Origin of the sequence: Psychrobacter aestuarii (assembly GCF_904846035.1) — a bacterium.
Classification (GTDB): Bacteria; Pseudomonadota; Gammaproteobacteria; order Pseudomonadales; family Moraxellaceae; genus Psychrobacter; species Psychrobacter aestuarii.
The window spans coordinates 2476275-2533945 of sequence record NZ_CAJGYT010000001.1; the positions used below are offsets into that span (position 1 = coordinate 2476275).

Consider the following 57671-nt stretch of genomic DNA (forward strand, 5'->3'; position numbering starts at 1 on the left):
AGTACGTTTGGGTGTATTCGTGTCCGTTTGCTTGCGGCGTAAGATACGGTCAAAATACCGCGCTATAGGCCGCTTATATAATTATGAATTAATATAACGGCTGAATGCTGATTTTTTGAATGTGCTGATTGGCAATAGGTACGGTAAAGAGTACAGGCAAAGTGCTGTTCGCGCCCATCTGACTGTGCGGGCTTAACACATAATCCTCAGGCTGTGCCACAAAGTCGCCAAGCAAGGTGTCACGCTCGCCGTACAGATTGACTTTTAACGTGGGCAGCAGCTGCGCATTGTCACTTTGGTTGACGATATCTGCGCCAATGTCACTAAAATAATCATCATCTTTGACGGTGCTTGGACGATAAAATATCTGATTCATGGTCAGTGCATTTAAGTCTGCAGAGGGCAGGCTACAAGCTGCGATGGCGCAGATAGATTGTAAGCGGTTGGCATGATTGGGGTTTTTGATGATGCTATCGACATTAAAAATCATATACTGCGCCAACAGCAATAAGGCGAGCACCACACAGCCTGCGCCCCACAACATACTGGCAATCGGTAGTGCAGGGCTTGTTGGTACTTGAGCGCGAGGGGACTGAGGTCGAATGCTGGGCGGCGAGTTGTCCGCTTGCATGCCCATTTGTGTCAAGAGCGCGGTCAAATCGGTCTGATTGTCGCTGTTTTCATTATTGTTATGGTGAGTGTCTTCTTGGTCTTTTTCTTTAAGCAGTCCTTCAAGCCACGCGTTTTCGTCCACCGCAGGACGACCGCTTGCGGCAGCGTTGGCATGGATGTCATTGGCAGCGCTAGAGCTTAGCGCGGGGCTAGGTTTGGTAGATTCTGCCGTGGGTTTGTGCGTAGAAATGGCAGGTTTTGCAATCGTGGTATCAAAGTCTTCATCGAGCAGACTGTCCAAATCCATCATTTGCGCGAGCGCATCGGCATCATCGTCATCGATGTCCATATCGTCATGGATCAGCCCGTCATCGAGTATCTCTTCGTCGTTGTCGCTCGCCGCTGGCATGGGCTTATTTGGTACGGGCTTTGGCGTCTCTGCCTTTGCCTTAGAGACGCTTGTTGGTGCGCTGTCATTGGAGGTCGCACCGACGATATGCTCGTTGATTAAAAAAGTGTTGTGACAGTGGCTACAGCGTCCTTTAGCCGTTTTGTCCTCAAACTGCGTACTTGGGATATCAAACGTGGTTTGGCAATGCGGGCATTGGGTTGTTACAAGCGTGACCATAAGTTCTAATCCAAAAAGATACAGCACGAATGCTGCGCTCTATCGCTTTGCAAGCAGCAGCCAGTGATGGGCGACTATCCTACCAGCGCGTGAATATACGGTGACGGGTCAATACGGTCTTTGAGCCAGCATACAACCAGCCCCAGCTCAAAGACAGCATTTGACGCGCGTCTACCTTGTGGATACGACAAACCGACTTGATGCTTACGATAAGTAAAAATCACAAACTAATGTTGCTATCCTAACAGATGTAATCAAATGTTGCTAGCCTGTAAAAGTACCAGATAAACGCTGCCAATGGTGGTCTTCTTGAGTGGTAAAGGCATGTACGTCATCCAACGTAAAGTAAGGCTGATAAGCGTCGATGACCGACTCGGTCTGTGACTCAATCAAACCCGCCAACACAATGCGCCCCTTGGGCTTTAACATGCTTGACAGATAAGGCGCAAGCTCAATTAAAGGCTTTGCCAAGATATTAGCAACCACCACATCGACAGGCACAATGTCGCTGTCTTGGCAATAAGCCTGAAAGTCCTCAGGCAAAAAGGCTTGCAGACGGTCGCCAACATGATTGCGCTCGGCGTTTTGCACCGTCGCCAACACTGCTTGTGGGTCGATATCCACTGCATACACTTGACGCGCACCCAAAAGCAGCGCTGCCACGCCCAGAATGCCAGAGCCGCAGCCGTAGTCAATGACGACTTTGTCTTTTAGGTCTTGTTCTGTCAGCCAATCCAAGCACAGACGCGTCGTCGCGTGATAGCCTGTACCAAATGCCAAGCCTGGATCCATGATGATGTTGGTCGCGTCAGCTTTTGGTGGCGTGAGCCAGTTGGGGACAATCCATAAATCATTGGCACACTCAATCGGGTGGTAATGACTCATCCATTCGCGCTCCCAGTCTTTGTCATCGACAGCGGTGAGCCACAGACGGCTGGCGTGCACTTCTGCAGCGATATTTTGGCTGAGCTGCTCAACCGCTTGACGACTCTCGGCATCGGTATCGAACAGACCTGTTAAAATCACCTCATCCCACAGTGGCGACTGCCCAGGCAGCGGCTCAAACAATGGCTGATCGCCTGCATCATCGAGCGAGATAGAAAGTGCGCCTGCCTCAAGCAATAACGCCTCTGCCAAATCGACGTGTGCTTTTTCACATTGTAAATGAAGCTGTTGCCATGCCATAACGGTCACCTTGTGTCCTAAAAATAAAACGATAAAAAATAAAGGGTGAACAAATAAAAATAAGTGATGATAGCCACAGGCGTGACTATATCACTATTAGGACGCCACACATTTGAATAGTGTGGCGTTTTTATATCAGCGTAATGCTTGCTGCGCCTCTTGTATCACCCGCGCATTGTTTTGTTGTTGCCCTGCGCGCAGTATCAGCTGCCACAGCGCACGTCGCCGTACTGCATCTTCAGAGACGCTCAGACCACGCCTTGCCATAGCTTCGGCTTTGTGTGGTTGGTTCTTTTTTAGGGCGACTTGCGATAAATAAAAATATACCGCAGAAGACTGGGGCACCAAGCGCTGTGCGCGTGTAAAGTTGCCTTCTGCTGCGGTCAGCTCGCCACGGCTCAGCTGTTCGACACCCACCTGCATTAAGTTGCGAAAGGCTGGCAAGTTGTCATTGCTGCTCGAACTGCGCGCAGCGGGTCGTGCTGAATGTTGCCTTGCTTGCTCCAGCAGCTCTTGATGCGAAGGTGGTCGGGGCGGCGGTACAATGATGGGTTCTTGAGGTATCGGAATGATAATGACCTCAGGCTCAATGATGACCGTGGGCGCTGGTCGGTTGGGCGGCTCTACCGCCTCAATATTAGGGTCAGCGTAGCGCGTGTCGTAAGGGGCGTCATCACCTTGAGCAGTGCTTGGGTTAGCGCGTGTCGCTTGATGACGAGACATGTCCGCTGTTGGGACGTCGGGCTTGGACTCAAAGCGCGACTCATCGGTTGGACTGTGATTGACCGTTATACTGTGCGCAGGGATGGTGGCGGGCTTTGGTGCCGCACTCGTCATCGCACTTTGCGGGCTTTGGCACGCGCTAAGCCATAGGCTACCGAGCACCGCGCCGAGCATCCAATGATAGCGCGGCACGGCGGTGGATATGGACAAGGGGTGAGCGGGCGTCATGGCAACTCTCTTAACAAATGGCGGGTATCCTCAGCACAAATCATAGCGCTACCTTTAGAACCATTCAAGCGCGCGTTCATACCATGTGTCCGCACGGCGCTCAGAGCCATTGTCCTCTTCAATCACTTCACTGTTTGGAATGTCTAGACCTTCTTGACGACGCTGGCGGTTGATACGGCTTTGCTCTTGCTGCCATGCCATCTGCTCACGGGCGCGCTCTTCTTGATAGATATTCAAAGCGCAGCTGCTGGCCTCTCTTGGCAAGTAATTGGACAATACAGGCAAGTAGCGTGCATTTGCGCAGCGCTCATTAGACAGCTTGCCTGAGTTGTTCTCAAGCCATAGCCACTCAATGCCTTCAGGCTCAGGTATCGATACTGGCGTGAGTTTGAGGCGGCTCATGTAGTCTTCCCACACAGGCAATGCGCCTGAACCGCCGCTTAGACCGACAGATTTGTTGTCATCACGTCCGACCCACACCACGCTGACGTAGTTGCCGCTATAGCCTGCAAACCACGCATCACGGTAGTCATTGGTCGTGCCTGTCTTACCTGCCAAGTTTAAGTTGCTGCCAAGCGACTGGATACGCTTTGCAGTACCTTCTTTGACCACCCCTTGTAGGGCATAATTGATCAAAAAGTTGGTATCAGGCGGGATGCTGCGTTTGGTATTCAGCCCCGTGCGCTGCAAAATACGCCCTTTGTCATCAATGACCGTGCGGATACTGTGAATCGGTGTGCGAAAGCCACCAGTGGCAAACACTTGATACACCCCAAGCATGTCCATAGGGCTAAGGTTGACAGAGCCGAGCAGCACGGATGGGTAGCTTGGGATTTCTTCTTTTACCCCAAGGCGGCGCAGCTGCTTGGCAAAGGTGCCGACACCAAACTCCATACCTAAGCGCACCGCACTTTGGTTGTAAGACTTGGCAAGGGCGGTGGTTAGGGGCACAAACCCATGGTCGCGGCTGTCGTAGTTCTTAGGTGTCCATGTTTTGCCATCAGGCAGCTCAACAGTGATGGGGGAGTCGTCCACCGAGCTTGCCAAATTGTAGCGTCCGCTTTCAAGTGCGGTCATATAGATGACGGGTTTTAGCAGCGAGCCGACTTGACGTTTGGCATCGACAGCGCGGTTAAAGCCTGTAAATTCACTACCACTGCCGACCACCGCGACCAGCTCGCCCGTTTCTGGATTGGCACTGACCAAAGCGGCTTGCAGCTCTTTGGTCTTGCTGCCACGACGACGCAGCTCACCGAGTTTTTTCTCAACCGCTTTATCAGCAGCGAGCTGAGTGACGGGGTTTAAGGTACTGATGATGGTTAAGCCTTCATTTTTAAGGTCATCATCATAATAGACGTTGTTTAGCTCGCGCTTAACCATGTCCAAAAAGTCAGGGAACAGGTTTTTGCCTTCAGCGGCTTTGTCCACGATACCCAGCGGCTTTTTAATTGCCGTATCATACTCTTCTTGCGTAATCTTACCCATGGTCAGCATGTTGTTTAGCACGGTATCACGGCGATTTTTTGCCGCTTCAGGATGGCGACGCGGGTTATACACGCTCGGACCTTTTGCCATACCGACCAATAAGGCTTGCTGATCGATGCGCAGCTCGTTTAACGGCTGGTTAAAATAAAACTGCGACGCCAAACCAAAGCCATTGATGGAGCGCTTGCCATTTTGACCCAAGTAAATCTCGTTCAGATACGCTTGGAGTATCTCATCTTTGCTATAATGCAGCTCAAGCAATACCGCCATTAAGGCTTCGTTGGCTTTGCGTTTGAGCGTGCGATCTGAGTTTAAATAAAAGTTTTTAATCAGCTGCTGGGTGATGGTCGAGCCGCCCTGTCTTGAGCCGCCAGTGAAGTTATTGACAATCGCGCGCCCAATACCGCGTACCGAAACGCCTTTATGCTCATAAAAGCCGCGGTCTTCGGTAGAAATCAAGGCATCAATCAATGGCTGGGGCACGTCACTTAACGACACCACCATGCGGTCTTCATTGTTATCAGGATAGATGCCGCCGATATTGACAGGCTCTAGGCGAATAATGCCTGTTTTACTCTGCTGCGTGCTTTGGATGGACTTGATTTCGCCGCCTGAGATACTCATCTTAATGACTTGTTCAGGGTCGATATCATTGGCGCTGTAAGTAAAGCCGCGGGTATGAATGTAATAGGTGCTGCCTGATTTGTGAAAGCTGCCCGTACGGTCATAGCTTTTATTGCTGCGGTAGTTGAGCAGCTCCAGCCATTTTTTGATGGTGTCATTATCCACACTCGCGCCTTGATACAGCTCAAGCGGTTGCGAGTAGACTTTGGCAGGAATATCCCAGCGCTTGCCTTCAAATTTGTGGGTAATGGTACGATCAAGCTTGACCAAATACAGTGCCAACAGCACCATACCGACGATGACAATAAGCAGTAAAATCGTACTAAATACCAGTCCGCGCTGTGCGGTTGATGACGTACTGGGGACTTTTACAAGAGTGGATTTCGACTTTTGCACTGATGCGGCACCGTTCTGCGATAAAAAACTGCCTCATGATGACGCAAAACGACAAAATTTTCAATCTATCATACGCAGCAGTCGACCATCGGTAGCGATGCTGCGCTGTAGTAGACACGCTTGAGCTGCTTTATCAGCCCCAAGGTGTCTTATTGCTTCGTATTTACCATCTAAGGAAGACTTCGCTGTTATGTCTGACACCTCAAGTTACGCCCCAACCTCACAGCAAGATGCCATCAGCCAAGGTTTGATACTGCCTTTAGCGGGTCACTGCTTTCATTGCGGTGATGCGCTGCCGAGTCCGCCGTTTATGGCGACGGTACTTGGCGCGCCGCGTGAGATGTGCTGTATGGGCTGTCAGTTGGCGGCTGAGAGTATCGTGGAGGCGGGTCTTGAGCAGTATTATCTGGATCGCTCGGAGATTAACCGTACCGCCAGTCTACCAGCAGAGATGATGCGGCTGAACGCCTATGACCACGAAGAGATTAAGTCACAGTTCGTTTATCATCAAAATGCGCTGTCTGTCGCGGAGCTGTCGGTCAATAATCTGCGCTGTGCGGCGTGTACGTGGCTGATTGAGTCGCGTCTGCTCAGCCTTGATGGGGTCGATGCCTGCCGCGTGAACTTGACCAATCAGCGTATGCAGGTGGCGTGGGATGAGGACAAGCTGCCCATCAGCCAGATTTTAGCGACCATCGGCGATATTGGCTATGAAGCAAAGCCGTATCGTCAAGACACGCATGAGGCGATGCTCGCAAAGCACAACAATAAGATGATACTGCGTCTAGGTATTGCTGCGCTCGGTGCGATGCAGGCGATGATGTATGCGGTGGCGCTATATTTTGGTGAGTACAGCGGCATGATGATATTGCAGCGCGACTTTTTGCGCTGGGTGTCGCTCTTTGTCAGTATTCCTGTGTTCTTTTATGCCGCCATTCCGTTTTTTGTTTCTGCGTATACAGCGGTGCGCGCGCGGCAAGTCAATATGGATGTGCCTGTCAGTGTGGCCTTGATTGTCACCTTTTTTGCCAGTCTTTATGCCACGTTAACGGGCAGCGGGCATACTTATTATGACTCGGTCAGTATGTTTGTGTTTTTCTTGCTGGCAGGGCGCTATATTGAGCACAATGCACGGCTGAAAGCGGCGACGATGGCCAATGATTTGGTGGTGGTTGAGCCAATTTTGGTACAAAAAGTCGGCACAGATACCGACGCTGCTGCCCAAATTCAGCAGCTGCTAGCCGCAAATGTCACGGAAAACAATGAAAGCGACCAGCAAAATAGCCTAAGCAAAATAAGCAATATCAATGCAAAAACCCGTTTAGAGATTGCACAAAAAACGCTGACAACTTGGCAGGCGCAGCAAACAAACGACTCAGACAATCTGGTGACCAGTAAAAGTCTGCGCGTCGGCGACATCATCAAAATCGAGGCAGGCTCAGAGATTATCAGTGATGGTATTTTGCTGAGCACCACCGCGACCGTATCGCAATCACTGCTCACAGGCGAGGGCGATTTAATCGTCAAGCAGCAAGGCGATCACATCATCGGCGGCGCGCAAAACGACAGCCAGCCGTTTATGATGCTGGTCACCGCCGTACCAGAAGACAGTCAGATTGGCTTGATTGACCGTCTGATGAACCGCGCTATGAGCGAAAAGCCCAAACTTGCGCAGCAGGCGGACAAGCTGGCACGCTGGTTCGTCGCGCGTATCTTGGTATTGTCGGTACTTGTGTTTATCGGCTGGTATTTCGTTGACCCAAGCCAAGCAATATGGGCGACTGTCGCCGTCTTGGTCGCGACGTGTCCGTGCGCGCTGTCCCTTGCTACGCCTATTGCCTTGACGGTCGCTACCAACCGCTTGGCCAGCTACGGCTTTTTGACCACGCGCGGGCACACCTTGCAGACCTTAGCGCACATCACGCATGTGGCGTTTGATAAGACAGGCACGCTCACGTATGGCAAGCCCAATCTGCTACAAACGGTGTTGATGGATGATGCCTTAGCAGACACCGCTGAACAAAAAAATCAGCTGCTGGCAATCGCCGCCGCGCTTGAGGTGGGCAGTCGCCATCCTATTGCACATGCGCTACTGAGCGCCGCCTATCAGCTGCATTTGCCTGCAACAGAGGACTTGACCCACTATCCAGCGGGCGGGGTACAAGCGGTGATTGACGGCGTTATTTACCGTATCGGACACCCTGCCTTTGCTTTAGACGATGACGCTGCTGCCGATAGCATCCGCGCCGAACCACAACAAGCGAGCCTTGTGGTGGTATTGTCCGACTGGCAAGCTGACACAGGCACATGGCAAGCCAAAGCAGGGTTTTATTTTAATGACAAAGTCCGTGACAGTGTGCCTGAGCTGCTCGATAGCCTGAAGCGCTATGGTCTACAACCTTTAATGCTGACAGGCGACCCGAGCGCCCAAGCCATGCAAATTGCCGCGTCACTCGGTATTGATGACGCGCACAATGCGCTATCGCCTGTCGATAAGGTCGCGCGCATCAAAGACTTGCAGCAACAAGGCGCTGTCGTATTGATGGTCGGTGATGGTATCAATGATGCACCTGTACTCGCTGCCGCAGACGTTTCGACCTCGATTGCAGGCGCGGCGGATTTGGCGCAGGTCTCCAGTGACAGCATCATCTTAAATGGCAAAATCGAAGCCATCGGTAAAGCAAAGCATATTGCCGACAAGACTGAGCGCATTATTAAGCAAAACTTCCGCTGGGCGCTGGCATACAATGGCATCGTACTGTTGCCTGCGGTGCTTGGCTACGTGCCGCCATGGCTGGCTGCTATCGGTATGTCATTAAGCTCACTGGTCGTCGTGTTAAACGCCTTGCGTCTAAAACGCGCGTAACCTTGAATCAACCCTTAACCATACCCTTGTACCTATACTATCAACCAGCACGCATAAAAAAACCGCCTTATACCAAGGCGGTTTTTTATTACATACAATAAAGCGATAGATTAGTCTTGCAAGTAGCTGAGCAGACGCAAGAATTCAATGTACATCCAGACCAAAGTCGCCACGATACCCACACTGAAAATCCACTCATAGTCTTCCGATACACCCATAGCCACACCGCGCTCGATGTTGTCAAAATCCAGCAGCAAGCTGAATGATGCAATCACGACCACAAACAAGCTAAAGCCAATCGCAATCATGCCACCATCAAACAAGAAGGGCAGGCTTGAGCCAAAAATCGCAAAGCCCCACTGTACGATGTACAGCAACATGATGGCAAACACAGCAGACATCAGGATAGAGCGGAACTTTTCAGTCACTTTAATAACGCCTGAGCGATACAGACCCAACATCACTGCGGCTGTCACAAAGGTTGCACACAACGCGGTCAATGGTACACTTGGGTACATCGCCGCAAAAATCATAGAAATGCCGCCTAGGAACAAGCCTTCGAGCAGGGCATAAGGCACGGCAAGCGTTTTGGCCAGATGTGGTTTAAACATCATCAAAAAGGCGATACCAACCCCTGCAAACATGCTGATGATGGCGGTCATGTAAATAAAGCCGCTAGACAGACCAGCGGTTAAGGCGTAGAAAAAAAAGCCCAAACCCGATAGGGCAGACAAACCAAGCAACATGCTGGTTTTTTGTACCACTCCTTTGACGGTCATCGGCTTACCACCGACCGCAAGCTCTGTGCGACTGACAATAGGATTTGCCATACATATGTCCTTAATAATATAAATAAACAGATATAGATACCTGTTACTCTAGCAAACCGAGTACTATTGTCAACTGTCTTTGCGTGAGCGTAAAGCCCGCAAATTGTCGCAACTGTACAAAGGGTATGGCTGTGTAACAGGCTATCAGACTGTCTTATTGAAAATACTTATATGGTGGCAAAGCGGGCAGATACAAGTAAGCCAAATGCGCGCCATTTGCCAGCACACAACGCCGCGCGGCGCACACAGCTAACAACGACCAACAAAATAAGCTAGTTTAGCCAACGGTTTACCGTTATTATGATGATGTTTTATTCTTAATCCGAGTCGATTTATGGAAAACTCAGCGCAGTCTGCACGCCTGCCGCACCTACACGAATCCGAGCTGTTTTGCGCCATCAAAAATCCTGCGTTTCGTCGTATTGGGTTGATGGGGCGCGCGGGTAAGCGCAGTGTGACCAAAAGCTTGGTGCAAATCGCGCAGACCATCAATGAGATGAACCTGACTTTGATTATGGATGAGCAAACCGCGCACCTGCCAACCTTAGATTTGACGGAGATTGAGCGTGTCAAAATCGTCAAGCGCGGCTTGATTGGTGAGATTTGTGACTTGGTCATCGTGGTGGGCGGTGATGGTTCTATTCTACACGCCGCCGAAGCCTTGGCGCGTTACCGTGTCCCCGTGCTGGGTATCAACCGTGGGCGGCTCGGGTTTTTGGCAGATGTGCGCCCTGCAGATGCCGCGTTTAAATTGCGTCAAGTCTTGATGGGCAACTATCAGCTTGACCATCGGTTTTTACTGACGATGGAGATTCGTGAAGGGCGTAAGATTTTGTATGAAGATATGGCGCTGAACGATGTGGTGCTGCATGCGGGCAAGTCGGTACACATGATTGATTTTCAGATGAAAATCGATGGTCATGACGTCTATCGCCAGCACAGTGACGGCTTGATTGTCGCGACCCCGACAGGCTCGACCGCTTACGCGCTCTCAGGGGGCGGTCCGATTATCCACCCGAGTATGGACGCCATCTGTCTGGTGCCCATGCACCCGCATACCTTATCGAGCCGTCCGATTGTGGTCAGTGGCAATAGCGAGATTTGTATTCGTATCCACGAAGACAACCGCACTCAGCCGATGGTCAGCGCTGATGGCAAACAAAGCATGCCACTCGAGCAAAACCACCGCCTCTATATCCGTAAGCACCCTGACAAGCTGACCTTGTTGCACCCGCCAGGCTTTGACTTTTATGAAGCGTGCCGCACCAAACTGCATTGGAATGTGCATGCCGATGAGTTCAGCCTTGAGACCGATGACGATTGAGTCGGTGGCATCTGTGCGCAGGCGTGATAAAATAGCGCATCATATACAAAGAGCATGAGGGCGATATGGACAAACAAACGGTATTGGCGAGCCTAACTCCTGAATTGGTAGACAAGTTTCGCACCGCTATTGAATTGGGCAAATGGGCAGACGGTCGTCCGCTGACACCCGAGCAGCGCGAGACCTGCATGCAGGCGGTCATGATTTGGGAGCATGAGCATTTGGCTGCCAGTGAGCGCACAGGCTATATTCATAAACCCGTCAAAAAAGACGGCAGCATAGTAGGTGAGGAATGCGATGTCGAGCACGAGCACCATTATCCCAATATGCCAAACCCCAAAGGGGACATTCAGCCTATCAAATTTCGCAATAAATCTTAACGGCCATTGACCAAGCACAAACAGCGCACAACAAAAAGCCGCATTATGCAAATGCGGCTTTTTATGGTCTAAAAAAAGGTCGCCTGCACTATTACAGCGATGCGGTATCCACACTTGGACGCGGGGTCAACGGGTTTTCTTGCATTAAAAAGCCCTGCCAGCCCCAATGTAAAAAGTTACGGATATTGGCGTGGTCCGTACCGTTAGGCGTTGCCAGCACTTTGGCGTAATGTTCGCCAAACAGCTGCAAGGTGTCTAACTGATTCAAACCGTGATGCTTGGCAAAACCAAATACTTTGGCGCTGCCTTCATTTTCACCAGCATTGTTATGCACCATGCCATTCACAAAAGGCACGGGCGTATAACGGTAAAAATCATCAATAAAGCTGATGACATCATTAAAGGTGATGGCTTTTTTTTGCAAGCCATTGAGTAAAGCAGAAACGTCTGATTGGCGAATGCTCATAGTTCATAAACCTCAAGTCAATAAAAAGCGATTTAATGAAGGTTAGCGATTAAAATAATCCTCATCATCAAACGATGGTGCAAAACTGCCTTGCTCCAAATGCTGCATCTGTGATTGTACCGACCGCTCGTGCTGGATACGCTGATAAATCTCTTCGCGGTGTACCGCAATGTCTTTTGGCGCATTCACGCCCAAGCGCACTTGATTGCCCTTGACGCCCAAGACAGTCACACTGACTTCGTCGCCAATCATTAAAGTTTCGCCCACGCGGCGTGTCAAAATTAGCATGCGTCACACTCCTTATGTCGCATTGATAGGTTATAGCTCATTAAATGGTATCTCAATTACAAAGTATTACAGCATAGCCATTGCAGCTTGCCACAATTGTTGACGAAGTGTCTAGAATAAAAACACAGTTTTCACGTATCAACGGTCGGGCAATACAATATAAAACATGATGCTGACAAAAAAATTCATTTAGCCCAAATGAGCCACCCATTATAGGCGGCATAGACAAAACTGTCACGGGTTTTCAGTAAAACCGCACGTCACGTCGTGTCGCATTTTGTGTCAGCTTTGCTCATTATCAAGGTCAGTTGCAAAATGGCGCTGCCAAAAAATAAAAAATAGGGTCACAAAGGACCCTATTTTTATATCGTCACCTGCTGGTAACAAGGACGCTTATTGTCCAGCGACCTTGCTCTCGCCGTCTTCACGGTCAAGACCAAAAGCGGTGTGCAGTGATTTGACCGCTTTTTCTAGGTGCTGCTCTTGGATTAGGACAGATACCTTGATTTCGCTGGTTGAAATCATTTGGATGTTGATGTTGTTTTCAGCCAAAGTTTGGAACATAAGGCTGGCAACACCTGCGTGCGAGCGCATGCCAACACCTACTAACGAAACCTTAACCACATCGCTGTTGCCGATGATTTCTTTGGCATTAATCTCATTTTTAACTTCGTTGTTCAGCACTTCAAGCGCTTTGTCCATGTCGTTACGATTCACGGTAAAGCTAAAGTCAGTCGTGCCATTGGTCGCGACATTTTGGACAATCATATCGATTTCGATATTGGCGTTGCCGACTGGGCTTAAAATCGCTGAGGCGATGCCTGGGTGGTCAGGTACGCCGCGCACCACAATCTTTGCTTCGTCACGGTTAAAGGCGATACCTGAGATGATAGCCTGTTCCATGTTGTCTCCTTCATCTTTTGTAATTAGGGTGCCGACGTTGTTTTTAAAGTCGTCATCAAAATTGCCATCTGTGTCTTCATCAAAGCTCGACAACACGCGTAATGGCACGCTGTATTTACCAGCAAACTCAACCGAGCGAATTTGTAAAATCTTTGAGCCTAAGCTTGCCATCTCAAGCATTTCTTCAAAAGTGATTTTTTTGAGCTTTTTGGCTTTTGAGGTCACGCGTGGGTCAGTGGTGTAGACGCCATCGACATCGGTATAAATCTGGCATTCATCGGCTTCAAGCGCTGCCGCAATCGCCACGCCCGTGGTGTCTGAGCCGCCACGACCTAGAGTCGTTGCATTGCCGTCAGCATCAATACCTTGAAAGCCTGCGACAATCACGATGTTACCTGCATCCAGCTGCTCGCGGATGTTTTGGTCATCGATGCTTTCAATACGCGCTTTATTGTGGGCGTTGTCGGTCTTAATCGCCACCTGACGCCCTGTGAATGAGCGTGCGCCAATCCCCAGCTCTTTGATTGCCATCGCAAGCAATGAGATAGAGACCTGCTCACCGGTTGAGACCATTTGGTCGTATTCACGTGGGTCAGGATGCTTGCTGATTTGGCGCGCCAAATCAATCAGACGGTTGGTTTCGCCGCTCATGGCAGAGACCACCACCACGACCTGATGACCGTTGTCGTGCCAGCGCTTGACACGCTTGGCGACGTTTTTGATGCGGTCGATACTGCCCATCGAGGTGCCGCCATACTTCTGTACTATTAACGCCATAAATATTTACCTATGATTCATCGATGACCGTCTGTGTCTGCGTGCGGTGATGGGACACCGCGTGCGCACTCAGCCATCATTCATCCTTTGGCAGCCTTTTTGCCATACAGCTGCTTAAAATAATAAAGCAGTGAGACAAGGGAACAAGGTGCGCAATCATGAATAATGCTCGGTGCGACAACTCCGTGCTATACAGACCCCTATGCGTTCTTTTTTCTAAATGATGTCCTTTATACCACAATCAACGCTGATGGTTAAGCGGTGCGCTGACGGATTGCACGCTATAACGCCGTTTTGATGGCGATTTTGTGCCAATCCGTCTGCCAAACGTGGATTTGGGCGTTATTTTGCCAACTGCTCAGCCAACCACGCTGGTAGCGCTTGGATAACGCTCGCCGTATTTTCGGCTTTAGGCGCGCCGCCTTGCGCGTAGTCTGGCTTGCCGCCGCCTTTACCGCCAAGCTCACCTGCCAAATGACGAATGATGTCGCCTGCTTTGATGCGATTGGTCAACGATTTTGCCACGCTTGCTGCCAGTGCCAATTGCTCGTCTTTATCACCGACGAGTACAATCACGCTCTCAGGCAGTTTTGATTTGATATCGTCCATCAGGGTGCGAATCGATTTGCCATCGACGCCCGCTAGGATGCTGACCAACACAGGCACGCCTTCGATGGTTTGTACGTCATCAATCAGGCTTGCGGCTTGTGCGCTGGCGATTTTTTGTGACAAGCGCTCAAGCTGCTTTTCAAGCTCGCGCTGTTTGTCCGCCATAGTGCGTACGCGCTCGGCAACTTCTGGACGTTTGACTTTGAGCTGTCCTGCTAGGGTGCTGAGCTGGTTATCATTTTGCTGGATGTGTTTGATGGCGTTCATACCCGTCAAGGCTTCGATACGGCGCACGCCAGCGGCAATGCCAGACTCGCTGGTGATTTTAAAGACGCCGATATCACCTGTACGCTCGACGTGCAAGCCGCCGCACAGCTCGATAGAGAAGGGCACGGCTTTACCGTCAACCACACGCTCGGTGCCCATTTTTAAGACGCGGACGCTGTCGCCGTACTTTTCACCAAACAGTGCCATTGCGCCTTGTTCCATTGCTTCATCAATATTCATGTGCGCGGTGGTGGCAGGGACGTTGGCTTGGATTTGTTCATTGACCAAGCGCTCAATGGTAATCAGGTCTTTGTCCGCAATTGGCTGGTCGTATGAAAAGTCAAAACGCAACACGTCGCTGGTGACTTGTGAGCCTTTTTGCGTCACGCCATCGCCCAAGATTTGGCGTAAGGCAGCGTGCAATAGATGCGTTGCCGAGTGGTTTTTGGCGCTGGCAGTACGGATGGCTGAGTGTACATTGGCTTCAGCGTTTTGCTTGGGCTGAATCTCACCCATGGTGACCACGCCATAATGGATGATGGCTTGTCCTGATTTTTTGGTGTCTTGGACTTCAAACACGCCTGAGCTGCTGCGAATCTCGCCAAGCTCGCCCGCCTGTCCGCCGCCTTCGGCATAAAATGGTGTGCTGTCTAGGACGATGACGCCTTCCATACCTTCTGAGAGTGTGCTGACTTCTTGACCGTCTTGGTACAGCGCGGTGATGTTGACCGCATTGTCAGACAAAGAATCGTAGCCTGAAAAGTGCGTTGGCGTCTCGACTTGAATCACACTGCTGTAATCGACGTCGAACTTGCCTGCATCACGCGCACGCGCACGCTGCTCTTGCATGTGCTCATCAAACTCAGACTCATTGATGACGATGCCGCGCTCACGGGTGATGTCAGCGGTTAAGTCAATCGGAAAGCCATACGTATCATAGAGTTTAAACGCGGCAGCGCCTGATAGCGTGTCGCCTTCGCTCAGACCATCAAGCTCGGTGGCGAGCAGTTTTAGACCTTGTGCTAAGGTTTTGGCAAACTGGGTTTCTTCTTTTAAGATGGCGTTTTCAATGGTGGCTTGCTGCGCGACCAATTCAGGATAGGCATCGCCCATCTCGGTGATAAGCGGGGCAACCATCTTATAAAAGAAGGTATCCTCTGCGCCCAGTTTGTTGCCATGACGTACCGCACGGCGAATTACACGGCGCAGAACATAGCCGCGACCTTCGTTACTTGGCAACACACCATCGGCAATCAAGAAAGACACGGCGCGGATGTGGTCAGCGATGACTTTTAGCGAGGCTTGCTGGGTGTTTTCAATGCCCAAGATGTCCGCCGCCGCGTCCATCAGATTGACAAAGGTATCAATCTCATAGTTGCTGTGGACGCCCTGCATGATGGCGCTGATACGCTCAAGCCCCATGCCTGTATCGACGCTGGGTGCTGGCAGCGGCAATAGCGTGCCGTCTTTTTGGCGGTTAAACTGCATAAAGACGCAGTTCCAAATCTCAATATAGCGGTCGCCGTCTTCTTCAGGTGTGCCAGGCAAGCCGCCTTCAACGTCTGCGCCATGGTCATAAAACACTTCAGTGCAAGGACCGCAAGGACCGGTGTCGCCCATCGTCCAAAAGTTGTCTGACGCGTACGGCGCGCCTTTATTGTCACCGATACGGATGATGCGCTCGGCGGGCAAGCCAATGTCTTGATGCCAAATGTCAAAGGCTTCGTCATCGGTCTCATAGATGGTGACGTACAGGCGATCTTTGTCTAAGCCAAGCTGCTCAGGTGAGGTCAAAAATTCCCAAATATAAGCGATGCCTTGCTTTTTAAAATAATCACCAAATGAGAAGTTGCCCAGCATTTCAAAGAACGTATGATGACGCGCCGTATAGCCGACGTTATCCAAGTCATTGTGCTTGCCGCCTGCGCGGACGCATTTTTGCGCACTGACGGCACGCGTATAGTCACGCGGCTCCATGCCCAAAAAGGTCTCTTTAAACTGGTTCATGCCCGCATTGGTAAACAGCAATGTCGGGTCATTGTGCGGAATCAAGCTTGATGAAGGGACGGCGGTGTGCTGCTTACTGATAAAAAAATCTATAAAAGCTTGGCGAATATCGGCTGAGCGAAATGATTGGCTCACAGCGGCTCCTTACTGATGCTGGTGATGGGGCGTATCAGGCAGCAGACCATACAATAGGTGGGTCTGTTGCTGGCGGTATCGCGTGATACCGCGCCCTATGTTATGAATGAAATAGGAAGATAAAATAATTTTGCAAGCGATTTTAGCACAATCATATACCCCGTGTTGACTATTATGTATATGCCCAGTCGTTAGCAGCGCACCGCCCGCCGTGCTTTGCGTGCGTTTATAACAGTAAAAACGCCGTGTGGTCAGTTGGTGTTGCTCAATATCGCGGCGTCGGTTTCATCAAGCTTGTCATCACCACGCGGGTCGCTCTCAATCACTTGTACAGGCAGGTAGCGCAGTTGCAATTTGACAGGCAAGTATCCTGGGAATTTCTCGTTCATATTCTTCATAATCACCTGCTCAATCTCGCGCACATCGGTTGCACTCGGAATGGTTTCACCACGAATCACCGCACGGATGACCTGATGCCCGCCAACTTTGTCAAACTGAGTATTGGTCAAGACATTGCCTTGATTGTCAAAGTGCTGGTTGATGGCGTCTTTAACTTGGTTTTCAAAGGCTTGCTGATTGGCATTGCTTTTTAGGTTTAAGGTCAGATACACCCCAAGCCCAACGAGCAGCAACAAAGTCACGGCATTACGACGTAAAAAGGTGAGATACGTGCCCGATTTGTAATCGTCTTCGACCAAGCGGCGAAAGCCCAAAAACCACAGCACCATGGCATTGGTAAATTGAATGGCGATGATGTTGGTAATGGCGAGCAGCAGTGCGCCCGCGCCGAGCTGCATCTCGCCGTTTGCAAACAAGATACCACTGGCAGCGAGCGGCGGTACCAACGCCGTCGCTACGGCAACCCCAACGACCGCAACGGACAAATGCGGCGACACCATCGCGTATGCGCCTGCTGTGCCACCCGCAAGCGCAATCATCAAGTCCATCGAGGTGGGCTGAGTACGTGACAGAATCTCATTGGTTAATGGTTGCCCTTGATGCAGCAGTCCGACCACAAAGCCCACGACAATCACCAAAGAAATACCCGCAAGCACCGTCAATAGTGACTTACGCAGCAGCGGCATACGATAGTCAATCACCGCCAGTGCCGCCCCCGTAATGGGTCCGAGCATCATTGCCACCAGCATCGCACCGATGACCACCGCCGCCGAGTTGGTCACCAGACCATAACTGGCGATAATCGCGGATAGGGTATTCATCACGAAATACATTTTGCTCGGCAGCGCGTTGGCTTCGATACTGACGCGCACTTCGGGATAGTCGATTTTTTTATCACTAAACTGCTCGGCGACGAACTGCTTATAGGATTCGAGCTTGGCTTCTTTTTCTTCTTTAATGACCTCTTCTTCGCTCAGCCCTTCTTCGTTGGGCGCGTCTTCTTTTAACGCTGCCTCCGTGGGTGTGCGCTCGATTGCTGGCGTGTCCGTTTTGTTGGTAGCGGTTGGCGCAGCGTCACTGTCTGTATCACTCTCGACATCGTTGACGCTATCGCTCTCATTGCTGTTGTCTGTGCGCTCGAGCGCTGGCGTTTGCGCTTCTACTGCGGGTGTGTCCGTATCCGCGCTATCGTGATGCGCCGTCGTCTGTGTCATAGCCGTATCTTCTGCCGTCATTTTGGCAGTATCATCGGCTGTCGGCGTTGCTGTCTCATCAGCTGCCTTAGTAGCTGTATCTGCTGGCTTGGTATCCTCACGGGTACCATCAGCCTCACTCGCTTCATCTTCTGCGCTGGGCACTTCAGGCTCTTCCAAAGTAGCGATGACCACATCAGGGCTGGGTGAAGTGATGGTCACTTTTGGCTCTGGCGGCTGCGCACACTCTTGTCCGTCGCCCTCAGGGTCGCACGGCACATTGTCTGTACTATCTATGTCGTCTGAGTCGTCTGAGTTGGTATTTTCGTCTGTTTTTTCTGTAGCGGCTTTATCATCGACATTGCTGGCGGTGGTATCCCCATTTTGCGTAGAGGCATCGGTATCGTCCGCCGTGACTTCAACGACTTTGTCTGTGTCTTTGTTCGCGTCTTTGGACGTCTCTTCTTGCACATTGTTCTTGGTCGTGTTGGCTAAAGGGGCGGGCGTGTTGTCCGAAGATGCGCTCATGCAAAGGCTACCTATAGATGGGATAAAAGATATCTATTCTAATGATAAAGAAGCCTGATGCAAAAGCAATCTGGTTTTTTATGGTTAAAGGCGTGATGACCAAGAGGCAGGAGAGACAAAAGATGCGGAGTAGTGGTAAAGGTAAATAAGAATAATTTAAAACTTTTGTCGATTTGAAAACCCACTATATTATCATGGGTTTTGAAAAGAATCAGCCTTTTTTCATGTTCGGTAGCGTTTGTAGTAAATACTTACTAAAAGTAGGGATATGGCGGTATGATGACTATAAAACCACACCAGCGATAAGGATTAACTTATGAATTGGGCATTGTTTTCTGTTATATACGCTATGGCATCGACCGTAAGCATGGGGCTATGCTTGATTGCGGCTTTAGTGTTCGATTTTAATGGCACAGCGCACATTTTGATGGCGGTCGGCGTGGGGATTTTACTCGCCATTCCAGCGGCATTGACACTGACCAAAAAAATCAGTCGCATTACGGGTAAAGAAGAGGGCTACGGGCTGTGATAAATGCTGCAGTATGGATACAAGCTAGCGTATAACGGCGAGTGTTTGCGGGCAAGGGATTGCAAAGGCGGTATGTTAAGGAAAATATTTGGCGACAGTGCTTGGATAAGATCAAGACAAGCAAAAATATCAATAATAAAAAAAGCCCCGTCACTTGGTACGGGGCTTTTTTATAATGATAAGGTTCGCTGTTATTCTAGAACAACCGTCGCGCCATTTTCGATGTTGGCATAGACTTCGAGCACGTCCCAGTTGGTCAGACGGATACAGCCATGTGAGGCTTGGCGACTGATGCCTTCAGGTTTTGGCGAGCCGTGCAAGCCGTAAGAGGGTTTTGACAGTCCCATCCATACCACGCCGACAGGGTTGTTCGGTCCTGGTGGCAGCATGTAGACTTTTTTGCCGCCCGCTTCATCGACAGTGGCTTTGTACCATGGCATTTTGACTTTGTTGACGATTTTATAGGTGCCGTGTGGCGATGGGGTGGCGTCACTACCGACGGTGGTCGGATAAGTGGCGACCAGTTTGTCCCCGTTATAAGCGTACAAGGTTTTGTCCGCTTTGTTAGCGACCACGCGGTTGATGCGCTGGTTGAGCTGTCCGCGCGTGTTGACCACGGTGACGGTTTCGCCCGCTTGGTAGTTTTTGTTTTTGTTCAGCTTGTCTAAATAGCGCACGTCCATATGGAAGCGCTCACCGAGCATCTCTTTGATGTCTTGGTAATACAAGCCTTTTACTTTTGACTTGGCTTCTGAGGTAGCAGGAGTGGTGGCAAAGTTGGTATTGATGTCTTCTTCGGTCAAGGTATACGTGACCAAGACGGGTTTGTTTTTATTCACCCCTTTAACCAAAGCGTCCCACGTCTGCTGGTTCATTTTACCTGTGGGTTGTAAGCCTTTCATGTTTTGAAAGTTAATCAAGGCCTTTTTGCTGTTCATGCCCCAGCCGCCATCAATCGGACCTGGTGATGCATGGTTCCAGTCGAGCAGCGCTTGTAATTTAATGGTCATCGCTGAGTTGACTTTCATGTTCGGCGACCATGTGGCACTGTTGACCTGCTTGGCATAGTCTGAGAGGTTCAATGTGGTGTGGCGCTTGCCATCGGCATCTTCGATGCTTTTGATGGTCGGGTCATTGCTAAAGTCTTGTAGCTGCTCGCTCTCAGGCAGCTCAAAAGACAGTGGGTCGGCTGAAGTGCTGCGCATGGCTTGGCTTGGCGCACTGACGGCTTGACCTTCGTCAATGTCATCATTGCGGTCGGCTTGCTCATCTTTACGGGTCAGCTCTTCTGCGGTCATGTTGTCTGCGGCGACAGGAGCAGCAGCAGGCGCACGGCGGGCTTGGTTGCTTTGGTTTTCAATCAGTTGACCCATACGGTCGTTTGCCGAAGCTTGCGCGCTGGTCGTGGCATTCACGCGGTTGTTACGGCTTTCTTCAAGATTGATGCCCGATAGCGAACCGACGGTAAAGGCGTCGCTGTCACTTGGCGCTGCAATGGCTGGGCTGATGATGCCAGCGCTTAGGGCAGCGATAGATATGGCGGTGATAAGTGGCTTTTTTGTCATCATATATCAGTCACAGTTGATAGTTGCAATAACGCTATTATGCGTATTATTCAGGGTAGGCGCAAATATTTGCCGTGTGTTTTTGCGGGACAAACGGTAGAAGTGCGCTTTGGTGACGTATTGACTACAAAGGCGTAATGATTGGGTGAATATTTGACGCGCTTATTGCGCAAAGTCTGATGATAGAGATGCTTAAGTAAGGTAGTGCGTGCAATGCAGCCAGCTGCGCTAAAATGGATAAATCCGCGCGTATGCCCTTTAAAAAGCCGCGTAGAGATTGGCGCGCTTGGCGGTTTATGTCTATAATGCGCACATCATCTGATTATTTATGTTTTTATCTTTATGTGTGGGTCGCTGACCGCACACAGCCGACAAAAGGTGCGATATGCCAGAACATGAGACCATGAGCGCAGAGGCGTTTCAAGACCAATATTTCGATGCCGAAGAAGGCTTTGATGAGGGTCTGCTTGACGAAGATGCTGAGTTTTCGACGCTACGCGCTGAGCTCGAAGAAGCGCGTGAGCAGCTGTTTAGCATCCGTGACTTTATCCGCTTTGCGGTCACACAGCTGCGTCAGTACGATGTGGTGGTGGCGCAGGGAACGACCGATGAGTTTGCTGAAGCCGCCGCGATTGTGCTGCACAGCTTGTCATTGGATTGGTCGGCAGATGAGCAGGTCTTGGACTGCCGCTTGACGATGTCTGAAAAACAGGCGGTATTGGGTCTGCTAGAAGAGCGTATCGCTGAGCGCAAGCCGCTAAGCTATTTGATTAATCTGGCGTATTTCTGTGATTTGCCATTTTATGTTGATGAGCGCGTTTTGATTCCACGCTCACCGATTGCAGAGCTGATTCGTCAGCAGTTTTATCCGTATTTTGATGTCAATGAGTTTGCCAAGCCTATTGGCAAGGTGGCAGGCAAGTCTGTACCGAGCTTCTTTGAGCATGGTCTGGAGCTAAAACAGCTGTCGCAGCCTGAGCGTATCTTGGATTTGTGCACAGGTTCTGGCTGTATCGCTATTGCGCTTGCGACACGTTTTGTCGATGCGATGGTCGATGCTGCTGATATCGACAAAGGCGCATTGGAAGTGGCGGCGGTCAACGTTGAGCATCATGAGCTGAGTCATCAGGTCAATGTGATTGAGTCAGACCTATTCGCCAAAATCCCAGCCGAAAATCAGTATGAATTGATTGTCACCAATCCGCCATACGTCGATGCCGCTATTATGGCAGATTTGCCGCCTGAATTTTTGTATGAGCCTGAGCACGCGCTTGCCGCAGGTCAAGATGGCTTGACGCTCGTGCATCGTATTTTGCATGATGCGCCTGATTATCTCAGTCCTGAAGGCTTGCTGGTCTGTGAAGTGGGCGACAGTGAATGGGCGCTGTCGCAAGCGTATCCTGACATTCAGTTTGACTGGCTCAAATTCGCGCACGGCGGGCACGGCATTTTTGCCATTACTTATGATGAGCTGATGGCGCACCGTGAGCTGTTTGCACACCAAGTGGCACTGCTTGAGCAAAACGGCTTATAAACCAATGAAAAACGCTGTCGCTAAAGGGCTGGCAGCGTTTTTAGCGGTCTTTTTTTAAATGCGTGATTTGTATTTATATTCCAAAAATATTTTAACCTATTGATTCAAAGGGCTAGGGACGACTATGGCAGGCAATACTATTGGGCAGCTGTTTACGGTGACCACATGTGGCGAGTCACACGGCGCAGGATTGATGGCAATCGTCGATGGCGTGCCACCAGGCATGAGCTTGTGCGCAGAAGACTTGCAAACCGACTTAGACCGCCGCAAGCCTGGCACGTCAAAGTATGCGACCCAGCGCCGCGAAGATGATGTGGTGGAGATTATCTCAGGGGTGTTTGAGGGCAAGACCACAGGCACACCGATTGGGCTGTTGATTCGTAACACCAACCAAAAATCCAAAGACTATAGCGACATCAAAGACACCTTTCGTCCAGGACATGCCGACTATACCTATAGCATGAAATACGGCTTTCGCGACTATCGCGGCGGCGGTCGCTCGTCGGCGCGTGAAACTGCCATGCGTGTGGCAGCAGGGGCAATCGCCAAAAAATACCTGCTCGAGCGTCTGGGCGTCCAAGTGCGTGGTCACGTGACCCAAATTGGCAATGCCTATAGCCAAGTCACTGACCCAAACCAAATTGATTGGGACTTTGTGAATAGCAATCCGTTCTTTTGTGCAGACAAAGACGCGATTGGCGACTTTGAAGCCTTAATTGACAACTTGCGCCGTGAAGGCACCAGCTGCGGCGCCAAGCTCGATATCATTGCCAGCAGCGTACCTGTCGGTCTTGGCGAGCCTGTATTTGACCGCTTGGATGCGGACATTGCTCACGCCATGATGAGTATCAATGCGGTAAAAGGTGTGGAGATTGGTGATGGTATGGCGGTTGCAGGTCAGTTTGGACACACCAGCCGCGATGAGCTGACGCCAGAGGGATTTACTGCCAATCACGCAGGCGGTATCTTGGGCGGGATTTCTTCGGGGCAAGACATTTGCGTCAGTATCGCGCTTAAGCCAACCTCAAGCATCACCACAGCAGGCAAGAGCATCAATACGGACGGTCAAGCCATTGATATGTTGACCAAAGGGCGTCACGACCCTTGCGTCGGCGTGCGTGCGACACCGATTGCCGAAGCCATGCTGGCGATGGTTTTACTCGACCATTACTTGCGCCACCGCGCACAAAATGCCGATGTACAAGCGCCTGTTGCCGCCATTTAATAGCCGTTTTTTACCTATTAAATAAGTGCTAAAAACCATATAAAACGCCCAAAGACGTGCTACTTTGGGCGTTTTTTTATGCAAATGTGGTATAAAAATGTGCTTATAACGCGGGGCAGTGGTCTATTGCTATACAGTGCTGATGACGAAAGACAAGTAGCGTCTGCATACTCGGTATCAAGAGCCAATGACCAAAGTCGATGCTGTCAATCAAAGCATGGGCGAGGCGCTGCTGGCAGTGCTGGCGAGTCATACCGATAAAGCGCGGCGGTGTGGATGATAAAGCGTGCATGAGAATACCCTGTGTTGTCAAAACCTAACAACAAGATAGCTGCATCATGTCGAATAAGGGTGCAAAGGCTATGGAAAAAGGATGAATCGCGCTTCTTTGCTTATTTGGTGAGTAGGTCAGGCTACCTGCTTGGCGCGGCTATCGTCGGCAGCTGAATCTGTAGCGCCACGCCAGCGGGTGTCTGCGCCGTTGGGGTTGCGATATTGCGAATACTGACCGTACCGCCATGATGCTCAATGACTTGCTTGACCAGCGTTAAGCCAAGTCCCGTGCCTTTTTTGTGCCGACTCGCACGAGTGGCGCTGGTATTGTCCTCGAGCGTTTCCATGCTTTGCCGCGACAGGCTAAAGTAGCGATTGAATACTTTATCCAGCGCATAATCTGGCAGCGGCTTACCGTCGTTTATAATCTCAAGCGACAGCTGCTCTGCATCATTACGCAGCCGAATAACCACGCGTGTGGCGGCAAAATACAGCGCATTGTCCAGCACATTTTGTAGTGCTTGCACCAGCCAAAATCTGTCGGCGCAGATATACAGCGGTGTCTGCACATCAAGCAAATCCTGCAAGTGTAACCGTGCGTCATTTAACCACAGTTCCATCGGCTGTAAGTGGCTTTGATGCAGTTTGACGCTATTGTCCGTCAGCAGTTGATGGAGCAGTGCCAGCATCTCAATCGGTTGGCGACTGAGGCGAAAGCTCGGCTGCTCGACGGCAGCGAGGAGCAGCAACCTATCAATCAGCTGCTGCATCTTGATGGACTGTTCACCGATGGTTTGGCTTAGCATTTCGCGGTCTTCGGCGTCTAAAGCATCGTCTTCTAGCAGCTCACTACTGGCACGAATGGCGGTCAAAGGGCTTTTTAACTCATGGGTCAAGGTATGCACATAATCGGTGACGTAAGCACGGTTTTCTAGGCGATGCTTCATGCTCTCAATGGTATCGGTCAAGCTGTTCAGCTCGCGCCCCAGATAAAAATAGGGCTTTTGCGTGTCTTCTGCCAAGGCGCGCGTATACTGCGTCACCAAAGTGATGCTTTGCTTAAGCCACCATGCGACAAGCCCTGCCAGTATCAAAGCAGCGCCGCTCATAAACAGCGCGGTGACCAGCATGCGCTGGCGGGTCGCGCTCAGATAGGGCAGCACGCTGGCGACAGGCTTGCCCACACTGACCACGCCAATGATGGCGCCCGCGGGGTTGTGGATGGGCTGCGCCACGTACATCACCGCATCGTCGCTCTGAGGCGCTTGTACAGTGCTCCTCGCACCATATTCACCGCGTAAAGTCAGATATACATCGTTCCAGCGGCTATAATCCTCGGTTTCGTCATTGTTCGGCTGCGGCTGTGAGTCGTACACGACTTTGCCCGCCGCATCGGTCACATAAACACGAAAGCTTGCGGCAGAATCATCACTGACGATACCGTTGATGTTCTTTTGTGTGCCATAACGACGCTGTAAGGACGCATCCAGTTGCCTCTGATAATCGTCGTCATACAAGCGCTTGGACAATAATGGCTGCTGCAAGGTCGCAGCAAGTAGGGTGCTGGTATCGGCAAGCGTATCCTCAATCACCTGATGTGCAGTGGGCTTGATATAGCCAAACAATTGACTGAACGCCGCGATGCCGCACAAAAGCAAGACCAGCGCCACCGCGAGCCAAATGCGAAAAAAAATACTCAAATTCAATGGGCGCTTGGGCGTATTGTGTACAGCGGTCGTGCCAATAGGGTGCAATTTGGCGTACCAGTTTTTGGCACCTGCCAGGGCGGGTGATTCGGTCGGTGATTCAGGCATAAGGGCGGGTCTTATTTTTTAAAAGTATTCATATCAGCATCACGCAGGACACAAGCCATAGCCCAAGCCGCGATGGGTATAGATGACCTCAGTCGCGTCATCGACCTGTGCCAGCTGCTTACGGATGGATTTGACATGACTGTCGATGGTGCGGGCAAGACGGTGGTCAGGATAATCGCTGATGGCGCAAAGCAGTTGCTCACGGCTAAAGACCTGATTGGGTGCTTGCAATAGGGTCAGCAGGATTTTACGCTCAGTATTGCTAAGATCCAGTTTTTGCTGCTGCCACAGCAGTGAATAATTGAGCGGCTGATAATGCCAAGTGCCCGAGCGACAATGAAAGGTAAGGGCTTGTTCGCTCATTTGCAGCATGGCGCCATCATGAGGTGCTGCGGCGTCTGTCGTATTGACAGCGGCATGATGCAGCTGCTCGCGTCGCCAAATTGCCTTGATGCGCGCCACCAGCTCACGTGGACTAAAGGGCTTGGCGCAGTAGTCATCGCCGCCCATCTCCAGCCCTAAGATACGATCGACCTCTTCACTGCGCGCGGTCAAAAACACAATCGGCACGTCTTGCAAGCGTCCGATATCGGCGGTATGGCGGATTTTTTGGCACAGACTCAGACCGTCACCGTCAGGCAAACCCACATCTAAGATAATCGCCGATAGGTTCGCTGCCGCAGCCGTGCGTAAAAATTCCAGCACACTGCTGGCATTGTCCAGCCATGTCATCTGCCAGCCCTCACGCTTGCACGTGATGTTTAATGAAGTAGCAATCGCGGGGTCATCTTCGACCAATAAAATATGGTTCATGCGCAGCCCTGTATGCAGGTCAGATAAAATCAGGTAAAAAGTGATATTAATCCTAGCACAAAAGCACACTGCCCAAAGTCGCCGCCGTACAGATTTTGATGAAAAACGTATGAATCCGCCTGCCGACCCTCTGCGTCATCAAACGACAAATGATGTAGTATACTGGCGAGCGACGCACCCTAAGGTGCAACACGAGCAATATCAAAACACAACAAGGACACGAGTATGAGTGAGTATTTAGACTGCATCATTCGCGAACACAACCCGCAAAACGCCCCTATCAGCGCGGCAGTGATTTGGCTGCATGGACTCGGCGCCAGTGGTCACGACTTTGAACCCATCGTCCCGCAGCTGGGCTTAGATGGCACACGCGGGGTGCGCTTTATTTTTCCGAATGCGCCCAAGCGTCCTGTGACCGTCAACGGCGGCTATATCATGCCCGCATGGTATGACATCCTTGAGATGAGTATCGAGCGTAAAATCGATACCGACCAGATCATGCACTCTGCCGAGCAGATTGGCGCGCTGATTGAACGCGAGCTGGCAAATGGCATTGCGACGGACAAGATTGTCATCGCAGGCTTTTCGCAAGGCGGCGCAGTCGCTTACCAGACAGCGCTCAGCTACCCCAAGCGCTTGGCAGGCTTAATGGTACTATCGACCTATTTTGCTACCGACGCCACCATTGACTATAGTGCTGCCAATAGTGACCTGCCCATTCTTATTCAACATGGCACCCATGACCCTGTCGTCCCCGTACAGTTGGGCGAGCGTGCGTATACGTTGTTAAAAGACAAGCAGTATGCTGCCAACTATCTGACTTATCCAATGGCGCACCAAGTATGCATGGCACAAATCGAAGACATTGGGCAGTGGCTAAACCGCGTATTGGCTTAATAGCAAATGCTTTTTCTTACAAAACGTCTGGACATCCGTCGTTTGTTATACCTATAAAAAATCCCGCGTCTGCTGCATGGCACACGCGGGATTTTTTATCAGCTTGGTAGATTATGAATGTTAAGAACAGCCTTCAATCAAATAAATGGCTTCAGGAATGCCGATATCAATACTGTCGACTTCACCGACCAGTTTGTCTTTATCTGCTGCGCTCCAGCTGTCAGCAGCGATGGTGTTCTGACTCAGTTTTTGCCCATTTTTAATATGATACTCAACCTGAATGGGTAGGGTATCGGTATCATTGGTCATCTTAATATTGTCTGTCGTCAGTACGGAGCCGTCTTTGCTGGGATTTACGACCGTAAAATTCACATTGGCAATCAAATTATAATAATCGCCATTTTGTGCATAATGGTCGACCTCATAATCAAGCTGGCCATCATGCGTGGCCATCACTGAATCGACCGAATCACCCACACGAACGCCATTATAAAAGGGCGCATTGGGACCTTGGACATGAATCAGTGCCATTTTGCCATCGATGATTTGATACAGTACAGAAGCCCGTTTGCCAAACTCGGTGCTGTTATAAGTCAGTGTGTTATCGCTGAGGTAATAACAGCTTTCATCGCCTGTGTCAGGCTCTTTTGCGCCAAATTGTTCGCGTATCTCCGCAGTAATGTCCTGCCCAAAGCGCAGCGTCTTATAACCCGCTGGGCTCACGATTTGTGCATCGTACGCTTTTGGGGTATTGCTAGCGCTGGGTGCGCTCGGCATGCTGGTAGGCGGTGTGTTTTGGTCGCTTGCGTCCGTATCGAGGGGTGCTTCGGATACGGGCGCAGAGGCGTTGGCGGCTTCTGTAGGCGTCTCTGTGTTCATGCTGCCTTCTACATTTTCCGAATCATTCGGCGAATTGCACCCTGTCAAAAGTAGCAGACCGCCAAACATACAGCCTGCAAAAGTCACTGCGCGCGCTACCGCTGGTTTAGATATAGATGTGTGTCCTAACATGCTCGTGCTCCTAACCATAATTCATCAACAATCTCAGTCTAACGCTGAACAAAAGTAACGACAGTAGGATAATCAAGTATGTTGTGCAGCATTTTGTCTGTACTGCGTTACTGCCTAGCGGTACGATACATGTATAAATAAACAAGCTTATATTGTTTAACGATGTTTATGCAGTTAAGCACTTAACGCACTTAAGCCTTCTTTAGTGTTATTAAAATCCAGAGTTGTCGTTATCGGACGACCTTGGTATTGATGGCTTTTGCCCAGCCAATGCATTTGTCCTCGCAGCGATGACATTTTTGCTTATCGGTCACCACATGCTCAACCTGTCCGCAGTACATACAGGCATAATGACACTGTGGCTCAATCTCCTCAGCCGCTTGGTAGGCTTTTGGGAATATCGGTAAGCCGTAATGCACGTCATCATCGGCAAACATCAACAGGCTAAATGTGCCATCGGTCTCCAGCAGTCCCACCCGCACTTGACCTAAGTGCTCAATACCTTGTTGGCGCATCTCAGCAAAAAATTCATCATGTGACATTTTGCCCTTATCAATTTTATCGAGTACCAGCTTGCCGTTCTCGACGATGTAGAGCGAGCGCCCCTCGAGCAAATCCTCAATCGGCTGGTACTTCATCATCAGCCACGTGCAAAAGCGATACAGCACAATCACTAGGCTCATAATAAGCACGGCCTGAATGATGGGCAAATCCTCGGTAAACATCGGGTCGCCTGCAATTGAGCCAAGCGACAGAATAATGGTCAGCTCAAAGATAGACAGCTGGCGCACGCCGCGCTTGCCCGTAAAGCGCAAAAAGAGAATGATAAGTACGAACATCACCGTCACACGAATGGCAATCTCGACCATAAATGCCCATGTGGTGTCGTATAAAAAAATGTCGACCAGACTCATAAGTGCCGTGTTCCAAGATAATTGAGTAGGCAGAATATAATCGAAGCGGGGGGGGTATGACTAGGTGCTGTGTGTATAAATACGCGATGAGCGGCTAGAAAAGGAAGATGTATGATAAATGAATGAATGGATAGGCAATAAAGGCAAAAGAGATATCAACAACATTGCCAATAAAAAAAGCCAGCCACCTAAGTGACTGACTTTTTCAAATATTTGGTGGAGATGGCGGGAGTTGAACCCGCGTCCGCCAATACTACACTCATGAATCTACATGTTTAGGGTCTGTCTTTGGCTTTAACCTGCACCGATCCGACAGTCAGGATGGATTGGGCGAGTCTCTAAGTTTGAACCCAAGCGGTTGAGACAACCACTTGTGGCGAACCTATATGCGTGCGCTTCAACTTAATTAACCAACTATAGGCAATCAGCAATTAAGTAAGCAGAGTTTAAGCTGCTAGAGCGTAAGTTTCGTCGTTTGCGACTATTACATTATATACTTGATTAACGAGAGGGCATACTCTCTCGACATGCATCATTGAGTTTCGTTACCAGCGTCGAAGCCAGAACATCCCCAATAGAACGGTGTATTATATCGACCAAGTGCCCATCTGGCAAGCCATTGCTGCGCCGCTTTACATTTAATAACAGTGGTTATCGATCAAAGATTTACCTATACCATCCTCTCATAAAACACGGCACAAAAAAAAGAACCTGCATAATGCAGGCTCTTTTTTTGCGATTAAACCATCAGAGATTATTCTTCTGAATCGTCTTCTTCGCTTTCTTCTGCAAAGCTGTTGTCGCCATCTTCAGACAAGATAGTAACAAGGATGCTAGCAGTTACGTCGTGGTGTAGTTGAATATCAACATTGTATTCGCCCACTTGACGTAGTGCGCCTTCAGGCAGCTTCACTTCAGAACGGTCAACTTCTAGACCAGAGCTGGTTAGTGCTTCAGCGATATCGCGAGTACCGATAGAGCCGAATAGCTTGCCTTCGTCGCCAGATTTCGCGCGCATGATGACGTTTACGTCAGTCAATGCGTCAGCACGAGTCTGTGCAGCGCTTAGCTCAGCGGCTTCTTCTGCTTCAAGTTCAGCACGACGTGCTTCGAACTTTTCGATGTTAGCAGCAGTAGCTGGCAATGCTTTGCCTTGTGGGATTAGAAAGTTACGTCCGTAACCTGGTTTTACATCGACAGTTTCACCGAGCTTACCAAGGTTGACGATACGCTGTAACAAAATAACTTGCATGAGTCACTCCTAGATAAACGTCAATTACTGATGGTTGTCAGTATACGGTAGTAGCGCAAGGTAACGAGCTTGTTTGATAGCTGTTGCCAACTGGCGCTGATATTTGGTAGAAGTACCAGTAATACGGCTTGGTACGATTTTGCCATTGTCACTGATGTACTGTTTTAGCAATTCAACATCTTTATAGTCGATGTGAGTGATGCCTTCAGCAGTGAAACGGCAGAATTTGCGACGGCGATAAAAACGTGCCATGAGTATTCTCCTTTAATTAGTCTTCACTGTTGTCGTCATTGTCGTTGTCAGAACGACGGTTAGCTTTGCGTGCGCGTTTTTCATCGGCATTCTTAGCTAATTGAGACTCTTCAGTGATTGCCTCATCACGGCGGATAACTAGGCTACGAATGATCGCGTCATTGTAACGGAATAGTTCTTCAAGCTCTGCAAGCGTTTCGCCATCAGTTTCGATGTTGAATAGGACGTAATGAGCTTTGTGGATCTTGTTGATTGGGTAAGCCAACTGACGACGACCCCAGTCTTCTAGACGGTGGATAGTGCCGTTGTTGTCTTGAACCAATTTGATGTAGCGTTCAACCATGCCGACCACTTGGTCGCTTTGGTCTGGGTGTACGATTAACACCACTTCATAATGTCGCATAATAGACTCCTTGCGGATTAGTCAGCTATCAACCCTATGTTGATAGCAAGGAGATTTATAAGATAAACCCAATCTAAAGTTAGATAAGCTTAGTTTATAAAGCGCCGTATTATAGCAATAATTGCCAAGAAGTACAAAGTTAAATTATGCCTCTTCGCAGTTTGCTATCAAAATAAACCACCAAAAACGATGGCAATAAAAAAAAGCAGCGCCAAAGCACTGCTTTTTGACGAACCGAGCACAGCTTGGTACTCAGTTAACGATTAAATATCAGAAGGCTTTTGTAATTGACGGCTGTCAGCCTTAACCACCATAGTGTGCGCCAAGCGGTCATGAATACCGATATTCTTGTCATCTTTGCTGGCTAAGAAGTAATGCATGGCAATCACAGCAAAACCTAAAAAGCTGGTGAACGAGAACAAGATATTGTACAGCAAAAACAGCACAATGGTACGCATGATGACGCGCTTTGCAAAAGAAGGCAGGCGATGGGTGGTTTGATCCACCACGCGGATACCGGTAATCAATTTGCCCAGTGACTGCCCGCGCAAGGTGATGAACAGCAACTGAATGCCCAGCAGACCAAATACCATGGCCTGTGACATCATCAATGTGCCTTGCGGTATGCTCTCAATTAAGCTGAGCGAATACTGATAGGCGGCATCAAGGTTTTGGACGTTTTGAAATTTGCTGTAATCTATGTCGAGCTTGGTCAACGCCATAATAAGCGGCAAGATAGACAGCAAGTACAATAAGCCGTTGAGGGCAGTGGCCAGTATCCGAGACATGATGGGCGCGAGTATCACATCGCCGACAACCGTATCTTTTTCTGTTGCGGTTGCAGGTTTTGCTTTATTGAGCGATACAGAGTTGGGCTTTGAGGTGTTCGAGCTGCTGTTTTGGCTGCTTTCAGGTTTGCCATACAGTCTGTCTACCGAGGGATTACTGGTGGTGCCAGTATTGCTGGTTGGGTGCGTCGGCTGGACGGTCGGCGGTGTGGTGGGCGCATTATGTGCAGGCTGATAAAACGCCTGATTGCCCGTAACGTCACCAACACGTTGCCACGCAGAAAACCCTTCATGCCACATCAAATCATCAAGCTTTACCTCACCTGATGCGAGCATGATATTGAGCTGATCCAGTGTGTATGGACCCGCTTGTACATTGTTTCGAGCAAGAAAAATTTGCATAAAGGCCTACATGTTCAGTCATATCTTAGGTCATTAAATGGGGTCTGTTTGTTAAGAAACAAGACAGACCCCAATACCAAAGTGGCTTACTTATATGGCTTATTTTTCGCCGTCACCAGCCAAGAAGAACCAAGTATCAAGTACAGAGTCAGGGTTTAGTGACACTGAAGTGATGCCTTGCTCCATGAGCCAGTATGCCAAATCTGGGTGATCAGAAGGACCTTGACCACAGATACCAATGTATTTGCCTTGCTTGCGGCAAGCAGCAATCGCCATTGATAGCAGTTTCTTAACCGCAGGATCACGCTCGTCAAACAGATGCGAGATGATGCCTGAGTCGCGGTCTAGACCTAGGGTCAGCTGCGTCAAATCGTTTGAGCCGATTGAGTAGCCATCGAAGTACTCTAGGAAGTCTTCTGCCAATAGGGCGTTGGTTGGTAGCTCGCACATCATGATGATGCGCAGACCGTTTTCGCCACGTTTTAGACCATTTTTCTCAAGCAGTTCGATTACTTGACGGGCTTCGTCAGTGGTACGAACGAATGGAATCATAATCTCAACGTTGGTCAGACCCATCTCGTCACGAACGCGTTTTAAAGCTTTACACTCAAGCTCAAAGCAATCGCGGAAGTTTTCTGACACATAGCGGCTCGCACCACGGAAGCCCAACATTGGGTTTTCTTCTGATGGCTCGTACAATTTGCCGCCCAATAGGTTGGCGTATTCGTTTGACTTAAAGTCAGACATACGAACGATAACTGGCTGATCCATAAAGGCAACCGCTAGAGTTGAGATGCCTTCGACCAATTTGTCAACATAGAAGTCTACTGGTGAGGCGTAGCCTGCGATACGCTCACTGATGGCTTGTGACACTTCACGGGGTAGGCTATTCATGTTGAGTAGTGCTTTTGGATGCACACCAATCATACGGTTGATGATGAACTCAAGACGCGCAAGACCAACACCTTGGTTTGGCATTTGCGTGAATGAGAAAGCGCGGTCAGGGTTACCGACGTTCATCATGATTTTGAACGCAAGATCTGGCATAGACTCGATAGAGTTGGTCTGTACTTCAAAGTCGAGCTGGCTCTCATAAATAAAGCCTGTATCGCCTTCGGCACAAGATACGGTTACGTCTTGACCGTCGCTGAGCAGTTCGGTGGCGTTACCACAGCCAACGATAGCAGGAACGCCAAGTTCACGTGCGATAATCGCTGCGTGACAAGTACGGCCACCACGGTTGGTGATGATGGCAGAAGCGCGCTTCATTACTGGTTCCCAATCTGGGTCAGTCATGTCTGATACCAGTACGTCGCCTTCTTGTACTTTGTCCATCTCGTTTAGGTTGCTCACGATACGTACTTTACCTGCGCCGATACGCTGACCGATTGAACGACCTTCGCATAGAATCTTAGCGTTGCTGGTGTCGATGACGTAGCGTTCCATGATGTTGCTGTCTTGACGGCTTTTTACAGTCTCAGGACGTGCTTGAACGATGAAAATCTCGCCAGTATCGCCGTCTTTTGCCCACTCGATGTCCATCGCGTGACCATAGTGCTTTTCGATGGTCATGGCTTGTTTGGCAAGTTCAGTCAGCTCTTCAGTCGATAGTGAGAACTGCATGCGGTCTTGCTTATCAACATCAACGGTTTTGACTGATTTGGCAGTGCTGCCTTCATCGCCATAGACCATTTTCTTATGCTTACTGCCTAGGTTACGACGGATAACCGCAGGTTTGTTGTCGCTAATCAGCTTTTTAGATAGGTAGAACTCATCAGGGTTCACCGCGCCTTGTACGACCATCTCGCCTAGACCGTAGCTTGAGGTGATAAATACCACTTGGTCAAATCCACTTTCGGTGTCTAGCGTGAACATAACGCCCGCTGCGCCAGTTTCTGAGCGAACCATACGCTGAATACCCGCTGATAGGGCAACGCCTGCGTGCTCAAAACCTTTGTGGACACGATAAGAGATAGCGCGATCGTTGTATAAAGAAGAAAAGACTTCTTTAATCGCGATCAATACGTTGTCGATACCACGGATGTTTAGGTAAGTTTCTTGCTGACCTGCAAATGAGGCGTCTGGCAAATCTTCAGCAGTCGCTGATGAACGTACCGCAACCGCGATGTCTTCGCCACCACTCATTTCTTCAAAGGCTTGACGAACTTCTTGTTCCAAATCTTTTGGCAACTCTTGGTCGATAATCCACTGACGGATTTTCTTACCTGTCGCTGTCAAGGCATTAACATCATCAACGTCTAAAGCTTTAAGCTCGCTGTTAATCTTGTCAAGCAGACCCGTTTCGGTCAAAAAGCGGTTAAACGCTTCAGCTGTGGTTGCAAAACCACCAGGAACGCTTACGCCCAAATCTGACAGATGGCTGATCATTTCACCCAGTGAGGCGTTTTTGCCGCCAACTCTGTCAATATCATTTTTTCCTAGCTTATCAAGATTGATTACAAGTGCTGTAGATTGCGCTGTCATGATAACTCCGAAAAATAAGGTTATTTAGTAAGGATTATAACGCCAGATTATACCGTTATAATCAGACAATTTCGAGTAGTGAAACAAAAAACTTTTGAAAAAAAGCCATTTTTTTCGTGTTTTTTGCATCCGCCAAAGATTTGCACACAAAAAGTGCATCCAAGCAGGCACTTGTGACAGTGACTACTAAAGCAAGAAAATCGCATATTGGCTATCTATCAAACACCAAAAAAGACTAGCATGAGTCTATGCAGCCTCTATGAACTGGATGTATGCTAAATGTATGTCCTAAGCAGGCACAGCAAGGTTGCTGCAAGCTATTTGTCAGACAAACATTGATTTCTATTCATTATCCAATATGCGTATAATGTCAAATCATGAGCACAGCATAAGCCTGATGGCAGATACCCGATGGCGCGCGCCAACAGAGGTAGTACGTAGGGTAGCCAGAGTATAGACTTGTGACCGTGCGGGGTGATGTTATGCATGATTAAAATAAGTACTAATATACATGATATAGGCATCACTGACGGGACGTGTCATGGCGCGGTTACTTTTTATGGCGCTCCCAATCACCCTTTTATCTTTTATTCTTATACCCTTTACACTTATATATAGTAGGTTTTTATGTACACCAACAGCTTATCAGGGCAAGACAAACCCACCATCCAAAATCGTCACGCCCTCAGCCTAGACAATTCACAAGCCATCAGAAGTGCGTTTTTTATCTCAGACGGCACGGCGATTACCGCAGAGACGCTTGGGCGCTCGATTTTGAGTCAGTTCGCCTCTGTGCCTTTTGAGACGCACGTCTTACCATATGTCGATACGCTAGAGCGCGCACAAGATGCGGTGGAGCAAATCAATATGGCCTATCAGCGCGACGGTCTGTTGCCCTTGGTCTTTGATACCATCGTCAGCCCTGAGATTCGCGAAAAAATCAATTCAGCGGACAGCTGTAACTTGGATATGTATGAAGGCTTGATTGGGCGTATCGCTGAAGAGACCGGTATCGAGCCTGACGGGCATTCAGGACACGCGCATGACCATGTCGATTCTGAGACGTACAAAGCCCGTATCGATGCGGTGCATTTTGCGCTCGATAATGACGATGGCGCACGCACACGTCACTATAGTATGGCGGACATTATCTTGATTGGTGTATCGCGCTCAGGCAAAACCCCAACCTCCCTGTACTTGGCATTGCAGTTCGGTATTCGCGCGGCGAACTATCCTTTGACCGAAGACGACTTGTACGACAACCAGCTACCAAAAGCGCTGCGTGAGCATAAAGACAAGTTGTTCGGTCTGATGATTGACACCGACCGCTTGGTACGTATCCGTAACGAGCGCCGTGCAGGCAGCCGTTATTCCAGCTATCAGCAGTGCCAACAAGAGCAGCGCGCGATTCAGGGCATTTATATCTCGCAAGGCATTCCGAACCTCAACGTCTCAGAAATGTCAGTGGAAGAGATTGCAACACGCATACTACAGATGACGGGATTAAAACGTCGTATCGGCTGATAAAGTAACCACAATTGCGCGGGGATGCTGCGCACACAATGAATAAATGAGCGGGCGTGCATGTTTGGATGGCAATAGTCTGTATTACATAAATAAATGCTATCTATTTATTTATAAGAATACAGGTATGTACAATGTACCCTGATGTCGAGCAGGATATCGACACAGGAACGTGCCGAGCACGCACCGACGATTGACGTACAGACAACTTTACTTGATGTACACAGAGCTAATAAGAGGACACGATGGCTAACAAACGTAAAGGCGACACCACCAACGATACGGGTATGGACACCAAAACAGAAGTATCAAACAAGGACAGCGGTAGCGCACCGAACACCGCCCCAAACGACACCCAAGACAAAAGCACGCAAGAAAAAATAGAACAAACGCATGAACAAGTCACGGATGACATCATGCACCATCCTGCCTTAGTCAGCCCGCTCGATGACAAACGCATCGAAATCAAATCCAACCTCACTCGTGACTCACAACGCCTAAAAGCGGATGACCACCCTTACGAATATGACGTTGTCGTTTTGGGCGCAGGTCCTGCGGGCGAAGCGGCGGCTATGAAACTGTCAAAATCTGGCAAAAAAGTCGCGGTCATCGACCCGCGTGAGCAAGTCGGCGGTAACTGCACGCACGTGGGTACGATTCCGAGTAAAGCGCTGCGCCAATCGGTATTTAACCTGATTAACTATCGCCGTGACCCGATGTTCACGCAAGCGATGGACTATCACCAAGTCCCCTTGAACAAAGTGCTGGCAAACGCGCGCCATGTGATTCGCCGTCAGGTCAACACCCATACGCGTTTTTATGAGCGCAATCAGGTCGAAGTTATCCACGGCTGGGCAAGTTTTGTGGACGCGCACACCTTGCGTATTGAGCTGGATGACAACGTCTTTGAAGAGCTGACCTTTAATAAAGCCATCATTACCGTCGGTAGCCGTCCATATCGCCCTGAAATTCTTGACTTTGACCACCCACGCGTGTTTGATTCCGATAAAATCTTGCAAATGGATTATGCGGTCAAAAAAATCATCATCTATGGCGCAGGCGTGATTGGCTGTGAGTACGCTTCTATCTTTACGGGTCTTGGCTACAAGGTCGATTTGATTAACAACAAAGACCAGCTGCTCAGCTACCTAGACAGTGAAATCAGTGATGCCATCGCCCATGACTTTAGACAGTTTGGGGTGTTAATCCGTAGTAATGAAGAGATTGACCATCTTGAAACCCACGATGACTACGTGATTTTGCACTTAAAAAGTGGCAAAAAAATCAAATCTGATGCCATTCTGTGGTCAAATGGTCGCTCGGGCAATACCGAAGGGTTGAACCTAGAAGCCGTTGGTCTAAAAGCCAACAGCCGTGGTCAGCTCAAAGTAGACGACACCTACCGTACGGACGTTGAGCACATTTATGCGGCAGGGGACGTGATTGGCTGGCCATCATTGGCATCTGCTGCCTATGACCAAGGACGCTGTGCAGCGGCATTCATGGTCGGCGACCGCGATGCTGAGCCTGTCTCTAGCGTACCGACAGGTATCTACACCATCCCTGAAATCTCGAGCATCGGTAAAACTGAGCAAGAGCTGACCGATGAGCAAGTGCCTTATGAAGTGGGACAAGCCTTCTTTAAACACTTGGCGCGCGCGCAAATCATCGGCGAGCGTAGTGGTGTCTTAAAGATTCTATTCCATCGTGAGACGCTAGAGATTCTTGGTATTCATTGCTATGGCAATCACGCCTCCGAGATTATTCATATCGGTCAGGTGGTCATGAAGTGCAACAATACCCTAGAGTATTTTGTAAACACCACCTTTAATTATCCGACGATGGCAGAAGCCTACCGCGTGGCAGCGCTCAATGGTCTGAACCGTATTTTTTAAACGGTCAATTATGCCACCTAAAAAAGCGGCAGATAATAAGCAGAATAACGTAAAAAAGCGCCTATGTTGATGGGCGCTTTTTTTTGTGAGACATACAATGATAGGTCGGTGATTATTAAGGCATGCGCCTAATACACGCGAACGGCTTGCGGCTTGGCTTTTTCGAGACCTTGGGAATTGAATATCGCACCAAAAGCAATGATGAACGCGGAGTAATATAGCCACAACATAATGACCACCGCTGCTGAAAGCGCTCCGAATTCAGCGCTATAGTTATTGAAGTTTTGTACGTATATCGAAAACAGCACAGACAACACAATCCAAAGCACACTCGCTAAAATCGTTCCGGGTATCAGTTTTTTGAGCGCGATGGGCTTGCGGTTGGGTGACAAGCGGTATAAGCCCAAAAAGCTTGCGAAGATGATGGCTGCCAGTACAGGCCATCGGCTCCATAGGGCGATGGTTTCGCCTATTTTTGGAAAAGGGAAAAAGCTGGCAGCGACGGGTATGATAGCGATAGAAGAAATGGCAATAATCAAGACGATGACCGCACCAAAGGTCAAGACAAGCGCACGCAGTTTGCCTGAGATAAAGCCGCGTTCTTTATTGATATGAAAGGCAAGATTAATTAGGGTCATCAAAGATTTCATGCCCTTAGAGCCAGCATAGAGTGCCAGTAGGCTCGATACAATCAGGCTAAGCGTCAATGTGGATTTGGTATTAGAAGCCAGCTCACTTAATCGTGAGTTGAGTACCTCATACACCGTTTCGGGTATAAAAGCACGCAGTAGGGCAACCTGCTCTTGCATTTCAGCAGGTGAAAACACCAGACCATAAATCAGTACAAACACTGCCATGGCTGGAAAAATAGATAAAAAACCAAAAAAGCCAACGCTTGCGCAATGGGCCCAAATGTTAGAGGTATTGGCAATACGCCACGTTTCTAGTAAAGGCTTTAATAAACGTGTCGGTTTGGAAATTATTGTTTTCATAAAACAGTTATTCATTATAGGGTTGGTAGTATTATGATGAGGGTAGTGCCACAATCTTTATCGGAAGCTAACAGCGAATCTTACAAGGCTTATATCAATTATCGTTCGCAATTTATCACATCAAATGACTGAATATTGAAGGGTTCTCGAACCAAAAGGTATTCAATTAAAATGCAAAGACCGTAGCATTGACAGTGGTGATATATTGAAGAGTGCACCCTGTAGCGCTACAATCACGACGGGTCAATGCCTAGCACTTTATTATTGTAGATTCAATGTGGACACGATGTGTTAGTAATATTGTTATTGGCATACCCTTGGCGCTTGATTGTATGGCTTAACCGCTCATGTTCAACGGGCGTGTAGTTCCAGTCTCATCATTGAGACGTTAGCTTCGATATCATCAATAACATAGAATACGTAAAAGGTGCGCACCATGTCAGGATATATTCTCGCCTTAGACCAAGGCACCACCTCGAGCCGCGCCATCTTGTACGATGCGCATATGCGACCTGTGAAAATGACGCAGCGCGCAACCCACCTGCATACCCCGCAAGCAGGCTACGTGGAGCAAGACGCCAAAGAAATCTGGCAAACACAAATCAGCTGCGCGCACGACGTCATCAACCAAGCAGGACTGCTGGCGACTGACATCTCAAGCATCGCCATCACCAACCAGCGCGAATCCATCGTGATATGGGACAAACAAACGGGCAAACCACTGGCACCTGCGATTATCTGGCAAGACCGCCGTACCGAAGCGGCATGCAAAAAGATGGCAGCGGATGACAGCATTGAGGACGTTCAGCGCATTACAGGATTGCGCCTCGACCCGTATTTTAGCGCCAGTAAAATCGCATGGCTGCTGCGCAATCATCCCAACATCAAGGCGCGCGCTGCCAAAGGTCATATCGCGGTCGGTACCATTGACAGCTGGCTTATCCATCAGCTGACGGGCGGCGCGCATGTGATGGACATCACCAATGCGTCTCGCACCTTATTGTTTGATATTAATCAATTGACTTGGTCGGACGCATTGTGTGCGCGCTTTGATATCCCGATGTCTATGCTCCCTGAAGTATTGCCCTCAGATGGTGATTTTGGTAAAACCAAAAAAGGTCTGTTTTCAAAACAAATCCCTATTCATGCAGTACTTGGTGACCAGCAGGCTGCCCTGTTGGGTCAAGGCTGCTTGGAGGCGGGTATGGCAAAAAACACCTATGGTACAGGGTGCTTTATGCTGATGAATATCGGCAATGTGCCGAAGCTGAGCGAGCATCGCCTATTAACCACCATTGCCTGGCAAAAGCAGCCAAGCACCGCAAGCGAGCGCTCTTCACTTGAGCAGCTGATGCAGACAGGCAAGCGCATGCTGCACGCCAACAAACCTAAACGCGAGGTCACCTATGCCTTAGAGGGTAGCGTGTTTATGGCAGGGGCAGTGGTGCAGTGGCTACGTGACAATCTGGGTCTGGTCAAAGAAAGCTGCGATATCGAAGCCTTGGCAAATGAAGTCGACAGCAGCGAGTCGGTTGTGCTGTTGCCTGCTTTTACAGGACTTGGCGCACCGCATTGGCGCTCGGATGTGAGTGCCAGTATCAGCGGCATGACCCGTGGCACAACCCGCGCCCACATTGCCCGTGCCGCGCTTGAGTCCATCGCTTACCAAACCTATGATGTGCTGGTCGCCATGCAAAAAGACAGCCCACACGCATTGACCGAGCTGCGCGTTGATGGCGGCGCAGCGAATAACAATCTGCTCATGCAGTTCCAAGCTGACCTATTGGGCGTGCCCGTACTGCGCCCCAAAGACATCGAAATTACCGCACGCGGCGCAGCGCTATTGGCAGGATTAAAGACGGGGCTTTATGATGAGCGTATCATGCGCGACTCGTGGCAAGTGGAGCGTACTTTTGAGCCAAATATGAGCGATGACGTGCGTGACGCCCACGTGGACAAATGGCAACGCGCCATCGACTGTGCCTTACATACCATTTAACACCGACATACCAGAGCGTAGGGTTTGTGCAGGTCTCATAAGTATGGATACACGCTGTAACGCAAGGTCATCGGGATACTGACAGAACTTACAGAACCAGTGTGGCGGTTGTAGAAATATTTACCATATACTTTAGCCGTAGTAGACAGAAGTACTAAGACAACAATAACCATTTATTATAACGATTTTAAGGACAGTATCATGAGCAAGTATGACGATATCGACCGTGACGAAGTAAAACACATGTCAAAAGAGACAAAAGAAGACCTAAACGCGGATATGATTACTGGTGAGCCAGGCTCGCATCCTGTAGGTACGGGCATCGGCGGCGTCGGCGGTGCAGCTGCAGGCGCAGCGATTGGTTCTGTAGCAGGTCCACTCGGCACGCTTATCGGCGGTGCAATTGGTGCTGTTGTTGGTGGTGGCGCAGGTCATGCCGCAGCAGAAGCCATGGACCCAACGCACGAAGAAGCCTACTGGCGCGCTGAGCATGCCAACACCAGCTACTATAAAGACGGTCACGACTTTGACCGCGATTACCACCCAGCCTATGCAGTTGGCTACGCCAATCGTCCGCATTATCCAGAAGACGCACGTTTTGAAGACCATGAAAATGATTTAGAGCGTTCGTGGCAAGAAGTGAAAGGCGAATCGCGTCTGGCGTGGGAAGATGCCCGTTTGGCCTCGCGTGACGCATGGAACCGTGTTAGCCGTTAATATCCCTTATTGTGAATACTGTAAATGATAGCAGTGTTATGAATAATGGGTAATAAAGGCAAATAGATGATAAGTTAAAGTATCCATGTGTTTTATCTGTAATAGGTAAATAGCCTCTTAAAAATGATAAAATAAATAATACAAACTATTGTCTATTAAAATAACGGAACAGCCAAATTATGCTATATTAAAGCTTCCAAAAGATGATTTTGGGAGCTTTTTTAATGCGATTTTTTTATAACGACTTGAAATGCGTATAAGCAAAACGCAAATAATTTCGTATGGTGACCATATATCCTATAAATCATAACGCCTGTCATATTGAATGTATAAACCTAAACCCAATACAAAATATAATGAACAATAATAATGAGTGTTTATGACTATGCAAAATCAACGCCATAATAAAACGCAGTTTTATATCGCAACTGCCAACCTGCTGAACTTTGCAAAACCGCAGCGCAGCTTTTATGACAACACACCTGCGTACACGCAAACAGAATATACGCAAAAGCTTGAGGGATTAAGTGCGCTACTCAAGCACGCCCATGCAGACATTTTGGCAGTGCAAGAGATATGGGACACAGAGGCTTTGACTGCGCTTGCTGTCCGATTAGGTTTTGATGCCGCTGACGTGACTGCACCATTAGCCAGCAATGACCCAAGCAGTAGCCACACTCAAGGCAAGGGCGCTCAGAACACCCCAGCGGTGGGCATCATCACCCGATTTCCTGTATTAGAAACGACGCTGCTTGAGGACATCGCTCCCGAAGCCATCGTTGATATTCCTGATGTTGGGCCACACAAAAAGTACCAGCGTCCGCCTTTGTTGCTGCGTTTGGACATCAACGGCCAGTCAGTCACTGTGGTGACCGCTCATCTAAAGAGTAAACGCGCGTATTTTTTACGCGATGCAGCGGGCGACTTGTTAGAAGACATGGATGACCCCAATATTCGTATACGTGCTAAGCTGCGCAGTCTGTGCATGCGAGCCGCTGAGGCCGCGTCGATACGTATTGCTATTATGGCGCGTCTTAACCATACCAATGAGCCTTTGATATTGCTTGGCGATATGAATGACGTGACAGGCAGCGTGACCACGCAGCTGATGGCAGAGACCGAAGAGGTCCACTATGACAAAAGTATCCGAGACGTGGCACTGTTCGATGCTGCCCGTGTCCAAAGACGCTATGGTTGGATGAAGGATGTGGCATATACCCACATTTATCAAGGTATGCCTGAGGTGATTGATCAGCTGTTTGTGTCAGAAGAGTTTTTGGCGGACAGTAAATTTGCTTTGGGTTATGTCGATAGAGTGGACTACTTTAATGACCATCTAAAGTGGGACTATGCCGATAGAGTGACCGACCATGGCATTGTGAGAGCGAAAATCGTACTGAACCATTGATGAAATAAATTATTATTTTATTATTTTAACCCATCCTACGCCCCTTGATTGATGATGTACAAGTGTTTATGATGCGTCTTTATTTTATTAGATGATGATGTGGCTTGCAGACTGGCTGTTTTTGGCAGCATTGGCATTCAATAAATACGATGTTTATAAGCAATAGGGCGCAACACTACGAGGTTTATGATGAGCGAATACAAAGACGAAAAAATCGAAGACATCTTGGTCGATTCAGAGCTGGCAAAACAGCTGGTACCCAATAAGTTTAAGTTCACCAGTCAGCAAGGGCGTGCACGTCGTCAAAAGCTGTTGATGGGCGCTAAAAAATTGAGTGAAACCAAAGCCATCAATGACATTAGCCTAGCGGATGTGTGTGAAGAAGCGGGCATTCCCCGTGCTTCTGCTTATCACTTTTTCCCCAATGTTGAAGCCATCTTTTTGGCATTGCGCTTCTTAAACGCGATTGAGATTTTAGAAGTCCTCAACACCGTTGAAACTGCAGACTGTGACCGCTGGCAGGGCTATCTGACAGCATTGATTGAACGCTGTGTGTCTATCTTCCATCTTGACCAAACCAAGGCCAAGCTGATTTATGACACCAATACTCCAGATTTTGAAGGCGACAGCTTCGGTGAAGACATCGACCATCAAATCGTAAAACTGGTCTATAAGCGTTTGGCCGAGCGTTATGAGATGCCGCGCTACGAAGACATTCAAGACACGCTATTGATTACGCTGAGCATCATCAATGGTGTATTCACGCTGTCTTATCGTCAGCACGAGCGCATCACAGACAACTATCTGCAAGAAGCGCTGACGGCATCTATCGCTTATTTGCGTTGCTACTTGCCAGAGAAGTTGCCGCGCAAAAACCGTGATCAAGCAAAATAAGCCAAGCAATTCCCAAAAAGCTGACATTGATTGTCAGCTTTTTTTATGCCTATTGCTTTGTTATTCACATATGAAGCAGACATTATGAATAATTCTCTATTTATCAAAAAATGCGATGCGTTTAAATACATGCTGATAAGTGCAATAAATACCTGATGTCAATAAGGGTTTATCGCGCTATATTTTATGGCATTAATTGTTTTTTTATGCGCGCAAAAATTTAAAATACCGTATTAATATTTGTATAGATAATTTTTTATAAAAAAATAAAAGCGGTTTATAAAGGCAGTTTGGGCAAAATTTGACCGTGGCATTGGTCGTTTTTTGCGTCTAGTGGCAGATAGGCGTGGTAATAGCGCTGTGTCAAATCCAAGAGCGCGGCGGTGTCTTCAGGATAGCGGTTGCGATAGGCGGTGTTCGCTTGCGATACATATCTGGCAGCCATGCGAAAATGCGGGGTTGATTGCCGCCAGCCACGCGTACATTGTTTGGATGCGGCCCATATCAGAGACACTTCGGCAAAGGCCATCTCGCGTGGGGCTATAGCGATAGCGCCCTTGTCTTTGAGCGCGCTGACATACGCCCAAAGGTCGGGGCGCATTAGTGCCGAGGTGGCTGGGATGTCTGCGGGCACAGATTCGCTGGACGTGCCATATGCCAAGGCGCTTATCAGACCATACGCACTTTGCCATGCTTGCGCCTTAGTGGCGGCGCGGCTGTTCATATGCTGCTCATAGTTGGCGTAGGTCAGCCAAGCTAGGGCTTGATAGGCAGTGTATAGCTTTTGGCTGTCGCTGGTCTGCTGGTACTGAGCGATGTAATTATCAAGCGTTTGTTTGCAGGCGTCATAGCGCGCCGCAGAAAACGCGGGGACGTCTGCTGTCTGTGGCGTACATTCTGCCGCAGGCATGGCATCGTAGCTGTCTGTGGCGGAGGATAATGCCGCAGCGTGGGCGCTAGATGCCAGCGCTGCCATGATGCCAAGACCCAGTGCAACAGCGGGACGCGCTAGGGCAGTAGGTAGTGTAAATCGGGTCAGCATGAGCATCACATAAGCCTTATATAAAGAGTGCAGAGACAGACGACAAATCATGACTACGGGACAAGAATGTCGTCTTGTCGTGCGTTTTTATTGGGGTCATTTTTTTTGAATAAATTTTCATCGAACTTAAAGCGCAAGCGGACATAAGCGCCTTCTTGGGTATCATCAGTATAGGCAATGTCATCATCTTTAAAGCCCATAAAGTTGTAACCCGCCGATACCCATAAGTTGGTCAAAGGGCTGTAGCCGACTTCTGCGCCCAGCATATACGCCATGTTGTCGGCTTGCTGATTCCAGTACGTGCCTGCCTGTACGCCCACGTCCCAGCGCTCGCTGATGTCGTATAGACCGCGTGCATATAGCGCGTGCGCTGTGTTGCTGTCGTTCATGTCATCAGCGGTATATTCTGTGTATTTGCCCGCGTAATGACCTGACAGTGTCCAAGGGCGCGTTGGGTGGTAGTTGCCACTCCATGACCAAACCAAGACGTCTTTTTGGTATGGGTCGTCGCCTGTGGCATTGTCATCAAAACGATACTCAAGCTTGGCCAGCATATCAAGCTGATTGCTGTCAAAGTCGCGATACGCGCCGCCCACTTGGAAGCGGTTCACTGTACGATGACCATCATCATAATCCACACGTGAGTAGATGTCTTTTGCCAATAAGGTGATGTCGTCATTGTAGCGATAGGCCACGCCTGCGCTACCAAGCAAAGTCTCACTGGTTTCGCCCCAACGTTTCTCTAAGCGTCCTGAGGCTTTGTAGTTCTCTTTTGCAAGGTATTCAACGCCGATACCTGCGGCAGTCGCGGTTTTATCGGTATCGCCTTCGAGTGATTCAACGCGCTCAAGCAAGGTATTTACGGTCAGACCTTCTTGAACATACCATTTGTTTTTTAGACCGATAGCAGCTTCAGCTTCGCGGGCGCTGATGGCGTCACGAGCGCGGTATTCGCTATAGACTTTACCATTTTTTAGGTAGTTGGCATCAAAACCAATCACGGTGCGCTGACGCTCGTCGGTATCGTCAAGACCGTAGCTGCCAGATAGGCTGTTAATCAAGTCGTGACGCGCATAGAGGCGACCGACTTTGCCTAAAGGTGCTTCACCACCGATAGAGGTAGCGTTACGACCACTGTGATTGATGTCTTGCTCATATTCTGCAAATACCAAGGCGTTGTTAAGCTTTGGCAGGCGTGCTGTGATGCGCGCGCTGGCAGTGACGCCTTCGATATCCTCAGTGCTGCTGACGCTGCCTAGCGCCGATTGATTGATGATGTCGTCATTGAAGGCGGTGTCATTTTCGATATCTACCACGTCAGTGGCGGCTTGGGTTGCCCGTGCTGCGCCGCCTGCATCTTGTTTGTAGTAGCGCATGCCAATCTCGCCTGTAACGTTTTGGCTTAGACGCTGCTCTACTGTGGCTTTGACACCTTCGGTCGTGTTGTCTGTGCTGTGCTCTTTGGTGCGTACACCTTCGACTTTTAGCGCCGTTTTTTGATTGCTCAAAATGCGGGTCAGCTCAACACCTGACTCAGTACGTCCTGCGGTCAGCGGTGATGCGCCTGTAACAAAACCAGTGTCGGCATCGTGATAATAGGCTTTGGCTTTGGTACGTTTTTTGTCGTCGTAGGTCAGCTCAACCCGTAGCGCGTCACCTTCTACTGAAGTGTCTTTTAAGGCTTCAGTGTTGATTTGGTTACTGGCGCTGTAGTTGGGGTTTTCCGCACGATTTTTGGCATACTCAGCAATCAGTTTAAGCTTGTCATTGATACGCATCACAGTATTGATGCTGGCAAGCTGCTCTTGATTGGTGGGGTCATCGCTATACACATAGCTGCCGCCGACAGAGACTTTTTTATTCAGCTGCTGCTTGGCGGCCACACCGCCGACCCAGTATTTTTCGCCATTGGTGTCCACTTCGGTGGTCACACGCAAGTAAATAGGATTGCCGTCAAAGTCTTGGCTGGCAATCGGCGCTTTTAAATACAAGCTGCGGCTGATAGGATCAATCTCGTAGTCGGCAAAACGGTTGAGGGTTTCGCGCTTGATGACCAAACCTGGATTGTTGGCATCGCGGGTGATGACTTCGACGGTTTCTGAGTTTTCGAGTACCGCATCAAAGTTGCTACCGAGTGGGTAAGGCCCTGAGATGCCCAAACCGCGCGTTTCGTTCACTTGCTGTGATGTGGCGGTTCTGGCTGCAAACGTGGTGATGCGGGTATTATCATCTTCGTACTGTGCCTTTAGACCCGTTAGCGTACGGTTGTATTGACCGAGCTCAATGCCTTCGTCGTTATTGACGTGGGTTTTTAAGTCGCCGTACATGGCGAACGAGCGACCTTTGTCCAAACGGACAAACAGCTTGCTGGTCGATTGCGCGTCAAAGCCTTTAGCGGAGGCGTCGCCATAGACTGGATAGTATTCGCCAGGCTCGATATCGCGGAACAAGCGTTCGCCTTTCTTGTCACTGTCATAAGCCAGTGTCAATAGGTAGTCGCCGCGTACTTTGCCTTTTAAGAAAAACGCAGCGCGTCCTGAGGCACGGTGATTGTCATCGCCAGAGAAGGCGTGCAGCTCTTGCTCGAATGCACCTTCACCGTCGCTGATATTGCTGCTGTCAAAGTCTCTTAGCGAGATGCTGCCTTCAACGATACCGACGGCGATTAGAGGACGTAGCTTGGCAGTAAACTGTAGCGGAATGACTTTTTTGGTGTTGCCCGTATTGATGACCAGCTCGCCTTGACCTGGAGCATTGGGCGCAGTCACTGGAATGAGCAACTCGCCACCTGAGACGATGACTTGCGTGCCCGCTTGGTCTTTGCTGCCATCAGGCAGGTTGATGCTGCCAATACTGGTATCGATGGTGACAGGCATAGAGGCAATGTAGGGGAGGTCATTGCGGTCCTTTAGGCGAATGACCACTTGGTATTCGCTCACGCCATCGGCTTCAACCAAAGTATCTTGGGTGCGGTATTCAATGTCTTGCAAGCTGTCTGGCGCGATGACTGTGAGCGACTGCTCGGACACGACCTTGCCCGTGACGTCCGTTGAGACGCCGCGCAAGGTATTTTTGCCGCGCTGCAATTCGACAGAGTAATAGTCAAAGGCAGTGACTTGTTGCTTTTCTTGTTCAGCGGTTTTACCGATATGGTCTTCTGATACAGGTTTGCCGTTCACGTACAAGGTGAATGCGGCACCAAGTGGCGCTTGCACTTGAACCAATTGCTTGTACGTGTCGAGCTGCTGATTGGAGGTTAGATTAAGAAAAGCGACATTGTTGTTAGGTACTTGCTTTAGGTACTCTTCAAGCACCACAGGCTGTGGCTGCGCAATCTTGGTGACGTCAAGGCGTGGGGCGTTGATAAGCGCGCGGTCATTGACCACGATAGCAGAGTCACAGTTGCTGCCACCATCGAGCGCGTCGTTCGCTTTGCAGCCGCTCGCCTCGACGTTGTCGCGTGTGTCGGTCTCGTAGTTCGGCTCAAGAACCAAGTCGTTTTTGATGGCTTGTTCAAGGGTGTCATTCTTTTTGGCGATGGTTTTGCGGCGCTGCTCTAACAGTTTGTTAATGGCTTCAGGCGCATCGCCAAGACCGCCGACCAAGGCAAAATCGGTACGGTGCAGCTCACCATAGCGCACGTCAGCAAAGGCGCTGCCTGCATCGCCTGCATTGCGGTTGCTTTGGGTAATCAGCTCGGTACCCGCAGGCAGGGTGGTGGTGTCGATTTTTAGGACGTGTGTTTTGGCAGACACGCCATAAAAGTTGTATTTACCTTCGGTGTCGGTGACGGCAAAATTGCCGTTCTCCATATAAATACGCACGCCTGCCACGCCAAGCTCATTGTCGTCTTTTTGCTGGATGCCGTCGCGGTTGATGTCGTGATAGATTTTACCAACGATGACGCCTTTGTCATTGATAGCGCCGCGGCTGACGTCGATTTTCCATTCTGCTTGACGTGAGGTGACGTTTTGACCGTTACCGTTTGCTGTTGTGGCAGTAGCGTGTGCGCGGTTGACGCCTGCGCCGCCCACCGCTGCTGAGCCAATCAGCACGCGATAGGTAATCTCTCGGCTGCTGCCTTGTGCCATATCGCCAAGGCTCAGCACATGGTACTTGCCTTCGGTTTTAAACTCATTGCCTTGCAGCTGGTCAATCGCCACGCCGTTTTCTAGCTGACGCACGCTGCCTTTGACGTATTCAAAACCACGAGGCAGCGCATCTTTGAGCGACACATCGTAGGCAGTCGCCGCGCCATTATTGGTGACGGTGATGCTGTAATTGACATAATCACCAAGCTCAGCGCTCTTAACATCGCCTTCTTTGGTGACTTGCAAGTTCGGGCTGTCATTGGTCATCGTAATCTGAGTGTTTACGCCACTGATATAGCTGCTAAAGTCAGATTGGGTCGGCGTTTGGTCAAGACCCACGTCAGGCGAGATACACGCGACCAAATTCGCTTGTAAGGTGTCGCCCACAAGTGTCTGGATGATTTGGTCATCAATTGCGTTGGCGTTGTTTTGCGTGGGTGCTGACAGACGGTATTTGCCTGTATTGTTGCCCGTCTCAATACCTTTTAGCGAATACACGTCGCCAGTCAAGGGTGAGGTGATGCTCACCCAGATTTGATCGGGTTTGTCAGTTTGGACATTACATGCCGCGTAGCTGGCCTCAAGATAGACGTTATTGCTGATCTGTGAGTTTTGCGCATCACCAGTGTAGTCGGCGTTGGTAAAGCGCACGCCAGGGGTGACGACGACAAGGCTGTCGGTCACAGAGGCTGTGATAGAGCTGTCTTCAACGACCGTCGCGCCCAGTTTGATGTCGATACGGCTGCCGTCAGCGGCATTCTTGTCAGTAACAGCTTGGATGATTAAATCAAGGCGCTCACTTTGTCCCAATTTGATTTGGTCAAGACCAGTAATTAAGCGGTCACCAGCGTCAACGATGCCGTTTTTATTGAGGTCTTGATACACCTCAAAGTTTGAAAGGCTGCTTGGGTATTCAAAGTTTAGATTGATGGTGACGGCATCGTAACCGGTATTGGTGATGCTGTTTTTCCAAGTGACCTTGTCGCCTGCCATGACCACTTGATTACTGCCGCCAGAAAAAGCAATGCTGTACTGATCCGCATTGGCCGTTTGTAGCTCGACAGTGTTTGACGCCACGTTCAAGGTGGTTTGCGTGTCGCTGATAGTATAGCGGGCATCTGCGGTGTTTTCGATGGTATCGACAATCACAGAAGCAGCAAGGGCAGAATGTGATTGCATAAGCAGCATAGCCACTGTCAAAGCAGATAGCTTGGGTGCTAAATGAGCAGACGGGGCAGTGCGGTTTGATGTCATTATGCGTGCCTATGCAATCAAATCAGATAAAAAATAGTGACAGTCATCGTTATGCTTATCGCTATTGGGTTGGGGGACTGTCCACAGCGGGTGCTATGGACAGTCTGACACTATATGTCGTCAAGCCTTATGGTGTGGTGCTGCCATCTGGGTTGATTTTGACAGCAAATACCATTGCTGCGTATTTTTGTGGACCTAAGGTGGTCACCGTACCGCTGACAGCTGTGCCATCATTGGTGGCGTTATATTTATTGGTTGTAGGTACTGCGGTAGCATTTGCCACGTCATCTAGCTTGATAGCGTACGCTGGGGTCGTGCCGCTGCTAAGTACCATCGCTTTGTTGTTAAAGCGGTCGGTGGTATCGTTGATCAATACGTTGTCAAAATTAAAGCGTGAATCAGCACTTGCAAACTGGTTGAACGCAGTAATCTTATACACAATACAGTCGCCTGGTTTTGCCGCTACTGGTGACTGAGTGAAAGTCAATGATGCTGTCGCTGAACATGAGGTGTTCAGTGCTTGCTCTTTGACCAAGCCCAAGCCTTTAACGGTCGTGGTGTTCTGTACTGAGCGATCACCAACTGCTGGCGCGTCTTGACCACCCACTACTAAGGTCACAGTTGTGGTTTCGGTTGAGCCAAGCGCTGCACCCGTTGACGACACTTGATACTGGATGGTCACGCTTGAATTTGGTGCCATACCTGTCCACGCTGGTGCACCATTGACAGGCGTAGCTGTAGATAAGTCATAGTCACCATTGCCATCTTTAGTCACTTTATAGGTTGCGTTTGGTGTGGCTGGATCGTTGTCCGCATCATAGACGATCAGTACGCTGCCGTCTACTTGGGTAACTTTATCGTTCGCGCCTTCGGTGATGGTGAATTTCACTTCGCCTGGCTGGTCGCCTTCAATCTCTTTTCCAGTATTCTTAATCACAGCGGTCTGGGTGATTTGTGTACCCGCAGTCGTTGTGGTTGGGATTTCTTTACTGGTTGGTGATTCGATGCTTACCGCACGCTGGTTTGCAGTCAATGGCTGGGTCGAGTCGCCACCGATAGCGTTGTTCACTGAGCCATCAATCACTTCACTGTCATCGGTTGATGGGTAGAAGTTACTGGTGTTTTGATTGGTATCTGATGGATCAGTGGTATCGTACAAGCTCTGACCGCCTGGGAAGTCAAGCGTCACAACCGCATGATTGACGGTGCTTTTCGGATTTGTCAGTGTTTCACTTTGGTCTTTTTGTACATCAAAGGTAATGGTGGCTTCTTGACCAGGCGCTAGGTTTAGCAAGGTTACACGAACACTGTCTTGTGCGCTACCTGTACCTGCACCATTGGTGCCTGCAGTGATGGTCGCATTGTTGCTGACGCTTAGGTTCGGCTGATCAGCAAGACGCAAGCCTGCTGGCAAGTTGTCAAACACGACGATGTTGTTTGCCGTAGTGGTGTATGCCGCGCGCTCATCGTTACGTACCGTGATGGTGTACGTCACTTTTGAGGTTGGGTCATTTAGATTTAGCGTGCTACTGACCTTGCTGGTAATCTTAAACACAGGCGCTTTGGTGGTGCTGTTATCAATGTTGGTCAAGGTGGCTTTGGTGGTGTCAGATTCAGCAAAGTGTTTACTAACTGCAGATAGCGTTAGGTTCTGCGTGTCGCCGCCCACGTTACCAGAAGTTACTGCAGCAACAGAGATGTCCGCATATTCATTCGGGTTTAAAATGATGGTTTGGTTTTTAAACTGAGTACCTGTAACGGTAGTGGTGCTCTTTTGTGTGCCATCAGCATTGTAGATGATGTACGTGACACTTGTTTTATCTAAGTCGTATGAGCCGCTACCTTGTGGGCTACCTGGAATGTTGCCACCTTGGGTTAGGTCAAAGGTATAGGTGTCTTTTATGTTACCTGAGTTGGTCAAGGTATGGTTAAAGGTTACAACGCCTTTTGGTGTGACAGTCAGACCTTTGTTGTAGTCGTCTGTCAAATCGCCGTCATCATTCTTAGCAACTAGGCTGAACGCCGCGCTTTGGGTTATGTTTACGGTGACTTTGTTTGACTGTACAGGGTTCTGTGCAACGCCAGCGATGCTATAAGTCGCGGTTGCAATGTTGTCAATGGTCGGGGTCGAGTCAGCAGTTGATTTGGCAGCATTGGCAGAGGTCACGCCAAGCGCGGTGACGATGCCAGCTGCCAATACTGAGTATTGAAACAAACGAGTCTTCATATGGGTCATCTCCTAGATAAGAGCAATGGGTAAAGTTAAAGATTAATCAACAACAGTATTGAGTGACACGTCGGCTGATTTATTCGCTGGCAGCCATTTAATATTCCAGCGTAAGGCTTTGTATTCTGATAATGGGACTTTAACCAACTTGCCATTTACCTTACGCATGAGCGGCATGTCTGCGTAGTTTTTGCCATCTGTACTTGCTTGAGCGCTGGTAGGATAGGCATCACCTGTGAACGTCATGTTCGCAGGAATAGGCAGGGTCACCGCCAAATCATTGATGTTTTGGTTGGTGGTATTGGTATAAGTGGCTTTATATTGAATGACTGACCCTGCAGGCGCTGTGCGTACAGGCAAGTAGCTGACTTTGCCTTCTTTGGTTTTCACCATTTTGTTGGCGGTCAATTCCATCTTTAACGCATCCGCTGCGTGCGCGCCACTGATGACCATCACACTGGTAACCGTAGCCAATAATACGCGGCATAATGATTGAGATGACTTCATGTAAAACTCCTTGCTTATCGTACTGTAAAGAGGCAAATCTAAGAGAGATATTGCGGCTTCTAAGAGAAGTTACAGCAAGAAAAATGTTCGTTATTGTCTGTGTGTCAGATTGTAAAAGCATTATTGCAAACGACTTACAGTACTGCATCAAAATTCTGACAAATGGTATATTCAATCGCCCAAAAGGCGACGCCTTAAAACCGCTTAAAGTCTTAAGGCGTAAAACGCGCTAATTAAGCCAGCAAGTTATTGAAATAGCAATCTTTTTATCATCACGGCGTTGTAGGAATTGCGCCGTATTTGCTGTTGAAATAGAGCGTGGCTTTGGTGGGTGTGGTCGATGATGTGGCGACTTTGCTGAGCGCGAATTTATCTGACAATATCGTGCCATTACTGCCCATTACCGCTGAGTTATTGGTACTGCTATAGACGGTGCTTGGGTTGCCCAAAGGTTTGGGTAAATGAAACACCGATGTCACAGGCGCAGTCTGTAGGCTGTCTTTGATTTGGATGTCAAAGATGTCGATATGACCACGGTTATAGGCATCAATCTTGTAAGCGATACAGTTACCAGGTTTGACGTTGTTGGCAGGGTTGGTACTAAAGCCTGTGGTCGGGTCGTTGGTATCTGCAATGCTGGTGTAATTCAGCGCTGTATTACAGGCATGAACGTATTGTGATTTTCTGAGTACCAGCGCCGCATTTTGTGCTCTTAGTTCACCAAAATCCATGTTGCGGGTGATGTTGCCTGATGCGTCTTTTTGCGTTTTGTACTCATACGTGCCCGCAACGAGCGTAATCTCACGGCTGTCGGCAGTGGTGTCTATCGTATACTCCCAGCTGCTTGGCTCCGTCTCTATCAAACAGACTTTGGTTTTACCGTTTAAGATGCTTGGCAATACCGAAAAGCTGTACTGACCGAGCGTACCTGCTGTGCTGGATACGGTTTGCGGGTTGGCGCTGCTGGTGGTGATAAGGTTGCCACTACAGTCGGTCAAGCTGACCTGTAGACCACTGATGGCGATGCCTTGCTCATTGCTGTCAAACGCACCGTTGGCATAGTTGGCATTGCCTGTAAATGTCGCAGACACGTCGTATTGCGTGGCGCTGCTTGCGGTAATGCCGCCATTATCATTAAACACGTAGCCCAAGAAACTGTAAGTCGCAGGCGTGTTGGTAATCGTACAGGTAATCTCATCGCCATAGCTGACGTTGGCCAGTGTGAACGAGCGTGTTTTATTGGCAGCGTTGTAGGTCATTGCCGAGGTGGGCATGACGGTGGTGCTGCCAGTTGCGCTGTTGGTACAGGCATAGGTGGCGTTATAGTTAAAAATGTCGCCATTGTTTGTACTATTAACCACTTTTTCGGTGATGGTGTAGCTGGTATTTTCTGCCAAGCTTACCGCGCCGCTTGAGCCGTTGGTGATGCTTTGCCCTGAACCTGTGGTTTCAAAGCTGCTCACCACCGTGCTGCCATTGTTCACACTAATAGCAAACTGGTCACGGTTGCTCGCGCTGTCGTTGATACGTGTGCCAGACAGCTTTTTGTTGACAATGACCTTTGGTGGCGCAAGACAGAAATAAAAGTCGGTATAACCCACCGCATGCGGAGAGTCGTATTGCGTGTAGGCGTTACTGTGTACCAAGCTAAAGGTACTGCCTTGTGTCTTATAGCCCCACGTTGCGTTAATCGGACAGGAGTTGGTCGTCTCACAGTTTCTGCCCAAGATTGAGGTGACGATATTGTTGGCACTGTTGATCGTATGGTAGGCAGACTGAAAGTTTAAAATACCTGCCGAGCCTGAGACGTCCGCACGCTCTTGGTACGGCGATTGCCCATTATTGGTAAACGAGTCTAAGTCCTGAATCACGTAGCCCAGTTTGGAAACAGAGCGGTCTACAGTCACGTTTAACACATGGTTGCTACGCACCGCAGGTGAGTTGTGTAGGATGTTAAGCGCGCCCGCTGTAGCGTTAGGAATGTCACCATAAAAAGGTGAGGGCGTCTGGTATTGGGTATACAAGTCTAAAATAGACGCAAAGCTGATAGTGAAGTTCTTGGTACCTGTGGCATCGTTAAAGCTATAAGTACGACTGGTGCTGCCATTCGACCAACCTGATAGTGGCGTTGAGCGATATGCACCACTCGGCGCATTGGCACCCACATAGTACATACGATGTCCTGCAGGACAGCTGGCAGGGGTGGCGCTCGTGCCGCCATCAAATACCGAACGCGGGCTGTTGGTGATGGTACAGCTGATGTCGTCGCCATAGTTGACGTTCGATAGGGTGAACGAGCGCGTCTTGGTCGCTGAGTTGTAGGTCATTGCCGAGGTGGGCATGACGGTGCTGCTGCCTGTGGTGTTGTTGGTACAGGTGTACGTCGCATCATAGTTGCTGATATCGCCAAGCGAGCTGCCCACCACTTTTTCAGTGATGGTATAGGTGGTGCCTTCATTGAGGCTTAGGGTATTGGTACTGCCGTTGGTAATGGTCTGACCTGAGCCTGTGGTCGTGACACTGCCGAGCACGGTGCTGCCACTGTTCACACTGATTTCGAACTGATCGCGATCGCCTGAGGTGTCATGGACACGCGCGCCACTGAGCTTTTTAGACACTGTGATTTTGGCAGGCTCTAAACAAAAGTAAAAGTCAGAGTAGCCCAAAACATGCGGACCATTATATTGGCTGAACTCGTTGCTGTGCGTGAGGCTAAAGAGACTGTTGGCAGGCTTGTACCCCCAAGTGGCTTCGATAGGACAGGCATAATTGCTGCTATCGCCATTACACGCGACACGCAAAATAGAGGTCACCATATCCAAGCTACCATTGATGGTATGGTAAGTCGGGTCATAGGTCAGCTTGCCGCCAGTAGAGGACACATTGACCGCCTCTTGGTAAGGCACGTTATTTGAGCTATCACGTGCTGAGTCGATATCTTGGATGGTATAACCAAGCTTTGCGACAGGCTTGTTGACCGTCACATCCATGGTATGGTTCACACGCGTTTGCGTCGAGTTGTGAATCATTGTGATGGCGTTCAGCGTTGCACCGCTTAAGCTGCCATAAAAAGGCGGCTGCTCACTATACGAGGTGTACTTATCCAAAAAAAGCGGGAACTCAATAGTAAAGCTTTTGTCCCCTGACGCTTCAGCAAAAGTATAGGTACGTCTGATGCTGCCCGACGTCCAGCCAGTCAGCGGCTGGCTCTTATAGGCCGTTGCAGGCGCGTTGGCACCCAGATAATACATACGTTGGTTTGCCGCACAGGTGGCCGCTGCCCAGACAGACTGACCAAAGCAGAGCAGCAAAACCATACCTAAAAACAAACGTATGCCAAGTGTGGCACTACGCGATATTAATGATGAGTATGGCAGCCAAACCATAGCAGCACTCCTAGAAGACAGGGCCAGCAAATCAGTACGTGTGTTAACTGATTATGTACAAAGTGTTTATTTTATATAATATTATGCAATTGTGAAGTCAAAAACCAATACAATATTACTAATGGTAGATTTTGCGCGACCAAATGCGCACGACAAAATTACTCAATAAAGTGCAGAGTTACGCCTCATAATCGCGCATACTGGTAGCCTATACGGAGCCGATAAGTGCTTGTCATTGGCTACGCGGTATTTTAGCGCGAGCATAGACAACATTTTTTTGCAAAATACTTGTGTTGTTACCATTTTCCTACAGCCATAAACATTTTTGGCGTAAGCGATTATAATAGACTGTCATAAATTCTGAGAGATACCGTTGCATCATAAATCATGCGCTAGGATACCCCTCGCCACCCAAGGCATATCAATGACAACATTGCCTTGTAGATATGTTTTTTATTGCTCAGACATATCCTAAAGAGCCAAGGATGGCGCACAGCGACAACCATCGCCCTGCGGCGCATCACTGTATTTTATCCTTCCACTTCCACTTTTTAACGCCTTTATCTAAGGCATTTCCGATAATAAGGACGAACACGTATGAATTATTATAAGGACGATGACAGTACTGAAACCCAAGAGTGGTTACAGGCATTTGAATCTGTCATTAAAAATGCAGACAAAGACCGTGCCCAGTTTTTGTTAAAAGCACTTTATAATATGGCAGTA

40 protein-coding genes, 1 other RNA gene and 1 pseudogene (1 of these 42 only partly in view) are annotated in these 57671 nt (G+C 49.3%); 14 read left to right on the forward strand and 28 right to left on the reverse strand.

From position 1 onward, the window contains the following. Positions 1 to 88 precede the first annotated feature (88 nt). The 4 genes from JMW05_RS10630 to mrcB all read right to left on the reverse strand — a co-directional run bounded on the left by JMW05_RS10630 (position 89) and on the right by mrcB (position 5776). The gene (locus tag JMW05_RS10630) at positions 89 to 1240 is read right to left on the reverse strand and encodes a DUF3426 domain-containing protein (RefSeq protein WP_201505634.1); all 1152 of its coding nucleotides are present in this window, start codon (positions 1238 to 1240) and stop codon (positions 89 to 91) included. 264 nt (positions 1241 to 1504) lie between these two features. Next, complete coding sequence (gene prmA, locus JMW05_RS10635) at positions 1505 to 2425, reverse strand: 50S ribosomal protein L11 methyltransferase (RefSeq protein ID WP_201505224.1); 921 nt, start codon at positions 2423 to 2425, stop codon at positions 1505 to 1507. A 135-nt stretch (positions 2426 to 2560) separates the two neighbouring features. Continuing rightward, a complete protein-coding gene (locus JMW05_RS10640; protein ID WP_201505225.1) occupies positions 2561 to 3376 on the reverse strand; it encodes a tetratricopeptide repeat protein in 816 nt (271 codons plus the stop codon). Between the two features lie 54 nt (positions 3377 to 3430). Beyond that, the gene (gene mrcB / locus JMW05_RS10645) at positions 3431 to 5776 is read right to left on the reverse strand and encodes a penicillin-binding protein 1B (protein ID WP_406947477.1); all 2346 of its coding nucleotides are present in this window, start codon (positions 5774 to 5776) and stop codon (positions 3431 to 3433) included. 295 nt (positions 5777 to 6071) lie between these two features. Between mrcB and JMW05_RS10650 the strand changes: the two genes are divergently transcribed. Next, positions 6072 to 8747, forward strand: coding sequence for a heavy metal translocating P-type ATPase (locus JMW05_RS10650; protein ID WP_201505227.1), 2676 nt, complete (start codon positions 6072 to 6074; stop codon positions 8745 to 8747). A 110-nt stretch (positions 8748 to 8857) separates the two neighbouring features. Here JMW05_RS10650 and JMW05_RS10655 read toward each other — a convergent pair whose 3' ends face one another. Continuing rightward, complete coding sequence (locus JMW05_RS10655; protein ID WP_201505228.1) at positions 8858 to 9577, reverse strand: Bax inhibitor-1/YccA family protein; 720 nt, start codon at positions 9575 to 9577, stop codon at positions 8858 to 8860. A 334-nt stretch (positions 9578 to 9911) separates the two neighbouring features. Between JMW05_RS10655 and JMW05_RS10660 the strand changes: the two genes are divergently transcribed. Both JMW05_RS10660 and JMW05_RS10665 read left to right on the forward strand, forming a co-directional pair. Next, entirely contained in the window at positions 9912 to 10901 is a 990-nt protein-coding gene (locus tag JMW05_RS10660) for an NAD(+) kinase (RefSeq protein ID WP_201505229.1), read from the forward strand. Between the two features lie 65 nt (positions 10902 to 10966). Further along, positions 10967 to 11281, forward strand: a complete 315-nt coding sequence (locus JMW05_RS10665) for a YeaC family protein (RefSeq protein ID WP_201505230.1) — start codon at positions 10967 to 10969, stop codon at positions 11279 to 11281. Positions 11282 to 11372: 91 nt separating this feature from the next. Here the strand turns inward: JMW05_RS10665 and JMW05_RS10670 are convergent, their stop codons facing one another. The 5 genes and pseudogenes from JMW05_RS10670 to JMW05_RS10690 form a co-directional block, all read right to left on the reverse strand. Next, positions 11373 to 11747: a HopJ type III effector protein gene (locus tag JMW05_RS10670; protein WP_227691513.1), complete on the reverse strand. Its 375-nt coding sequence runs from the start codon at positions 11745 to 11747 to the stop codon at positions 11373 to 11375. Positions 11748 to 11867: 120 nt separating this feature from the next. Continuing rightward, positions 11868 to 12035: pseudogene (gene csrA, locus JMW05_RS10675) on the reverse strand (carbon storage regulator CsrA); the annotation flags it as partial. A gap of 393 nt (positions 12036 to 12428) precedes the next feature. After that, positions 12429 to 13715, reverse strand: coding sequence for an aspartate kinase (locus tag JMW05_RS10680; protein ID WP_201505231.1), 1287 nt, complete (start codon positions 13713 to 13715; stop codon positions 12429 to 12431). Positions 13716 to 14057: 342 nt separating this feature from the next. Beyond that, positions 14058 to 16733, reverse strand: coding sequence for an alanine--tRNA ligase (gene alaS, locus JMW05_RS10685; protein ID WP_201505232.1), 2676 nt, complete (start codon positions 16731 to 16733; stop codon positions 14058 to 14060). 251 nt (positions 16734 to 16984) lie between these two features. Next, the gene (locus JMW05_RS10690) at positions 16985 to 18853 is read right to left on the reverse strand and encodes a DUF389 domain-containing protein (protein ID WP_201505233.1); all 1869 of its coding nucleotides are present in this window, start codon (positions 18851 to 18853) and stop codon (positions 16985 to 16987) included. A gap of 316 nt (positions 18854 to 19169) precedes the next feature. Between JMW05_RS10690 and JMW05_RS10695 the strand changes: the two genes are divergently transcribed. Next, positions 19170 to 19382, forward strand: coding sequence for a hypothetical protein (locus JMW05_RS10695; protein ID WP_201505234.1), 213 nt, complete (start codon positions 19170 to 19172; stop codon positions 19380 to 19382). 191 nt (positions 19383 to 19573) lie between these two features. Here JMW05_RS10695 and JMW05_RS10700 read toward each other — a convergent pair whose 3' ends face one another. Beyond that, on the reverse strand, positions 19574 to 20950 hold the full coding sequence (locus JMW05_RS10700) for a L,D-transpeptidase family protein (RefSeq protein ID WP_201505235.1): 1377 nt from the start codon (positions 20948 to 20950) through the stop codon (positions 19574 to 19576). A gap of 382 nt (positions 20951 to 21332) precedes the next feature. On the opposite strand from JMW05_RS10700, the gene prmB reads away from it, so the two are divergent. Together prmB and aroC are read left to right on the forward strand one after the other, a co-directional pair. After that, entirely contained in the window at positions 21333 to 22481 is a 1149-nt protein-coding gene (prmB, locus tag JMW05_RS10705) for a 50S ribosomal protein L3 N(5)-glutamine methyltransferase (protein WP_201505236.1), read from the forward strand. A 124-nt stretch (positions 22482 to 22605) separates the two neighbouring features. Further along, complete coding sequence (gene aroC / locus JMW05_RS10710) at positions 22606 to 23706, forward strand: chorismate synthase (RefSeq protein ID WP_201505237.1); 1101 nt, start codon at positions 22606 to 22608, stop codon at positions 23704 to 23706. Positions 23707 to 23809: 103 nt separating this feature from the next. Here the strand turns inward: aroC and JMW05_RS10715 are convergent, their stop codons facing one another. The 3 genes from JMW05_RS10715 to JMW05_RS10725 form a co-directional block, all read right to left on the reverse strand. Further along, positions 23810 to 23998, reverse strand: a complete 189-nt coding sequence (locus tag JMW05_RS10715; protein ID WP_201505238.1) for a hypothetical protein — start codon at positions 23996 to 23998, stop codon at positions 23810 to 23812. Between the two features lie 121 nt (positions 23999 to 24119). Then, positions 24120 to 25793: a two-component system sensor histidine kinase CreC gene (gene creC, locus JMW05_RS10720; RefSeq protein WP_201505239.1), complete on the reverse strand. Its 1674-nt coding sequence runs from the start codon at positions 25791 to 25793 to the stop codon at positions 24120 to 24122. Positions 25794 to 25832: 39 nt separating this feature from the next. Then, positions 25833 to 26606: a response regulator gene (locus JMW05_RS10725; protein ID WP_201505240.1), complete on the reverse strand. Its 774-nt coding sequence runs from the start codon at positions 26604 to 26606 to the stop codon at positions 25833 to 25835. Positions 26607 to 26831: 225 nt separating this feature from the next. Between JMW05_RS10725 and JMW05_RS10730 the strand changes: the two genes are divergently transcribed. Beyond that, entirely contained in the window at positions 26832 to 27503 is a 672-nt protein-coding gene (locus JMW05_RS10730) for an alpha/beta hydrolase (protein WP_201505241.1), read from the forward strand. A gap of 120 nt (positions 27504 to 27623) precedes the next feature. Here JMW05_RS10730 and JMW05_RS10735 read toward each other — a convergent pair whose 3' ends face one another. From JMW05_RS10735 to ppsA, 8 genes are all read right to left on the reverse strand, one after another. Beyond that, positions 27624 to 28382 (reverse strand): hypothetical protein, encoded by a 759-nt coding sequence (locus JMW05_RS10735; RefSeq protein ID WP_201505242.1) that lies wholly within the window; start codon positions 28380 to 28382, stop codon positions 27624 to 27626. 362 nt (positions 28383 to 28744) lie between these two features. Further along, a complete protein-coding gene (locus tag JMW05_RS10740) occupies positions 28745 to 29428 on the reverse strand; it encodes a DUF421 domain-containing protein (RefSeq protein WP_201505243.1) in 684 nt (227 codons plus the stop codon). A gap of 214 nt (positions 29429 to 29642) precedes the next feature. After that, positions 29643 to 30001, reverse strand: a transfer-messenger RNA (tmRNA) gene (gene ssrA, locus JMW05_RS10745). A 181-nt stretch (positions 30002 to 30182) separates the two neighbouring features. Beyond that, entirely contained in the window at positions 30183 to 30680 is a 498-nt protein-coding gene (gene rplI / locus JMW05_RS10750; RefSeq protein ID WP_201505244.1) for a 50S ribosomal protein L9, read from the reverse strand. A gap of 24 nt (positions 30681 to 30704) precedes the next feature. Then, on the reverse strand, positions 30705 to 30932 hold the full coding sequence (rpsR, locus tag JMW05_RS10755; protein ID WP_068404827.1) for a 30S ribosomal protein S18: 228 nt from the start codon (positions 30930 to 30932) through the stop codon (positions 30705 to 30707). Positions 30933 to 30948: 16 nt separating this feature from the next. Beyond that, a complete protein-coding gene (gene rpsF / locus JMW05_RS10760) occupies positions 30949 to 31335 on the reverse strand; it encodes a 30S ribosomal protein S6 (RefSeq protein ID WP_199508350.1) in 387 nt (128 codons plus the stop codon). 263 nt (positions 31336 to 31598) lie between these two features. Continuing rightward, positions 31599 to 32525 carry an RDD family protein gene (locus tag JMW05_RS10765; RefSeq protein WP_227691514.1) on the reverse strand — a complete coding sequence of 309 codons (927 nt, stop codon included), beginning with the start codon at positions 32523 to 32525 and terminating at the stop codon, positions 31599 to 31601. A 99-nt stretch (positions 32526 to 32624) separates the two neighbouring features. Then, positions 32625 to 35009, reverse strand: coding sequence for a phosphoenolpyruvate synthase (gene ppsA / locus JMW05_RS10770; protein ID WP_201505245.1), 2385 nt, complete (start codon positions 35007 to 35009; stop codon positions 32625 to 32627). Positions 35010 to 35636: 627 nt separating this feature from the next. On the opposite strand from ppsA, the gene ppsR reads away from it, so the two are divergent. Further along, the gene (gene ppsR, locus JMW05_RS10775; RefSeq protein ID WP_227691515.1) at positions 35637 to 36533 is read left to right on the forward strand and encodes a posphoenolpyruvate synthetase regulatory kinase/phosphorylase PpsR; all 897 of its coding nucleotides are present in this window, start codon (positions 35637 to 35639) and stop codon (positions 36531 to 36533) included. A gap of 416 nt (positions 36534 to 36949) precedes the next feature. After that, positions 36950 to 38428, forward strand: a complete 1479-nt coding sequence (sthA, locus tag JMW05_RS10780) for a Si-specific NAD(P)(+) transhydrogenase (RefSeq protein ID WP_201505637.1) — start codon at positions 36950 to 36952, stop codon at positions 38426 to 38428. A 128-nt stretch (positions 38429 to 38556) separates the two neighbouring features. Here sthA and JMW05_RS10785 read toward each other — a convergent pair whose 3' ends face one another. Beyond that, the gene (locus JMW05_RS10785) at positions 38557 to 39420 is read right to left on the reverse strand and encodes a YihY/virulence factor BrkB family protein (protein WP_201505246.1); all 864 of its coding nucleotides are present in this window, start codon (positions 39418 to 39420) and stop codon (positions 38557 to 38559) included. 436 nt (positions 39421 to 39856) lie between these two features. On the opposite strand from JMW05_RS10785, the gene glpK reads away from it, so the two are divergent. The 4 genes from glpK to JMW05_RS10805 all read left to right on the forward strand — a co-directional run bounded on the left by glpK (position 39857) and on the right by JMW05_RS10805 (position 44438). Beyond that, positions 39857 to 41419 carry a glycerol kinase GlpK gene (gene glpK / locus JMW05_RS10790; RefSeq protein ID WP_201505247.1) on the forward strand — a complete coding sequence of 521 codons (1563 nt, stop codon included), beginning with the start codon at positions 39857 to 39859 and terminating at the stop codon, positions 41417 to 41419. A 201-nt stretch (positions 41420 to 41620) separates the two neighbouring features. Further along, entirely contained in the window at positions 41621 to 42136 is a 516-nt protein-coding gene (locus tag JMW05_RS10795) for a glycine zipper domain-containing protein (protein WP_201505248.1), read from the forward strand. A 379-nt stretch (positions 42137 to 42515) separates the two neighbouring features. Beyond that, complete coding sequence (locus JMW05_RS10800; RefSeq protein ID WP_201505249.1) at positions 42516 to 43544, forward strand: endonuclease/exonuclease/phosphatase family protein; 1029 nt, start codon at positions 42516 to 42518, stop codon at positions 43542 to 43544. Between the two features lie 189 nt (positions 43545 to 43733). Then, entirely contained in the window at positions 43734 to 44438 is a 705-nt protein-coding gene (locus JMW05_RS10805) for a TetR/AcrR family transcriptional regulator (protein ID WP_201505642.1), read from the forward strand. 277 nt (positions 44439 to 44715) lie between these two features. On the opposite strand, the gene JMW05_RS10810 is transcribed toward JMW05_RS10805, so the two are convergent. The 5 genes from JMW05_RS10810 to JMW05_RS10830 form a co-directional block, all read right to left on the reverse strand. Further along, a complete protein-coding gene (locus JMW05_RS10810) occupies positions 44716 to 45480 on the reverse strand; it encodes a hypothetical protein (protein WP_201505250.1) in 765 nt (254 codons plus the stop codon). A 53-nt stretch (positions 45481 to 45533) separates the two neighbouring features. Then, on the reverse strand, positions 45534 to 50750 hold the full coding sequence (locus JMW05_RS10815; protein ID WP_227691517.1) for an SdrD B-like domain-containing protein: 5217 nt from the start codon (positions 50748 to 50750) through the stop codon (positions 45534 to 45536). Between the two features lie 202 nt (positions 50751 to 50952). Then, entirely contained in the window at positions 50953 to 53052 is a 2100-nt protein-coding gene (locus tag JMW05_RS10820; protein WP_201505252.1) for a hypothetical protein, read from the reverse strand. Between the two features lie 42 nt (positions 53053 to 53094). Further along, complete coding sequence (locus JMW05_RS10825; protein ID WP_201505253.1) at positions 53095 to 53559, reverse strand: hypothetical protein; 465 nt, start codon at positions 53557 to 53559, stop codon at positions 53095 to 53097. Positions 53560 to 53831: 272 nt separating this feature from the next. Continuing rightward, complete coding sequence (locus tag JMW05_RS10830; protein WP_201505254.1) at positions 53832 to 56945, reverse strand: hypothetical protein; 3114 nt, start codon at positions 56943 to 56945, stop codon at positions 53832 to 53834. 597 nt (positions 56946 to 57542) lie between these two features. Here JMW05_RS10830 and aceE point away from each other — a divergent pair. Beyond that, on the forward strand, positions 57543 to 57671 hold the 5' end (the start) of the coding sequence (gene aceE / locus JMW05_RS10835) for a pyruvate dehydrogenase (acetyl-transferring), homodimeric type (RefSeq protein WP_201505255.1). 2691 nt of this gene lie beyond the right edge of the window; 129 of the gene's 2820 nt are visible here — the first part of the coding sequence; the start codon lies at positions 57543 to 57545; the stop codon falls past the right edge of the window.

Excerpts from the sequence above, each read along its gene's own strand:
- JMW05_RS10820 (WP_201505252.1), bottom strand. The coding sequence starts at position 53,052 with ATGAAGACTCGTTTGTTTCAATACTCAGTATTGGCAGCTGGCATCGTC.
- ppsA (WP_201505245.1), bottom strand. The coding sequence starts at position 35,009 with ATGACAGCGCAATCTACAGCACTTGTAATCAATCTTGATAAGCTAGGA.
- rpsF (WP_199508350.1), bottom strand. The coding sequence starts at position 31,335 with ATGCGACATTATGAAGTGGTGTTAATCGTACACCCAGACCAAAGCGAC.
- JMW05_RS10665 (WP_201505230.1), top strand. The coding sequence starts at position 10,967 with ATGGACAAACAAACGGTATTGGCGAGCCTAACTCCTGAATTGGTAGAC.
- JMW05_RS10650 (WP_201505227.1), top strand. The coding sequence starts at position 6,072 with ATGTCTGACACCTCAAGTTACGCCCCAACCTCACAGCAAGATGCCATC.
- JMW05_RS10740 (WP_201505243.1), bottom strand. The coding sequence starts at position 29,428 with ATGAGTCTGGTCGACATTTTTTTATACGACACCACATGGGCATTTATG.
- prmA (WP_201505224.1), bottom strand. The coding sequence starts at position 2,425 with ATGGCATGGCAACAGCTTCATTTACAATGTGAAAAAGCACACGTCGAT.
- JMW05_RS10660 (WP_201505229.1), top strand. The coding sequence starts at position 9,912 with ATGGAAAACTCAGCGCAGTCTGCACGCCTGCCGCACCTACACGAATCC.
- JMW05_RS10700 (WP_201505235.1), bottom strand. The coding sequence starts at position 20,950 with ATGATGACAAAAAAGCCACTTATCACCGCCATATCTATCGCTGCCCTA.
- JMW05_RS10630 (WP_201505634.1), bottom strand. The coding sequence starts at position 1,240 with ATGGTCACGCTTGTAACAACCCAATGCCCGCATTGCCAAACCACGTTT.
- JMW05_RS10695 (WP_201505234.1), top strand. The coding sequence starts at position 19,170 with ATGAATTGGGCATTGTTTTCTGTTATATACGCTATGGCATCGACCGTA.
- JMW05_RS10800 (WP_201505249.1), top strand. The coding sequence starts at position 42,516 with ATGACTATGCAAAATCAACGCCATAATAAAACGCAGTTTTATATCGCA.
- sthA (WP_201505637.1), top strand. The coding sequence starts at position 36,950 with ATGCACCATCCTGCCTTAGTCAGCCCGCTCGATGACAAACGCATCGAA.
- ppsR (WP_227691515.1), top strand. The coding sequence starts at position 35,637 with ATGTACACCAACAGCTTATCAGGGCAAGACAAACCCACCATCCAAAAT.
- JMW05_RS10640 (WP_201505225.1), bottom strand. The coding sequence starts at position 3,376 with ATGACGCCCGCTCACCCCTTGTCCATATCCACCGCCGTGCCGCGCTAT.
- JMW05_RS10735 (WP_201505242.1), bottom strand. The coding sequence starts at position 28,382 with ATGAACACAGAGACGCCTACAGAAGCCGCCAACGCCTCTGCGCCCGTA.
- JMW05_RS10805 (WP_201505642.1), top strand. The coding sequence starts at position 43,734 with ATGAGCGAATACAAAGACGAAAAAATCGAAGACATCTTGGTCGATTCA.
- JMW05_RS10830 (WP_201505254.1), bottom strand. The coding sequence starts at position 56,945 with ATGGTTTGGCTGCCATACTCATCATTAATATCGCGTAGTGCCACACTT.
- rplI (WP_201505244.1), bottom strand. The coding sequence starts at position 30,680 with ATGCAAGTTATTTTGTTACAGCGTATCGTCAACCTTGGTAAGCTCGGT.
- rpsR (WP_068404827.1), bottom strand. The coding sequence starts at position 30,932 with ATGGCACGTTTTTATCGCCGTCGCAAATTCTGCCGTTTCACTGCTGAA.
- JMW05_RS10680 (WP_201505231.1), bottom strand. The coding sequence starts at position 13,715 with ATGGCGTTAATAGTACAGAAGTATGGCGGCACCTCGATGGGCAGTATC.
- JMW05_RS10715 (WP_201505238.1), bottom strand. The coding sequence starts at position 23,998 with ATGCACGCTTTATCATCCACACCGCCGCGCTTTATCGGTATGACTCGC.
- JMW05_RS10795 (WP_201505248.1), top strand. The coding sequence starts at position 41,621 with ATGAGCAAGTATGACGATATCGACCGTGACGAAGTAAAACACATGTCA.
- mrcB (WP_406947477.1), bottom strand. The coding sequence starts at position 5,776 with ATGGTGCTGTTGGCACTGTATTTGGTCAAGCTTGATCGTACCATTACC.
- JMW05_RS10810 (WP_201505250.1), bottom strand. The coding sequence starts at position 45,480 with ATGCTGACCCGATTTACACTACCTACTGCCCTAGCGCGTCCCGCTGTT.
- creC (WP_201505239.1), bottom strand. The coding sequence starts at position 25,793 with ATGCCTGAATCACCGACCGAATCACCCGCCCTGGCAGGTGCCAAAAAC.
- glpK (WP_201505247.1), top strand. The coding sequence starts at position 39,857 with ATGTCAGGATATATTCTCGCCTTAGACCAAGGCACCACCTCGAGCCGC.
- prmB (WP_201505236.1), top strand. The coding sequence starts at position 21,333 with ATGCCAGAACATGAGACCATGAGCGCAGAGGCGTTTCAAGACCAATAT.
- JMW05_RS10785 (WP_201505246.1), bottom strand. The coding sequence starts at position 39,420 with ATGAAAACAATAATTTCCAAACCGACACGTTTATTAAAGCCTTTACTA.
- JMW05_RS10825 (WP_201505253.1), bottom strand. The coding sequence starts at position 53,559 with ATGAAGTCATCTCAATCATTATGCCGCGTATTATTGGCTACGGTTACC.
- JMW05_RS10815 (WP_227691517.1), bottom strand. The coding sequence starts at position 50,750 with ATGCAATCACATTCTGCCCTTGCTGCTTCTGTGATTGTCGATACCATC.
- JMW05_RS10765 (WP_227691514.1), bottom strand. The coding sequence starts at position 32,525 with ATGCAAATTTTTCTTGCTCGAAACAATGTACAAGCGGGTCCATACACA.
- JMW05_RS10690 (WP_201505233.1), bottom strand. The coding sequence starts at position 18,853 with ATGAGCGCATCTTCGGACAACACGCCCGCCCCTTTAGCCAACACGACC.
- JMW05_RS10725 (WP_201505240.1), bottom strand. The coding sequence starts at position 26,606 with ATGAACCATATTTTATTGGTCGAAGATGACCCCGCGATTGCTACTTCA.
- JMW05_RS10670 (WP_227691513.1), bottom strand. The coding sequence starts at position 11,747 with ATGAGCATTCGCCAATCAGACGTTTCTGCTTTACTCAATGGCTTGCAA.
- JMW05_RS10730 (WP_201505241.1), top strand. The coding sequence starts at position 26,832 with ATGAGTGAGTATTTAGACTGCATCATTCGCGAACACAACCCGCAAAAC.
- aroC (WP_201505237.1), top strand. The coding sequence starts at position 22,606 with ATGGCAGGCAATACTATTGGGCAGCTGTTTACGGTGACCACATGTGGC.
- JMW05_RS10655 (WP_201505228.1), bottom strand. The coding sequence starts at position 9,577 with ATGGCAAATCCTATTGTCAGTCGCACAGAGCTTGCGGTCGGTGGTAAG.